The 56,507-nt window shown below is 72.0% G+C and carries 48 protein-coding genes and 1 pseudogene (1 of these 49 cut by a window edge); 25 read left to right on the top strand and 24 right to left on the bottom strand.

What is annotated here, in order from left to right; genetic code table 11:
- The 3 genes in view from BM430_RS08270 to BM430_RS08260 are tightly spaced (at most 1 nt apart) and all read left to right on the top strand, a layout consistent with a single transcriptional unit that may run on beyond the window.
- A protein-coding gene (locus BM430_RS08270) for an ABC transporter ATP-binding protein (RefSeq protein WP_244539378.1) crosses the window boundary here: on the top strand, positions 1–532 show its final stretch. The gene continues 563 nt to the left of window position 1, outside the view; only the last 532 of its 1,095 coding nucleotides appear in the window; the start codon falls outside the window, past its left edge; its stop codon occupies positions 530–532.
- A complete protein-coding gene (locus BM430_RS08265) occupies positions 529–1,440 on the top strand; it encodes an ABC transporter permease (protein ID WP_093566770.1) in 912 nt (303 codons plus the stop codon). The genes BM430_RS08270 and BM430_RS08265 overlap by 4 nt, the downstream gene beginning before the upstream one ends.
- 1 nt (position 1,441) lies before the next feature.
- Complete coding sequence (locus BM430_RS08260) at positions 1,442–2,221, top strand: ABC transporter permease (RefSeq protein ID WP_093566769.1); 780 nt, start codon at positions 1,442–1,444, stop codon at positions 2,219–2,221.
- Here the strand turns inward: BM430_RS08260 and BM430_RS08255 are convergent.
- Positions 2,218–2,406 carry a DUF1902 domain-containing protein gene (locus BM430_RS08255; protein WP_093566768.1) on the bottom strand — a complete coding sequence of 63 codons (189 nt, stop codon included), beginning with the start codon at positions 2,404–2,406 and terminating at the stop codon, positions 2,218–2,220. The two genes, BM430_RS08260 and BM430_RS08255, sit on opposite strands and share 4 nt — an antisense overlap.
- 161 nt (positions 2,407–2,567) lie before the next feature.
- On the opposite strand from BM430_RS08255, the gene BM430_RS08250 reads away from it, so the two are divergent.
- The 4 genes from BM430_RS08250 (at position 2,568) to BM430_RS08235 (ending at position 5,960) form a co-directional block, all read left to right on the top strand.
- The gene (locus BM430_RS08250; protein ID WP_093566890.1) at positions 2,568–2,825 is read left to right on the top strand and encodes a type II toxin-antitoxin system Phd/YefM family antitoxin; all 258 of its coding nucleotides are present in this window, start codon (positions 2,568–2,570) and stop codon (positions 2,823–2,825) included.
- Positions 2,822–3,214, top strand: coding sequence for a type II toxin-antitoxin system VapC family toxin (locus tag BM430_RS08245; RefSeq protein ID WP_093566767.1), 393 nt, complete (start codon positions 2,822–2,824; stop codon positions 3,212–3,214). The genes BM430_RS08250 and BM430_RS08245 overlap by 4 nt, the downstream gene beginning before the upstream one ends.
- 71 nt (positions 3,215–3,285) lie before the next feature.
- Positions 3,286–4,380: a pyrimidine utilization protein A gene (gene rutA / locus BM430_RS08240; protein WP_093566766.1), complete on the top strand. Its 1,095-nt coding sequence runs from the start codon at positions 3,286–3,288 to the stop codon at positions 4,378–4,380.
- Positions 4,377–5,960 (top strand): amidase, encoded by a 1,584-nt coding sequence (locus BM430_RS08235; RefSeq protein ID WP_093566765.1) that lies wholly within the window; start codon positions 4,377–4,379, stop codon positions 5,958–5,960. The genes rutA and BM430_RS08235 overlap by 4 nt, the downstream gene beginning before the upstream one ends.
- Before the next feature lie 4 nt (positions 5,961–5,964).
- Here the strand turns inward: BM430_RS08235 and BM430_RS08230 are convergent, their stop codons facing one another.
- Entirely contained in the window at positions 5,965–6,867 is a 903-nt protein-coding gene (locus BM430_RS08230; protein ID WP_177302980.1) for a LysR family transcriptional regulator, read from the bottom strand.
- Between the two features lie 94 nt (positions 6,868–6,961).
- Between BM430_RS08230 and BM430_RS08225 the strand changes: the two genes are divergently transcribed.
- Positions 6,962–8,368, top strand: a complete 1,407-nt coding sequence (locus BM430_RS08225) for an MFS transporter (protein WP_177302979.1) — start codon at positions 6,962–6,964, stop codon at positions 8,366–8,368.
- A gap of 29 nt (positions 8,369–8,397) precedes the next feature.
- Here the strand turns inward: BM430_RS08225 and BM430_RS08220 are convergent, their stop codons facing one another.
- Complete coding sequence (locus BM430_RS08220) at positions 8,398–12,705, bottom strand: translocation/assembly module TamB domain-containing protein (RefSeq protein ID WP_093566762.1); 4,308 nt, start codon at positions 12,703–12,705, stop codon at positions 8,398–8,400.
- A gap of 213 nt (positions 12,706–12,918) precedes the next feature.
- Positions 12,919–14,919, bottom strand: a complete 2,001-nt coding sequence (locus BM430_RS08215; protein ID WP_093566761.1) for an autotransporter assembly complex protein TamA — start codon at positions 14,917–14,919, stop codon at positions 12,919–12,921.
- Between the two features lie 368 nt (positions 14,920–15,287).
- Here BM430_RS08215 and BM430_RS08210 point away from each other — a divergent pair, with 368 nt between their 5' ends.
- Both BM430_RS08210 and BM430_RS08205 read left to right on the top strand, forming a co-directional pair.
- Positions 15,288–16,184, top strand: a complete 897-nt coding sequence (locus BM430_RS08210; RefSeq protein WP_093566760.1) for a histone deacetylase family protein — start codon at positions 15,288–15,290, stop codon at positions 16,182–16,184.
- A gap of 77 nt (positions 16,185–16,261) precedes the next feature.
- On the top strand, positions 16,262–16,411 hold the full coding sequence (locus BM430_RS08205) for a TFIIS helical bundle-like domain containing protein (protein WP_093566759.1): 150 nt from the start codon (positions 16,262–16,264) through the stop codon (positions 16,409–16,411).
- A 319-nt stretch (positions 16,412–16,730) separates the two neighbouring features.
- Here the strand turns inward: BM430_RS08205 and BM430_RS08200 are convergent, their stop codons facing one another.
- Positions 16,731–17,615, bottom strand: coding sequence for an ATP-binding protein (locus BM430_RS08200; protein ID WP_093566758.1), 885 nt, complete (start codon positions 17,613–17,615; stop codon positions 16,731–16,733).
- Between the two features lie 214 nt (positions 17,616–17,829).
- Between BM430_RS08200 and yajC the strand changes: the two genes are divergently transcribed.
- The 5 genes from yajC (at position 17,830) to BM430_RS08175 (ending at position 22,153) form a co-directional block, all read left to right on the top strand.
- Positions 17,830–18,159, top strand: coding sequence for a preprotein translocase subunit YajC (yajC, locus tag BM430_RS08195; RefSeq protein WP_093566757.1), 330 nt, complete (start codon positions 17,830–17,832; stop codon positions 18,157–18,159).
- A gap of 88 nt (positions 18,160–18,247) precedes the next feature.
- On the top strand, positions 18,248–19,855 hold the full coding sequence (secD, locus tag BM430_RS08190) for a protein translocase subunit SecD (RefSeq protein WP_093566756.1): 1,608 nt from the start codon (positions 18,248–18,250) through the stop codon (positions 19,853–19,855).
- 84 nt (positions 19,856–19,939) lie between these two features.
- Positions 19,940–20,887, top strand: coding sequence for a protein translocase subunit SecF (secF, locus tag BM430_RS08185; RefSeq protein WP_093566755.1), 948 nt, complete (start codon positions 19,940–19,942; stop codon positions 20,885–20,887).
- The gene (locus BM430_RS08180; RefSeq protein ID WP_093566754.1) at positions 20,887–21,276 is read left to right on the top strand and encodes an Mth938-like domain-containing protein; all 390 of its coding nucleotides are present in this window, start codon (positions 20,887–20,889) and stop codon (positions 21,274–21,276) included. The genes secF and BM430_RS08180 overlap by 1 nt, the downstream gene beginning before the upstream one ends.
- A gap of 10 nt (positions 21,277–21,286) precedes the next feature.
- Entirely contained in the window at positions 21,287–22,153 is an 867-nt protein-coding gene (locus tag BM430_RS08175; RefSeq protein ID WP_093566753.1) for a phytoene/squalene synthase family protein, read from the top strand.
- 223 nt (positions 22,154–22,376) lie between these two features.
- Here the strand turns inward: BM430_RS08175 and trmFO are convergent, their stop codons facing one another.
- The 7 genes from trmFO to BM430_RS08140 all read right to left on the bottom strand — a co-directional run bounded on the left by trmFO (position 22,377) and on the right by BM430_RS08140 (position 31,620).
- Positions 22,377–23,804 (bottom strand): methylenetetrahydrofolate--tRNA-(uracil(54)-C(5))-methyltransferase (FADH(2)-oxidizing) TrmFO, encoded by a 1,428-nt coding sequence (gene trmFO, locus BM430_RS08170; protein ID WP_093566752.1) that lies wholly within the window; start codon positions 23,802–23,804, stop codon positions 22,377–22,379.
- 224 nt (positions 23,805–24,028) lie between these two features.
- Positions 24,029–24,178, bottom strand: a complete 150-nt coding sequence (locus BM430_RS08165) for a DUF1127 domain-containing protein (protein ID WP_082173034.1) — start codon at positions 24,176–24,178, stop codon at positions 24,029–24,031.
- A gap of 741 nt (positions 24,179–24,919) precedes the next feature.
- Positions 24,920–25,891 carry a S1C family serine protease gene (locus tag BM430_RS08160; protein ID WP_093566751.1) on the bottom strand — a complete coding sequence of 324 codons (972 nt, stop codon included), beginning with the start codon at positions 25,889–25,891 and terminating at the stop codon, positions 24,920–24,922.
- Positions 25,892–26,073: 182 nt separating this feature from the next.
- Positions 26,074–27,072, bottom strand: coding sequence for a transporter family protein (locus tag BM430_RS08155; RefSeq protein WP_093566750.1), 999 nt, complete (start codon positions 27,070–27,072; stop codon positions 26,074–26,076).
- Between the two features lie 369 nt (positions 27,073–27,441).
- Positions 27,442–30,435, bottom strand: coding sequence for an excinuclease ABC subunit UvrA (gene uvrA / locus BM430_RS08150; RefSeq protein WP_093566749.1), 2,994 nt, complete (start codon positions 30,433–30,435; stop codon positions 27,442–27,444).
- Positions 30,436–30,637: 202 nt separating this feature from the next.
- Entirely contained in the window at positions 30,638–31,315 is a 678-nt protein-coding gene (locus BM430_RS08145; RefSeq protein WP_093566748.1) for a DNA-3-methyladenine glycosylase I, read from the bottom strand.
- Positions 31,315–31,620 (bottom strand): YciI family protein, encoded by a 306-nt coding sequence (locus BM430_RS08140; protein ID WP_093566747.1) that lies wholly within the window; start codon positions 31,618–31,620, stop codon positions 31,315–31,317. The genes BM430_RS08145 and BM430_RS08140 overlap by 1 nt, the downstream gene beginning before the upstream one ends.
- 166 nt (positions 31,621–31,786) lie before the next feature.
- Here BM430_RS08140 and BM430_RS08135 point away from each other — a divergent pair, with 166 nt between their 5' ends.
- Entirely contained in the window at positions 31,787–32,374 is a 588-nt protein-coding gene (locus BM430_RS08135; RefSeq protein ID WP_093566746.1) for a TetR/AcrR family transcriptional regulator, read from the top strand.
- Between the two features lie 34 nt (positions 32,375–32,408).
- On the opposite strand, the gene BM430_RS08130 is transcribed toward BM430_RS08135, so the two are convergent.
- Positions 32,409–32,873 carry an Lrp/AsnC family transcriptional regulator gene (locus tag BM430_RS08130; RefSeq protein ID WP_093566745.1) on the bottom strand — a complete coding sequence of 155 codons (465 nt, stop codon included), beginning with the start codon at positions 32,871–32,873 and terminating at the stop codon, positions 32,409–32,411.
- Between the two features lie 166 nt (positions 32,874–33,039).
- On the opposite strand from BM430_RS08130, the gene BM430_RS08125 reads away from it, so the two are divergent.
- On the top strand, positions 33,040–34,050 hold the full coding sequence (locus BM430_RS08125; protein ID WP_093566889.1) for a 1-aminocyclopropane-1-carboxylate deaminase: 1,011 nt from the start codon (positions 33,040–33,042) through the stop codon (positions 34,048–34,050).
- Positions 34,051–34,360: 310 nt separating this feature from the next.
- Here BM430_RS08125 and BM430_RS08120 read toward each other — a convergent pair whose 3' ends face one another.
- Positions 34,361–35,221, bottom strand: coding sequence for a glycoside hydrolase family 25 protein (locus BM430_RS08120; RefSeq protein ID WP_093566744.1), 861 nt, complete (start codon positions 35,219–35,221; stop codon positions 34,361–34,363).
- Between the two features lie 202 nt (positions 35,222–35,423).
- Between BM430_RS08120 and BM430_RS08115 the strand changes: the two genes are divergently transcribed.
- On the top strand, positions 35,424–35,867 hold the full coding sequence (locus BM430_RS08115; RefSeq protein ID WP_093566743.1) for a DUF488 domain-containing protein: 444 nt from the start codon (positions 35,424–35,426) through the stop codon (positions 35,865–35,867).
- Positions 35,868–35,970: 103 nt separating this feature from the next.
- Complete coding sequence (locus BM430_RS08110) at positions 35,971–37,176, top strand: MFS transporter (RefSeq protein WP_093566742.1); 1,206 nt, start codon at positions 35,971–35,973, stop codon at positions 37,174–37,176.
- Positions 37,177–37,255: 79 nt separating this feature from the next.
- On the opposite strand, the gene BM430_RS08105 is transcribed toward BM430_RS08110, so the two are convergent.
- Positions 37,256–38,356, bottom strand: a complete 1,101-nt coding sequence (locus tag BM430_RS08105; RefSeq protein WP_093566741.1) for a glycosyltransferase family 4 protein — start codon at positions 38,354–38,356, stop codon at positions 37,256–37,258.
- On the bottom strand, positions 38,353–39,225 hold the full coding sequence (locus tag BM430_RS08100) for a UDP-2,3-diacylglucosamine diphosphatase (protein WP_093566740.1): 873 nt from the start codon (positions 39,223–39,225) through the stop codon (positions 38,353–38,355). Before BM430_RS08100 ends, BM430_RS08105 begins: the two co-directional genes overlap by 4 nt.
- A gap of 265 nt (positions 39,226–39,490) precedes the next feature.
- Here BM430_RS08100 and BM430_RS08095 point away from each other — a divergent pair, with 265 nt between their 5' ends.
- The 4 genes from BM430_RS08095 (at position 39,491) to BM430_RS08080 (ending at position 42,914) form a co-directional block, all read left to right on the top strand.
- Positions 39,491–40,477: a DMT family transporter gene (locus BM430_RS08095; protein ID WP_093566739.1), complete on the top strand. Its 987-nt coding sequence runs from the start codon at positions 39,491–39,493 to the stop codon at positions 40,475–40,477.
- A 133-nt stretch (positions 40,478–40,610) separates the two neighbouring features.
- Positions 40,611–41,315 carry a thiamine phosphate synthase gene (locus BM430_RS08090; protein WP_093566738.1) on the top strand — a complete coding sequence of 235 codons (705 nt, stop codon included), beginning with the start codon at positions 40,611–40,613 and terminating at the stop codon, positions 41,313–41,315.
- Between the two features lie 37 nt (positions 41,316–41,352).
- Positions 41,353–42,159, top strand: a complete 807-nt coding sequence (gene thiD, locus BM430_RS08085) for a bifunctional hydroxymethylpyrimidine kinase/phosphomethylpyrimidine kinase (protein WP_093566737.1) — start codon at positions 41,353–41,355, stop codon at positions 42,157–42,159.
- Between the two features lie 134 nt (positions 42,160–42,293).
- The gene (locus BM430_RS08080; RefSeq protein ID WP_093566736.1) at positions 42,294–42,914 is read left to right on the top strand and encodes a helix-turn-helix domain-containing protein; all 621 of its coding nucleotides are present in this window, start codon (positions 42,294–42,296) and stop codon (positions 42,912–42,914) included.
- A 12-nt stretch (positions 42,915–42,926) separates the two neighbouring features.
- Here the strand turns inward: BM430_RS08080 and BM430_RS08075 are convergent, their stop codons facing one another.
- From BM430_RS08075 to BM430_RS08045, 7 genes are all read right to left on the bottom strand, one after another.
- On the bottom strand, positions 42,927–43,271 hold the full coding sequence (locus BM430_RS08075) for an HVO_A0114 family putative DNA-binding protein (protein WP_093566735.1): 345 nt from the start codon (positions 43,269–43,271) through the stop codon (positions 42,927–42,929).
- The gene (locus BM430_RS08070) at positions 43,268–43,555 is read right to left on the bottom strand and encodes a toxin-antitoxin system TumE family protein (protein WP_093566734.1); all 288 of its coding nucleotides are present in this window, start codon (positions 43,553–43,555) and stop codon (positions 43,268–43,270) included. Before BM430_RS08070 ends, BM430_RS08075 begins: the two co-directional genes overlap by 4 nt.
- 62 nt (positions 43,556–43,617) lie before the next feature.
- Complete coding sequence (locus BM430_RS08065; protein ID WP_093566733.1) at positions 43,618–44,232, bottom strand: ABC-type transport auxiliary lipoprotein family protein; 615 nt, start codon at positions 44,230–44,232, stop codon at positions 43,618–43,620.
- A 119-nt stretch (positions 44,233–44,351) separates the two neighbouring features.
- Positions 44,352–45,431, bottom strand: a complete 1,080-nt coding sequence (locus BM430_RS08060) for an MlaD family protein (RefSeq protein WP_093566732.1) — start codon at positions 45,429–45,431, stop codon at positions 44,352–44,354.
- Between the two features lie 116 nt (positions 45,432–45,547).
- The gene (locus BM430_RS08055; protein WP_244539377.1) at positions 45,548–46,402 is read right to left on the bottom strand and encodes an ABC transporter ATP-binding protein; all 855 of its coding nucleotides are present in this window, start codon (positions 46,400–46,402) and stop codon (positions 45,548–45,550) included.
- A gap of 17 nt (positions 46,403–46,419) precedes the next feature.
- A complete protein-coding gene (locus BM430_RS08050; RefSeq protein WP_244539389.1) occupies positions 46,420–47,505 on the bottom strand; it encodes an ABC transporter permease in 1,086 nt (361 codons plus the stop codon).
- Between the two features lie 191 nt (positions 47,506–47,696).
- On the bottom strand, positions 47,697–48,875 hold the full coding sequence (locus BM430_RS08045) for an MFS transporter (RefSeq protein ID WP_177302976.1): 1,179 nt from the start codon (positions 48,873–48,875) through the stop codon (positions 47,697–47,699).
- Positions 48,876–49,043: 168 nt separating this feature from the next.
- Between BM430_RS08045 and BM430_RS08040 the strand changes: the two genes are divergently transcribed.
- Both BM430_RS08040 and BM430_RS08035 read left to right on the top strand, forming a co-directional pair.
- Positions 49,044–49,946: a hypothetical protein gene (locus tag BM430_RS08040; RefSeq protein ID WP_093566730.1), complete on the top strand. Its 903-nt coding sequence runs from the start codon at positions 49,044–49,046 to the stop codon at positions 49,944–49,946.
- A gap of 116 nt (positions 49,947–50,062) precedes the next feature.
- Positions 50,063–50,503: a DUF1489 family protein gene (locus BM430_RS08035; protein WP_093566729.1), complete on the top strand. Its 441-nt coding sequence runs from the start codon at positions 50,063–50,065 to the stop codon at positions 50,501–50,503.
- Between the two features lie 319 nt (positions 50,504–50,822).
- On the opposite strand, the pseudogene BM430_RS08030 reads toward BM430_RS08035, so the two are convergent.
- A pseudogene (locus BM430_RS08030) lies at positions 50,823–56,507 on the bottom strand (hypothetical protein); the annotation flags it as partial.

Raw genomic sequence — 56,507 nt, 5'->3', positions numbered from 1 at the left:
GCGGGCGCTCCAGCGCCGGCTCGGCACCACCTTCGTGGTCGTCACCCACGATCCCGCCGAGGCGATGGTGCTCGCAGACCGCATCGGCGTGATGGCGGCGGGCCGGCTGGTCCAGGTCGGGCCGGCGGCCGACCTCTACGAGCGCCCAGCCACCCGCTACGTCGCCGGCCTCCTCGGCGACGTGAACCTGATCGAGGGCCGGCTCGGGGAGGGCGGGGCAGGGGCCCTGCGCGGGCTCGACACGCCGCTCGGTCCTCTGCGGGCCTTCGACCACCACGGCGCCGGGCCGGCGGGCACCCCGGGCCTGCTCGCCCTGCGGCCCGAGCGCCTGACCCTCGGGAGCGAGGGCCTCGCCGGCACGCTCCTCGACGCGACCTATCTCGGAGACAAGATCCTCTACCGGGTCGGCCTCGCCGACGGGAGGAGCTTGCGCGCCTCGAGCCCTCCCGGCGCCGGGCCGGCCGTCGGCGCTCCGGTGCATCTCGCCTTCGCCCCCGAGGCCGCGTCGCTGCTGCCGGCGGAGGCCGCATGAGGGCGCGCCTGCGCGAGGCCCTGCGGCGGTTACGCCTGCCGGCGGTCCCGCTCCTCTGGCTCCTCGCCTTCTTCGGCCTGCCGTTCCTGGTGGTGGTCAAGATCAGCCTGTCGGACCCGGCGACGGCCTTGCCGCCCTACACGCCGGTGCTCGCCTGGGACATGGGCCTCGCCGGCTGGTCCGACGTGCTCGCCGCCCTCGACTTCGAGAATTACCGCACGCTGATCGCCGACCCGCTCTACCTCGAGGCGGGCCTGACCTCGCTCGCGGTGGCGCTCTCCGCGACCGCGCTGCTGATCCTCGTCGGGTACCCGATCGCCTACGCCATGGCGCGGGCGCCGAAAGCCTGGCAGCCGCTCCTCGTCGCCCTGATGGTGATCCCGTTCTGGACGAGTTTCCTGATCCGGGTCTATGCCTGGATCGCGATCCTCAAGAGCGACGGGCTCCTCAACCAGGCGCTGCTGGCGCTCGGGCTGATCGCGAAGCCGGTCGAGATCCTCAACACCCCGGCGGCGGTGATGATCGGGGTGGTCTACGCCTACCTGCCCTTCATGGTTCTGCCGCTCTACGCAGTGCTGGAGCGGCTCGACCGCGGGCTGATCGAGGCCGCCCGCGACCTCGGGGCGAGCCGGCTTTCCGCCTTCCGCACCGTGACGCTGCCCCTGTCGTGGCCCGGCCTCGTCGCCGGCACGCTCCTGTGCTTCATCCCGATCACCGGCGAGTTCATCATCCCGGACCTGCTCGGCGGGCCCGACACCCTGATGCTCGGGCGGGTCCTGTGGAGCGAGTTCTTCTCCAACCGCGACTGGCCGCTCGCCTCCGCGGTGGCAGTGGTGCTGCTCGTCATCGTGGCGGGCCCGGTGGTGCTGTTCCGCGAGGCCGAATCGCGCCGCCTGGAGCGCCCCTGAGATGCACCGCGCCCACCCGCTCGCCTGGGCCGCGCTCGGCCTCGGGATGGCCTTCCTGTACGGGCCGATCCTGCTGCTCGTCGTCTACTCGTTCAACGCGTCGCGCCTCGTCACCGTCTGGGCCGGATTCTCGACGCGATGGTACGCGAGCCTCCTCGACAACGGGCCGCTGGTCGAATCCGCCCTCGTGACCCTCAAGGTCGCCCTGGCCTCGGCGGGTCTGGCGACGGTGCTCGGCACGCTGGCGGCTCTGGCGCTGGACGGGCGCCGGCGCTTCCCCGGCCGGCCGCTCCTCACCGGGCTCGTCTACGCCCCGATGGTGATGCCGGAGGTGATCACCGGCCTGTCGCTGCTGCTGCTCTTCGTGGGGCTCGGGATTCCCCGCGGCTTCTGGACCATCGTGATCGCGCATGCGACCTTCACGTTGTGCTTCGTCGCCGTCGTGGTGCAGGCGCGCCTGCGCCACCTCGATCGCTCGCTCCTCGAAGCGGCCGCCGACCTCGGTGCGGCGCCGGTCGCGGTGTTTCGCACCGTGACCCTGCCGCTCATCGCCCCGGCGGTGATCGCCGGCTTCCTGCTGGCCTTCACCCTGTCGATGGACGACCTCGTGATCGCGAGCTTCGTCTCGGGGCCGGGCGCCACCACCCTGCCGATGCGCCTCTACAGCCAGGTGCGGCTGGGCGTGACCCCGGAGATCAACGCGATCTCGACCCTCTTGATCGGGGCGGTGAGCCTGGCGGTGCTGGGGGCCTCGGTGCTGACGGCGCGGCGGGGGCGCTAGGCGATCACGACCTCGACCGGGACGGGCTCGTCCTCGTCGCGCAGGTCGGCGGCCATGACCGGGATGCGGGCGATGAGAGCGTTCGCGGTTGGCGCCTCAGCGCTCAAGCCGTCCACGTCGCTCGTCTGCACGTACCAGACGTCCGCCTCGAGGTCGTGAGCGATCCGGATGGTGGGGCGAGGCATGGTGCGATCCTGGGATTGCGAGACGATCGTTACGGCAGGTGATACGTTCTTCAACGAGTCAAGTCGGCATCTGACACGGATCGGATCACCGCGACGGGCATGTTGAATGCGGCCGCAGCACGGTCCAATTTCTTGCCTGGGTACGAATCGGGATGACGCTCATGAAGATCTCTGTGGGGGAAGCGGAAGGACAATTAGCCGACCTTGTGCGGCGCGCAGAAACCGGAGACGAGGTCATTCTCACCCGCCAAGGTCGGGCCGCTGTGCGGTTGGTGCCGGTCAAGGCACCACAATCCGTGGCTGAGCGGGAGCGAATCCTCGCGGCAGCGCGAGAAGAGGGCCGCGCGAAGATAACGCCGGGACCGTCAGCCGCTCGAAGCCAAGATTTTCTCTATGACGATGACGGTCTACCGGCGTGATAGTCGTCGATACGTCTGCGCTCATAGCGATCGTCAAGGGTGAGGTATACGCCACTGCATGCATGACCATGATTGCCACTGAGTTCGATGTTCTCATCTCGGCAGGCACGTTGGCAGAAGCCATGATCGTCTCGGAGCGGCGGAATGTCGGCGACACGGTAAGAAATTTGATCGACGATCTCGCGTTTGATGTCATCCCCGTCACGGCAGCCGTGGCCTACGATTGCGCCGCCGCGTACGCGAAGTGGGGCAAGGGCGTGCATCCGGCCGGCCTGAACATGGGCGACTGTTTCGCCTACGCGCTGGCCAAGGCGCGTGGATGCCCCTTGCTGTTCATCGGCGACGATTTCGCCCGCACCGATATCACGAGTGCGCTGAGCAAGGCCTGAAAACGGCCCCGATCCTGCAAAGCCCCTCCGGACGGCCTCCCGGCCGCCCACCGGAACCCGGAGCTTTTCGCATGGATGTCGGCGTGTTCATCCCGATCGGCAACAACGGCTGGCTGATCTCGGAGGCGGCCCCGCAATACAAGCCGAGCTTCGCCCTCAACAAGGCGATCGTGCAGAAGGCGGAGGGCTACGGGCTCGATTTCGCCCTCTCGATGATCAAGCTGCACGGGTTCGGCGGCAAGACCGAGTTCTGGGACTACAACCTCGAATCCTTCACCCTGATGTCCGGCCTCGCGGCGGTGACGGAGCGGATCAAGCTCTTCGCCTCGACCGCGGTGCTGACCCTACCGCCGGCCCTGGTCGCCCGGATGGCGACCACGATCGACTCGATCGCCCCGGGCCGCTTCGGGGTGAACATCGTCTCGGGCTGGCAGAAAGCGGAGTATGCGCAGATGGGCCTGTGGCCCGGCGACGACTATTTCGGCTACCGCTACGACTATTCCACCGAGTACGTCCGGGTGATGCAGGAGCTGTGGGAGACCGGCCACTCCGACTTCCAGGGCGAGCATTTCCGGATGGAGGGCTGCATGATGAAGCCCGCGCCGTCGGGCCCGATCCCGATCGTCGCCGCCGGGCAGAGCGGGCGCGGCATGGAATTCGCCGCCACCTACGCCGACTACAACTTCGTGCTGGGCACCGGCCTCAACACGCCGACGGCCTGCGCATCGACCTGCGCCCGGCTGATCGAAGCCACCGCCAAGACCGGCCGCGACGTCGGCTCCTACGTGCTGATGATGGTGATCGCCGACGAGACCGACGCGGCGGCGGAAGCACGCTGGATAGCCTACCGCCAGGGCGCCGACGTCGCGGCCCTGGCCTGGATGCTCGACCAGAGCACCCAGGACAAGAACGCCTCGGCCGATTCGACCGCGACCTGGATGAACCTTCCCGAGGGTGCGGTGAACTTCAACATGGGGACCCTCGTCGGCTCCTACGCCAAGGTGGCGCGGATGCTCGACGAGGCGGCATCGGTGCCGGGGGTGAAGGGCATCATGCTGACCTTTGACGACTTCCTCGAAGGCCTCGACACCTTCGGCACGCGGATCCAGCCGCTGATGGCCTGCCGGCAGGATCGCGTCCAAGATCGTCAAGGGGTCGCCGCGTGACCGTCTCCGACGCGCTGCTCGCCCGCACCATCCTGGCCGGCACGGTGGCGGAGCCGGCCCCGGCCCGGGACCTGCCCTCGGCGTGGGAGCGGGACGCGCCCGAGCCGGCCCAGGCCGAGCAGCGCCTGCGCGAGGCCGCCGGCGCGACCACGGAGGCGGAGCCGATCGTGCCGGCCCTGCCGCCCGTCGCGGACGGCCCGCTCCACACCTACGGGATCGGCGCGCTCCAGGCCGCCTACGCGGCGGGGACGACCGACCCGGTGGCACTCGTCGCGAGCCTCCGCGAGCGCATCGCCCGCCACCCGTCCGGCCGCGACGCGGTCCTGGCCCCGGTGCCGGGCGCGGACGAGGCGGCCGAGGAGAGCGCCCGGCGCATCCGGGCGGGGCAGGCCCGCCCCCTCGAAGGCGTCCCCTTCGGCATCAAGGACATCATCGACTGCGCCGGCGCGCCCGTCACCTGCGGCTCCCGCCTCACCGGCGCCCGGGTGGCGCGAGACGACGCGACCGTGGTGGCGCGCCTCAAGGCGGCCGGTGCGATTCCGCTCGCCATGCTCGCCACCACCGAATTCGCCTGCGGCTCTGCCCACAACCCGCGCTACGGCGCGGTCGCCAACCCGTGGGACCGGACGCGCTGGACCGGCGGCTCCTCCACCGGCTCGGGAAGCGCGCTCGCCGCCCGGCTGCTGCCGCTCGCGCTCGGTACCGATACCGGCGGCTCGATCCGGGTGCCGGCGGCCTGGTGCGGCATCACCGGCCTTAAAGCCACACGCGGGCTGGTGCCGCGGACCGGCGTCGCGCCCCTGTCCTGGACCCTCGACCATGTCGGCCCGATGGCCCGCTCGGCCGCGGATCTCGCCCGGGTGATGCCCTGGATCGCCGGGCCCGACGGCGCCGACCCGCACGCCGCGGGCCGCTACGATGCGACCCGGGCGCGGGGGCTGTCGGGCTTGCGGGTCGGCGTGCCCGACGGCTGGTTCACGTCGATGCAGGACGAGGCCGTGCTCGTCGCCTGGCAGGCGATGCTGCGGGAGCTGGAACGGCAGGGCGCCCGCCTCGTGCCGGTCGATCTCGGGCCGGTCGCCACCGCGCACCAGGACGGCTACACGATCGTGATGGCGGAACTCGCCGCGCTCCAGGAGCCCGACCTCGATCGGGCCGCGGCCCTCGATCCCGGCGCCCGCGCCCGGATGGAGCAGGGCCGGCTCTTTACCGCCACCGACTACCTGCGCGCCCTGCGCCGGCGGCCGGTCGTGCTCGCGCAGGTGCTCGACGCCCTGAGCGATGTCGACGTGCTGGTGACCCCAGGGCTCGGCGGCGAGGCGGCGTCCCTCGACACCCTCACGATCGAGGTGAACGGCGAGGCCCACCCGCTCCAGGCGGTGCTGCCGCGCAACACGATGCTGTTCGACTACACGGGTCTTCCGGCCCTGATGCTGCCGACTGGGCTGGGCCGCACCGGCCTGCCGGTGGCCGCACAGGTGGTGGGCAAGCCCTACGACGATGCGCTGTGCTTGGGAGTAGGGGCGGCGTTCCAGCGGGAGACGGGGCATCACCTCATGACGCCGCCGGAGGCCGGGTGACTGCTCACCGCGCGAGGGTCCGTTCCGCAGCCGCGACGAGCCACGCCGCCATCGCGGGGGCGACGTCGTCGGCCTGATCGCTCCAGCGCGCCACCTGGATCTTGGAGCAGGGCCGCATCTCGGCCCGTCGCACCAGCCGGGTCAGCCGGCGCCGCCGGAGCGCATCGGCGACGAGGAGCGAGCGGGCGAGCACGACGCCGCTGCCGTCCTGCGCCGCGTGCAGGGCCCCGCCGATATCGCAAAAGCGCATCGCGGGCGTGCGCCGCCCCTCGTCGCCGAGCCACGTCGCCCAGGACCATTCGCCGCCGCCGGCGTCGGCGGCCTGCCCCTTGGCGAGCAGCGGCAGCCGGCGCCAATCCTCCCCCAGGCCGGCGCGGCGGAGCGCGGGGGCGGCGACCGGGAAGACCGTCTCGGCCGGAAACGGCACCTCGCGCCGGCCGGTCTCCTGCATCGCGCGGGGAATCCAGAGCAGCGCCAGATCGGCCTCGTCCGGCATCATGCCCGGCTTGCCGTCCCAGAGCCGGCTCTCCCAGGTCGTCACCTCGATCGTGCGGTCCGGAAACGCCGCGATCAGGTCCGGAAGCCGTGGCGAGAGCCACCAGGCGAGCAGAGCGCCGCTGACGCCGATCCGGAACGGCCGCGCGTCCCGCTCGCCCGACACCCGCTCCCGCAACCCCGCCAGCGTCTCGAGCAGCGGGGCGACGTCGCGCGCGAGACGCTCGCCCGCCGGCGTCGGCCTCAGGCCCGGATTGAGCCGCTCCAGCAAGGGGACGCCGAAATGCTCTTCCAGCCCGCGCAGGCGGTGGCTGACCGCGCTCTGGGTCAGGCCGAGTTCGGAGGCGGCGCGCGTCACGCTGGCGTGACGCAGCACGGCGTCGAACGCCACGAGACCGGGGAAGGGAGGCAATCGGCGCATCGTCGTAGGCCCCATGAAACGGGTTCATCCGGGCAGTTGCAACTCTCATTTGCTTCGCACCGGTCGCCGCGTGCTGATCGCGGTCATGACCCTCTCCCGCGATCTCTCCGTTACCGTCGATCCCTCCGTTACCTGGGATCGGCGCGCCCGCCTCACCGCCGGCGTCCTGGGCCTGGGCGCCTTCCTGACGCAGTTCGACGTGACCGCCCTGGTGGTCGTCATGCCGGAGATCGGCCGCGACCTCGCCGTCAACCTGCCGGGCCTCGCCTGGGTCATCGACGCCTACAGCCTCGCCTTCACCGCGGCGCTCCTGGCCGCCGGGGCCCTGGCGGACCGCTACGGCCGGCGCCGGTCGCTGCTCGCCGGCAACGCGGTGTTCGCCACCGCCTCGGTCGCCTGCGCGCTCGCCACGACCGCGCCCGCCCTGTGGGCGGCCCGCGCCGGGCAGGGGATCGGATCGGCCCTGCTGATCACCGGCGCCCTCGCGTCGATCGCGGCCGCCTTCCCGGAACCCTCGCTGCGGGCGCGCGCCTACGCCCTGATCGGCATCCTGTCGGGTGTCGCGATGGCGCTCGGGCCGACCCTCGGCGGCCTGCTCGCCGCCTGGCTCGGCTGGCGGACGATCTTTCTCGCCAACGTCCTGCCCTGCGCACTCATCGCGCTCGCCGTGCCGCGCCTCGTCGGCGAGGGGCGGGCGGCATCCCGGACACCGATCGACTGGCTCGGTCTGACCCTCCTGACCGCTGCGCTCGGCCTCGCGATCGAGGGCTGTCTCCAGGCTCGCGACCCGGTCCGGTGCCTCGTCAGCCTGGCCGCCGGCCTCGTGCTCGCCTTGACCTTCGCGTGGAGACAGCGTGGCCGGACTCGCCCGCTGATCGATCCGGTCCTCGTGTCGGATCGCACGGTCCAGGCCGTCATCGTCCTGCTGATCGCCGTCTCGGTGGGCTACTGGGCCGTTCTGGTCTACCTGCCGGCCTTCCTCCTGGCGGCCTTCGGCCTGGACGCGCAGGCGGCCGGCCTCGCGCTGCTCGCCGCGACGCTGCCGATGCTGGTGCTGCCCCCGCTGGGTGGCCGCATGGTGCAGAAATTTGGCTGGCGGCGTGCCTTCGGGGGCGCGCTCGTCCTGATCGTCGTTGGGAATGCGGTCCTGGCAGGAGCGGCCCTCGCCAGCCCGCCGGCCGGCGCCTCGGCCTTCGTCGGCGCCCTCGCCGGCATGGTCGCCGTCGGAGCCGGGGCGGCCCTCGCGCATCCCCAGCTCTCCGGGGCCATCGTCGCGCTGGCCCGGTCCGAGACGGCAGGCATGGCCTCGGCGGTCACGATGGTGGCGCGTCAGGGCGGGTTCGCGCTCGGCGTCGCGGCCCTCGGCGTGCTGGCATCGACGGAATCGAACGGCGCAGGTTACGCACCCATGTTCGGCTTCGCCGCCGTCACCGGACTGATCGGGCTCGTGGCCTGCCACCTGCTCCCTGGTGACGCGGCACGGCAGCGATGAGGCGTCGTGCGGTCAGGCCTCTCGGTGCCTCAATACTCCCACTCCGCTCCCACGCCCACGGCCGTGCGTCCATCCGCCCCGGCTTCGCCCTGCACCTTGATCCGCCCGGTGACGTCGTAGGTGATGGTGGCCGCGCTGTCCTCCGGCCGCGCCCCGGCGCGCACGCCGACATTGACCCGCTCGCCGAGCGCCCGCGACAGGCCGACCGCCGCGCCGCCCTTCGATCCGGCCTGGATGTCGAGGCTGTCGAGGCCCAGCCCCTTGCGGGCGCTCTCGAACACGTCGGGGCCGCCGGACCCGCCCGAGAGCTGGGCGACGGCCTGCGCCAGTTGCAGCGCCTGGAACGGCGACAGACCGCCGGAGGCCTTCTTGAACAGGAGGCGCGACAGCACCTCGTCCTGCGGCAGCGGCGGCTCGGAGGTCAGGGCGAAGTCGGGCTGGTTCGCCGGGCCGGTGACGGCGATCTTGGCGGTGACGTCGCCGGCCTGGGACTGGGCCAGGAAGTCGAGCTCCGGCGCCGTCAGGTCGCCCGCGAAGGTCAGGCGGCCGCGGGCGAAGTCGAGGCGCTGGCCGACGATCTGGATCCGGCCGCGGCGCATCGCGAAGGCGCCGTTCGCCACCGGGGCCGCCGAGGTGCCGGTGAGCCGCAAGGCGCCGCCGAGTTCGGCGTCGATGCCGCGGCCGCGCACGGCGATGCGGCCGGGGGCGTTCACCGTGATGTCGAGGGTGGCGAGGAAGGGCGGGGCCTTGGCCCCGCGCCGCGCCGCGGCCTCGCGCCTGGCGCGCGCGGCGAGGCGGGCGCGGGTCTGCGGCGGCGCGTTGACGTGGCGGATGCCGGGCAGCGGCTGCACCGTGGCGGGCAGGCGGTCGGGCACCGAGACGTCGAGGGAGACGACGTCGACCTGGCCGGTGATCCGCGGGGTGCGGGCGAGCGGCCCGGTCAGCGACAGGTTCAGGCCGGTGATCAGGGTCATCAGCGGGCTCGAGACCAGCTCGGCCCGGTCGGCCCGGATGGTCAGGTTGCCGGGGAAACCCGCCGCCGGCTCGACGGCGACGCGGCCTTGCGCCTGGAGGGTGCCGCCGTTGCGGGTGGCGGCGGTGAGGCGCTCGATCACGATCGTGTCGCCGCGACCGGTGATCCGGCCCTGGATGTCGGTGAGGCGCACGCCCTGGAGCGGGTCGGTGAAGCTGCCTCCGGTGATCACCGCCGAGCCGTCGATCTTCGGGGCCTGGAGCGTGCCGGCAACGCCCGCATCGAGGGCGACCCGGCCGGTCAGGCGCTGCCCGCCCGCGGCGAGTAGCGTGTTGGCGAGGGCCGCGTCGAGGGTGCCGCGGGTGCGCAGAGCCAGGCTCCCGCCGGCCTCGACGGGGAGCGAGCCGGACAGCGTGAGCTGCACGCCGCGTCCTGCCGTCACCGTACCGTCGAGGCCGGCGCGGCCGTCCTCGATCCGGCCCGACGCCTTGGCGTCGATCGGCGGCAGGCCGGCGGAGCGGGTCTCGGGCGTCACGAGGCGCGAGACGCTCAAGGCGTAGCGCCCCTCGGGGCTGGCGGCCGGGCCGGCGAGCACGGCCTCGCCGCCGAGGGTGCCGGAGAGATTCAGGCTCGGCGACGCGATGCGGGCCATCGCCAGCGGCAGGCTCTTCAGGCCGAGGCGCAGGTCGAGGCGCTGGCCGATCGTGCCGTCGAGGCTGGCCCGTCCCGAGCCGGCGGCGATCGCGAGGCCCGCCACCGCCACGCCCTCGTCCCGGAAGGTGATCGTCGCCGGGCCGGCCAGCGCCAGCCGGTCGGCCCCGCGCACGGCGCTGAGACGGGCGAGGTCGAGGCGCGGATGCTCGGCCGGGACGAGGCGCGCGGCGCCGTCGAGGGCGAAGCCCCGGGCGCGGGCCTGGAGCGTGAGGTCGCTTCCGTCGAGCGCGGGCTTGGCGTCGAGGCGGATCGCCTCGATCGTCTCGGAGCCGGCGACGAGCCGGTCGGCATTGAGCCGGCCGGAGACCCGGGGGCTCGTCCAGAGGTCGGTGCCGGCGAGGTCCGCGTCGAGGCGCGAGAGCGCAACGCCGGCGCCGCGCACGCCCTCGCCGGTCGCCCGCACCCGGGCGTCCTGGCGGCCGCCGGCGCGGGACAGGGTGATCGCGGCGTCGAGGCGGCCCTGCAGGCGGGTGAGCGCCAGGGCCGAGAGGTCGTCGAGATCGCCGGCCTTGAGCGTCACCTCGCCCTCGGCGAGGCGCGAGGCGGGATCGACGGCGGCGCGGCCCGCGAGGTTCACCGAGCCGAGGGTGAGCGCGAGGCGGTCGAGCAGCCAGTCGGCGTCGCGGCGGGCGAGGTGGAGGTCGCCGGCGAGCGGCTTGCCGTCGACCCGGCCGGACAAGGCGAGGGTCCCGTCGAGGGCGCCGATGGCGTCGGTGACCATCGCCCGGGCGGCGAGGTCGCGGACCGGGCGGCCCATGGCGCGCGCCTCGGGCGCCGAGAGAGTCAGCGCGAGGTCGGGCCGCTCCAGCGAGCCGGTGAGGCGGGCGTCGAGCGCGGCGCGGCCGGCGAGCTCGGGATCGAGGGTGGCAAGGTCGCCGAGATCGACCCAGCCGGTCATGTCGGCCTTGGTCTCGGTGGCGCGACCGTCGACCGTCGCCGTCACCGCGTGCCCGGTCAGGCGCGCGGCCTGCACGGCGTAGCCGTCGGGCAGGCGGGTCAAGCGGCCGGTGAAGCGCGGCTCGCGGCCGAGGGTCCGGTCGAGGGCGGGGGTGCCGAGAAAGAGCTTTTCGGTGCTCGCCTCGACGTCGGCGGTCACGCCGGCCCGGCCGGGATCGCCGGAGAGCAGCGCCTTGACGGCGACGCGGCCGCCGAGCGGCCGGCCGGCGGCAAGCGAGAAGGCCGCGAGGTCGGGCAGTTCGGCCTGCAGCGTGCCCGCCACCACGTCGCGGCCGATCCGGCCGGCGTAGCGGGCGCTCGCGGTCGGCGCCTCGATCGTCACCGCGTCGAGATCGGCGACGCCGTTCGGGTCGATCCGGCCGGCGAGGCGGAACGACGCCTTCGGGCCGATCGCGCGGCGCAAGGCGGGATCGGCGAGGTGGAGGCCGTCGACCTCGGCATTGGCGGCGAGGCGGAAGGACTGGCCCTCGGGAGCGCGCGGCAGCGGCTCCGCGACGAGGTCGGCGCTCGCCCGGCCGAGCCGGCTGCCCGCGGCGGACAGGCCGGCGGCGCGCAAGGTCCCGCGCACGGCCGGCGCGTCGAGCGGCCCTTTCAGGCTCGCGTCGAGCATCAGCGATTCGAGGGTCGAGTCGCCGGCCTTGGTGACGCCGCCCTCGGTCGGGAGGGCGCGAGCCTGGAGGGTCAGGTCGGCGTTGCGCGCGGCGTCGACCCCTCCATTCAGCGCGAGGCGTGCGGTGCGCGAGGTCAGCTCGAACCGGTCGACCTGCACCGCGCCGGCATCCGCGAAGCGCAAGGCGCCGTCGAGGCGGGTGGTGCCGGAGAACACGGCCGCGAGGGGACCGGGCATCAGGCCCTCGACCCGCGAGGCGAGGTCGAGCACCATCCGCCGCTCCGCCCCGACCCGGTCGATGCGGGCCTTGCCGTCGGCGCCGATGCCCTCGCCGGCCTTGAAGACGAGGCCGGCATTCCAGGAATCGAGCGTGCCCTTGCCGTCGAGGTCGAGGGTGACCGGCGGCAGGCCGGGCAGGTTCATGAGCCGGGCGGCCAGCCCCCCGGCGGGCTCGTCATGGGCGAGCTTCACCTCCAGGCGGGACGAATCCGGCACGTAGGCGAGTTTGAGGGTGACGGTGCCGGGCTTGTCGAGGCGGCGCAGACCGAAGCCGAGATCGAGGCCCTCGCGCGGGTCGCCGAGGGTGGCTTGACCCGCCCCGCCGATGCGGGCGGCCTCGCCGATCACCGGCTCGCCGAGGACGAGGTCGCTGAGCGCGAAGGCCTTCACCACCACCTTGACCGGCAGGTCGGGCAGCAGGGCCTCCTTGTCCTGGGACGGCGGGGTGGCGGAGGGCAGGGGGCGGCGCAGCACTTCGAGGCGCCCGATCTCGAGCCGGTCGATCTCCAGGCGGCGCGACAGGAGCGCCGTGCGGCGCCAGATCAGCCGGGCCTTGTCGAGGCGCAGCCAGACGCCGTTGCGGTCGGCGATGGCGACGTCGCGGATCGTGGCGTCGGAGGAGAGCGCCCCGTCGACGGCGCCGACCGAGACCCGCGAGGTCGGGGTCGAGAGGGCGCGGGACAGGAGGTCGCCGAGGAACGTGGTCTCGCCCTCGGCCGCCTCGCCGGTGGCGGCGTGGCCGAGCCAGGCAAGGGCGAGAAACATCACCGCAACGGTGGCGGTGATGAGGCGCTGTAACCTCATCCCCTTTCCCGGACGACTGAAGCGAAGCGGAAGGAGATCCGGGATCCAGCAGAGGACTTGCCGCGAATCGGCTCTCTGTTTGCAGCGTTGCAGACAGGCGGACGCTTCGCGACTTTTCATGCTGGATCCCGGATCTCCTTCCGCTGACGCTCCAGTCGTCCGGGAAAGGGGGGAAGCGGACAATTCCCGCGCGCGTCCTTGCATCTGCTTCATTCAGAAGGCCTGACCGAGGCTGATGTAGAGGGCGACCGGCGGCTGCTTGAGCTGCTTGTCGGGGTTCAGCGGCACCGCGAGATCGACCCGGATCGGGCCGATGCCGGTGTAGTAGCGCAAGCCCAGTCCCGCCGCGACGCGGATGCGCTCGTCGAAGTCGGGCAGGGTGCCGGCGAAGGCCGTGCCGGCATCGACGAAGGGCACGATGCCGATCGTGTCGGTGATCTTGATCCGGCCCTCGACCGAGCCTTCGAGCAGCGAGCGTCCGCCGATCGGCAGCTGGTAGGGGCCGATCGGCCCGACGGTGCGGTACGAGTAGCCCCGGATCGAGCCGCCGCCGCCGGCGAAGAAGCGCAGGGAGGCGGGGATGTCGGCGAGATTCGCGCCGCTGACCGAGCCGAAGCCGAGGCGCGCGGCCAGGATGTACCGGCCCTCGTCGTCGAAGGCGTAGTAGGTCGAGCCTTGCGCCTTGGCGATCAGGAGATCCGGACTGTTGCCGAGGCCCGCATAGGGGGTGAGCGAGGCGGTGACGCGAAAGCCCCTTGTCGGGTCGAGCAGGCTGTCGGTCGAATCGTAGGTGACGCCGGCATTAAGGCCCAGCAAGCCGTAATCGACGCGGCCGAGCGCGTCGCGGTCCGAGCCGACCCTGCCGTCGAGGCCGATCTGCGCCGAGAACGCGTCGGCGAAGCGATGGCGGATCGCGACCGTGCCGCCGGTGGCGTCGCTGAGATAGGATTGCTGCACCTCGCGGCCGATGAAGGCGCTGGCGAGGAGATCGTTGCGGGTGCCGAACAGGGCGGGCTTCACGAAGGTCGCGGCCAGCCGCCCGCCGAGCCCGTTGGTCTCGATCCCGGCGAGCTTGCGGCGGCGGGCGTAATAGTCGGTGCCGAGGCCGAGATAGGACAGGTCGGCGTCGATCCGCAGGGTCTCGCCGCCGCCGAACAGGTTGCGGTCGGCCCAGTAGGCCCGCACGCCCGGCCCGTCGACGGTCGAGTAGCGTGCCGAGACGCCGACGATGTGCGGCGCGCGCTCGGTGACGTCGACGAAGACCGGCAAGCCGCCGTCGGGATCCAGCGCCGTGCCCTCGCGCACCCGCACGCCGCCGAGCGCCTCGATGCGCGAGACCGAGCGGCGGATGTCGGACAGGGCCTGCGGCGAGTAGGGATCGCCCGGCTCGGCGTAGATGAAGGAGCGCACCACCGCCGGATCGACGGTCTGCGTGCCCCGCACGGCGATCGGGCCGAGGACCGCCTTCGGCCCGGGATCGACCACGAAGGTCACGTCCATGGCGCGCGCGGCGTGGTCGACCACCGGCTCGCGCCGCAGCACCTTGGCGAAGGGGTGGCCCTGGCGGCGGAACTGGTCGACCAGCGCCGCCTCGCGGGCGAGCACGGTGGCGGAGCGGGCCGGCGCCTCGTCGTCGAGGCGGGTGAGGCGGGCCGGCACGGCCTCCGGCGGGAACGGCACGCCCGAGGGATCGAGCACCGCGATGCGGCGCAAGTGGTAGAGCGGCCCCTGGTCGACGGAGACCCGCACCGCGACGAGGGAGCGGTTGCGCGTGGCTTCCGCCGCGCGCACGGCGCTGCGGGCGGCGGCATCGCCCCCCAGCACCACGTCCTCGATGCGGAACGACACCGTCCCGGCGTAATAGCCGAAGCCCCAGAGCGCATCGACGAGGCGGCCCGCATCGGCCTCGGCCCGGCGCAGCAGGCCCTCGCCGTCCGGCGGGGCGTCGTTGCGCAGGCGGTAGAGGCTCGACGTGTCCTGGAGGGCGCGGAGCAGGTCCTCGTCCTCGACGCCCTGGAAGCGGACCGAGTAGGGCAGGGCGGCCGGGCTCGGGGCCGGCGGCGCCTCCTCGGAGTTGAACAGGCCGAACAGGTCGAAGGCGCGCGCCGGCGCCGCCGCGCCGACCCCGAGCGCGAGGCCGAGCCCGAGAGCCTTGGCAGTCCCTCCCCACCGGCGCGCTCTGCGCGCGCCGCGATCGTCGCCCCGTTCCCGCATGCCCCCCGGCCGTGCTTGCAGGCCCCGCCCGTCCGGGCGACGCCGAGAAATACCGTCACGCCCGCGGCGCGTCCCGTCTCACGTCCCCGGGCCTGGATTCCTTCCCCATCTGGGTTCCTTCCCCAAGGGTCGAGGGAATTCGTGTCCAAACCGTGTTCGTCGATCGGCCCGGTCCCGGGACAAGCTAGAGCATATGTATGCGAAGAGGAACCGCCGCGCCGGTCGGAGCGGGGGAAGACGGTGTGCTAAGCCTCTGACATCTGCGGCGGGATCGCGTCCGCCCGCGGCGCGCGGTCGCGCCTGCTGTCCGGCGCGCCGGCGCGTTGAGCGGGACCGTCCCGTCCCCGCTGTCCACAGGGTTCCGTCGCATGGTTCCGGTCGTGTTCCACCCGGCCTACGAGGCCCCGTTGCCGGAGGGCCACCGCTTCCCGATGGGCAAGTACGGGCGGCTCGCCGCCGCGATCGAGGCGCGCGGCCTGGTGCCGGAGGGCTTCGTGACGCCTGAGCCCGCGGACCCGGAGCTGATCCGCCTCGCGCATGACGCGGCTTACGTCGAGCAGGTCGTCACCGGCACGGTGCCGCGGGCGGTCGAGCGGGCGATCGGCCTGCCGGTCGATGCCGGGGTGGCGCGGCGTTCGCTCGCCGCCTGCGGCGGCACGCTGCGGGCCGCCCGGCTGGCGCTCGCGGGCGGGCTCGCCGGCAGCACCGCGGGCGGCAGCCATCATGCGAGGCGGGACGGGGGCCGGGGCTTCTGCGTCTTCAACGACGTCGCGGTGGCCGCGCTCGCCCTCAAGCGCGAGGGCACGATCCGCCGGGCCCTCGTCATCGACCTCGACGTGCACCAGGGCGACGGCACCGCCGACTGCCTTCAGACCGAACCAGACCTGTTCACCTTCTCGATGCACGCCGAGAAGAACTATCCCACCGACAAGGTGCCGGGGGACCTCGATGTCGGCCTGCCCGACGGGCTGACCGACGACGAGTACCTGGCGGCCCTCGCCCTCCACGTGCCGCGGCTGATCGATGCGCTGCGCCCGGACCTCGTCTTCTACAATGCCGGTGTCGACCCTCACCGCGACGACCGCCTCGGCCGCCTGGCGCTCACCGACGACGGTCTGCGCCGGCGCGAGGCCCACGTGGTCGGCGCCGCGCGCCGACGCGGCATCCCCCTCGTCGCGGTGATCGGCGGCGGCTACGCGACCGACATCGAGGCCCTGGCGGCCCGCCACGCCCTGGTCTTCGAGGCGATGGCGGAGCTGGCGTGACGGTCGGGTCGGAACGGCCGAGGCTGTTTCGCCGTTGATCCCCCGAAGACCGCAACGCCAGCACGCGAGAGGATGCGATGAGCCTCATCGGCCGTATCGTCACCAAGATCCTGGGGAACGACGATCCCCGCCTCCGCCCCGACAGCCGCCCCTACGACGACCGGGTCGCCTACAACGATTCCGGCAACCTCGTCGGGCGCCTCGTCACCAAGATCCTGCGTCGCTGATCCCTGCGACGCCTCAAGGCACGACCCGACACCCCCGCCGGACCTCCCGGCGGGGGTGTCGCCGTTTCGGGACGGGCGCGATCGTCCGGGGCAAAATCCGTCACCGGTGCGATTTCGCACTTGCGAACGGCGTCGGGCCGCCTATCTTTCGCAGTGCACGGTCGCGATGGCGTCGCGGCCCTGCTGCCCTCTTTGGGCGTTTCCTCCCTAGACTTCGGGCCGCCCGCAAGGGCGGCCTTTTTTCTTTGTCCCGCCCGGGACGCCGTCGCGAGCCGGGCGGAGGTCCGCGACCCACGCGCCCGCCTCGCCTCATCGACGGTCAGTCCAGCCGCTGCCCCAGCCGGCCGGCGAGATCCTGGATGTACTGGAACGCCGTGCGGCCCGAGCGCGCCCCGCGGGTCGTCGACCATTCGAGCGCCTCGGCCCGCAGCCGCGCCGGCTCGACCGCGAGGGCGTAACGCGCCACGTAGGCGTCGATCATCGCCAGGTACTCGTCCTGGCTGCACTTGTGGAAGCCGAGCCAGAGACCGAACCGGTCCGAGAGCGAGACCTTCTCCTCGACCGCCTCGCCCGGGTTGATCGCCGTCGAGCGCTCGTTCTCCATCATGTCGCGGGGCAGGAGGTGGCGCCGGTTGGAGGTGGCGTAGAAGATCACGTTGTCGGGCCGGCCCTCGATGCCGCCGTCGAGCGCCGCCTTGAGCGACTTGTACGAGGTATCCTCGGCATCGAACGACAGGTCGTCGCAGAACACCACGAAGCGGTGCGGATCGGGACGGACGAGTCCCATCAGGGCGGGCAGGCCCTCGATGTCCTCGCGGTGGATCTCGACGAGCTTCAGCGGCCGCTCCAGCATCCCCTTCGCGTTGATCTCGGCGTGGACCGCCTTGACCAGCGACGACTTGCCCATGCCGCGGGCGCCCCACAGCAGGGCGTTGTTCGCCGGCAGGCCGCGGGCGAAGCGCTCGGTGTTGTCGAACAGGATGTCGCGCATCCGGTCGATGCCGCGCAGCAGACCCATCTCGACCCGGTTGACCCGCGGCACCGGCTGCAGCCGGCCTTCCGGCTGCCACACGAAGGCGTCGGCCGCCGCGAAGTCGGGGGCGGCCCGGGCCGGCGGGGCGGCGCGCTCCAGGGCCGCGGCGATGCGCAGCAGCACCGGAAGAAGCGCGGAATCGGAGAGGGGGCTGGGGGTCGTGTCGGTCATCGCGGGGAAACTCGGGCTCCTGCGCAGGGGCGGACGTGCCGGCAGCGCCTCTTAATCCGAGGCGGCGGCGGACGAAAACCCGCCGGGATGGGGCACAGGAAGGCCGATCCCCGCAATTGCTTTCGGGTCGTCGGTGGCTATAGTCCGCGCGCTTTTGCAAGGCCGGCGGGGACCCGCGCGGCCTGATGTCGTCTTGTTTCGGGAGACCTCGAGAGTGATCACGCCCGCCTTCGCGCAGGGAGCCGGGGCGACCGGCGGCACGGACATCCTCGTGCAGGTCGTCCCCTTCATCCTGATCTTCGTGATCATGTACTTCCTGATCCTGCGCCCGCAGCAGCGCCGCGCCAAGGAGCACCAGGACATGGTCAAGAACGTGCGCCGCGGCGACACGGTGGTGACCACCGGCGGCATCCTCGGCCGGGTCACCAAGGTGACCGAGGCCCCGGAGATCGAGATCGAGATCGCCCCGAACGTGCAGGTCAAGGTGGTCCGCACCATGATCGCCGAGGTCCGCGCGAAGGGCGAGCCGGTCAAGGCCGCCTGATCCCAGCCCATACGAGGGCGGCCCGGGCCATCGCCGCCGGGCCGCCCACTCCGACGCAAGATCCCAAGGACCGGTTGGAACGCCGCGGATGCTCCGTATCTCCACCACGAAGGCCGTCGCGACGCTCGCCGTGATCCTGATCGGCCTGATGCTCGCCGTGCCGAGCTTCTTCTCGGCCGATCAGCGCAAGGGCTTCATCGCCTCGCTGCCGTCCTGGTTCCCGACCTGGATCGTGCCGACCCGCGCCATCGTGCTCGGCCTCGACCTCCAGGGCGGCTCGCAGATCGTGCTCGAGGTCGACCGCAACGACCTCGGCCGCACGATGGCGCAAGGGTTGCGCGACGACGTGCGCCAGGCCCTGCGCGAGGCCGGCGTGCAGGCCGACGGCGGCATCCAGCTGCAGCCGCGCGGCGTGCAGCTGCGCATCAGCGACGCGGCGAACCGCGCCAAGGCGATGCCGAAGCTGCAGGCCCTGTCGCAGCCCGTCACCGACGCGACCCTCGGCCAGACCGGCGCCCGCACCCTCGACGTGCGCGAGGAGCAGAACGGCCTGATCCAGCTCGCCTACACCGATCCGGGCTTCAACGCCCGGATCCGCCGGGCGGTCGCCCAGGCGATCGAGGTGGTGCGCCGCCGCGTCGATCTCGGCGGTACCACCGAGCCGTCGATCCAGCAGCAGGGCGCCGACCGCATCCTGGTCCAGGTGCCGGGCCTCCAGGACCCGGCCCGCCTCGAGGAGCAGCTCGGCAAGACGGCGAAGCTCGAGTTCCGCATGCTCGCCGACAGCCCGGCTGGGGACGTCGACATGCTGCCCTCCAAGGATTCCAACGGCCAGCGCGTGCCGGTGGAGCGCCGGGTGATGGCCGACGGCGCCGACCTGACCGACGCCCAGCCGGGCTTCGACCAGAAGTCGAACGAGCCGATCGTCAACTTCAAGTTCAACCTGCGCGGCGCCCAGAAATTCGGCCAAGCGACGAGCGAGAATGTCGGCCGCGCGATGGCGATCGTCCTCGATAACGAGGTCGTGTCGGCGCCCCGCATCCTGCAGCCGATCACCGGCGGACAGGGCCAGATCTCCGGCCGGTTCACGGTGCAGCAGGCCAACGACCTGTCGGTGCTGCTGCGCGCCGGCGCCCTGCCGGCCAAGCTGACCGTGATCGAGCGCCGCACCGTCGGCCCGGGCCTCGGCCGCGACTCGATCGAGGCCGGCAAGCACGCCACCATCGTGGCGACGATCCTCGTCGTCGTGCTGATGTTCGCCGCCTACGGGGTGTTCGGCCTCTTCGCCAACATCGCGCTCCTCGTCCATGTCGGCCTGATCCTCGGCCTGATGTCGGTGCTGGAAGCCACCATGACGCTGCCGGGCATCGCCGGCATCGTACTCACCATCGGCACCGCGGTCGATTCCAACGTGCTGATCTACGAGCGCGTGCGGGAGGAGGTGCGGGCCGGCCGCTCGATCCCCTCGGCGCTGCAGGCGGGCTTCGACCGCGCCTTCGCCACCATCGTGGATTCCAACTCCACCATGGCGATCGCCGCGGTGATCCTGTTCTTCATGGGCTCCGGCCCGGTCCGCGGCTTCGCGGTGGTGTTCATCCTCGGCATCATGACCACGGTCATCACCGCCGTGACGCTGACCCGGATGATGATCGCCCTGTGGTACCAGCGCCTGCGGCCCAAGACCCTGCCGATCTGATTTTTTTCCCACGGGCGGCGTCAAGAGCCGCCCGCCTCCGCGCTGCGCTCCCGGGCGCGCCGACACCCCGTTCCGAGACCGACGATGCGCCTCCTCCGCCTCTGGCCCGACGAATCCCACTTCGACTTCATGCGCCTGCGGCGCTTCAGCTTCCCGCTCTCGGCGTTCATCTCGGTCGCCACGGTGGTGCTGTTCCTACAGGTCGGGCTCAATTTCGGCATCGACTTCAAGGGCGGCACCCTGGTCGAGCTGCGGCCGAAGCCCGGCGTGACCTCGGATGTCGGCACCGTGCGCCACACCGCCAACGATTTCGGCTTCGGCGAGACCGAGGTGCAGGAGCTCGGCCAGGGCTCGATCTCGGTCCGCTTCCCGCTCCAGGCCGGCGGCGAGACCGGCCAGACCTTGGTGATGCAGAAGGCGCACGCCGCCTTCGACAAGGACTACGCCTTCGACCGCGTCGAGACCGTCGGTCCCCGCGTCTCGGGCGAGTTGGTCCAGTCGGGCACGATCGGCGTCGTGCTCTCGGTCGTGGCGGTGCTGCTCTACCTGTGGTTCCGGTTCGAGCGCGAGCTGGCGCTCGGGGCCATCGTCGGCACCCTGCACGACATCGTCATCACGGTCGGGCTGTTCGTCATCACCCGCATCGAGTTCAACATGACCTCGATCGCCGCGATCCTGACCATTGTCGGCTACTCGCTGAACGAGACGGTGGTGGTGTTCGACCGCACCCGCGAGCTGATGCGGCGCTACAAGACCATGCCGACCGAGGAACTGCTCAATCTGTCGATCAACTCGACCATGTCGCGCACGGTGATGACCGCGATGTCGACGGCCCTGTCGCTGCTGGCGCTGGTGCTGTTCGGCGGCGAGGCGATCAAGGGCTTCTCGGTGGTGATGCTCGCCGGCGTGGTGATCTGCACCTACTCGGCGATCTTCGTCTCGACCCCGTTCCTGATCTATATCGGCTTGCAGGCCGGCGGCACCCGGACGCAGCCGCGCGACACCTCCAGCCTCAAGCAGGCGGCCGAGTAGTGGCGGGGGCCGAGCGCCAGCACGACGGCTTCGTCCCGGGCCGTTACCCGATCGACGCCTACGGGGGCGGCGGCTTTCGCTTCGCCGAGATGTCGCATCGCGGCTCGATCCTGGCGCTGCCCTCTGGTGTGCGCGCCTGGGAGGTGACCGAGCCTGCGGGCATCACGCCCGCGAGTCTCGCGCCTCTCGTGGAGGAGGCCGGGGGCATCGACCTCCTGCTGCTGGGCACCGGGGCCGACATCGTGTTCGTGCCCGATTCCCTGCGCCGCTTCCTCAAGGAGGCGGGCATCGGCCTCGACGTGATGCAGACCGGCGCGGCGGCGCGGACCTACAACATCCTGATGGCCGAGAACCGCAAGGTCGCGGCCGCCCTGATCGCGGTGCCGTGAGCCCGATTCGATGAGCCAGCCCGAGACGCGGGATCCGGCCTGGGCCTACGCCCATTGCGAGGCCCTGGTGCGCGAGGGCGACCCGGACCGCTGGTACGCCAGCCTCTACGCCCCGGTCGACAAGCGCCCGCACCTCCACGCGCTGGCCGCCTTCAGCCTGGAGGTGGCGCGGGTGCGCGAGGCGGTGTCGAGTCCGATGCCGGGGGAACTGCGCCTGCAATGGTGGCGCGACGCGCTCCAGGGCGAGGCGCGGGGCGACGTGCGCGCCCACCCGGTCGCCGCCGCCCTCGACGACACGCTCGTCAAGGCGCGGCTGCCGCGCCAGCCCCTGGTCGACCTGATCGACGCCCGGGTGTTCGACCTCTACGACGACCCGATGCCCTCGACCGGCGACCTCGAGGGCTATTGCGGCGAGACCGCCTCCTGCCTGATCCGCCTCGGCAGCCTGATCCTGGCGAACGGCTCCGAGCCCGGCGGCGCCGCGGCGGCGGGCCATGCCGGCGTCGCCTACGCGGTGACGGGCCTGTTGCGGGCGCTGCCCTGGCACGCCAGGCGCGGCCAGGTCTACCTGCCGGCCGACGTGCTCAAGGCCCACGGCGTCACCCGCGAGGACATCGTCGCGGGACGGGGCGGGCCCGGACTGCTCGGCGCCTGCGCCGACATGCGGGCGCTGGTGCGCCGCCACCTCGCCGCCTACGCGGCCGAGCGCGCGACGATCGCGACCGTCGCCGCCCCGGCCTTCCTGCCGGTCGCCCTCGTCGAAGGCTATCTCGCCCAGATGGAGCGGCCGGGCTACGACCCGCTGGCCAGCGCGATCGACGTGCCGAACTGGCGCCGGATCTGGCGGCTGTGGCGGGCGGCGCGGTCGGTCAAGTAAGCTTCAAGCCTCGCGCTTGCTTGCAACCCTCTGCGTCATCCGGGGGCCGCGCAGCGGAACCCGGGATCCATAACCGCTGACATTTCAGGATGAGGCGGAATGCGATCCGCCTGATCCGGCATCCTCGGCGGTTATGGATCCCGGATTCTCGACTGCGTCGAGCCCCGGGATGACACGGAGGGCGTGAGAGCCGTCCGCTCCCCTTCGGCGGACCGTCCGCGGACTACTCCGCCGCCGCCGGCAGCGGTGCCGGCTCCTCGCCGAGCCATTCGCCCAGCGCGATGCGCGCCCGGTCGGTCATCGCCCGCTTCTTGGCCTGCGCCTTCTCCGTCCCGCGGAAGCGTTTGCCGTCCGGTGACTTCGGCGCCCGGTCGAGGGGCGGGAAGAGGCCGAAATTGACGTTCATCGGCTGGAACGAGCGCGGCGCGCCCTCGTCCTCGGCCGAGACGTGCCCGCCGGTGATGTGGCCGATGAGGGCGCCCAGCGCAGTCGTCGCCGGCAAGGGCTCCAGCGACCGGCCCTGGCGCTCGGCGGCGGCGAAGCGGCCGGCCATCAGGCCGATCGCGGCGCTCTCGACGTAGCCCTCGCAGCCGGTGATCTGGCCGGCGAAGCGCAGGCGCGGCGCGGCCTTCAGGCGCAGGGTGGCGTCGAGGAGGCGCGGGCTGTCGAGGTAGGTGTTGCGGTGCAGGCCGCCGAGGCGGGCGAACTCGGCGTTCTCCAGGCCCGGAATGGTGCGGAAGATCCGCACCTGCTCGGCGTGGCGCAGCTTCGTCTGGAAGCCCACCATGTTGTAGAGCGTCGCCAGAGCGTTGTCCTGGCGCAGCTGGACGATGGCGTAGGCCTTGACGGTCGGGTTGTGCGGGTTCGTCAGGCCGAAGGGCTTCATCGGCCCGTGGCGCAGGGTCTCGGGACCGCGCTCGGCCATCACCTCGATCGGCAGGCAGCCATCGAAATAGGGGGTCGAGGCCTCCCACTCCTTGAACGAGGTCTTGTCGCCCTCGACGAGCGCCGTGATGAAGGCGGCGTATTGCTCGCGGTCGAGGGGGCAGTTGATGTAGTCGGCCCCGGTGCCGCCCGGGCCGACCTTGTCGTAGCGGGACTGGAACCAGGCCTTGCCCATGTCGATCGAGTCGCGGTGCACGATCGGCGCGATGGCGTCGAAGAAGGCGAGCGACTCGGCGCCGGTGAGGCCGCGGATGCCCTCGGCGAGGCCCGGCGCGGTGAGCGGGCCGGTCGCCACGATCACGCTGTCCCAGGAGGCGGGCGGCAGGCCGTCGATCTCCTCGCGGGCGATGGTGATGTTCGGGTGGCCTTCGATCGCGGCCGTGACCGCCCGGCTGAAGCCCTCGCGGTCGACGGCCAGCGCGCCGCCGGCCGGCACCTGGTTGGTGTCGCCGCAAGCCATGATCAGCGAGCCGAGGCGGCGCATCTCCTGGTGCAGCAGCCCGACGGCGTTCTGCTCGGCGTCGTCGGAGCGGAACGAGTTCGAGCAGACGAGCTCGGCGAGGCCATCGGTCTGGTGCGCCTCGGTGCCGCGCACGGGCCGCATCTCGTGCAGCACCACGGGCAGGCCGGCCTCGGCAATCTGCCAGGCGGCCTCGGAGCCGGCGAGGCCGCCGCCGACGACGTGAATGGGGTCTGATCCGGACATGACGCGGCATATCGGATCCAGCACCGTCGATGCAACACCGACAAATCGAGGCAGGGACCCGGATACGAGGGCCCGTATGCGAGGGCCCGGACAAGCGAACGCCCGCCGGGAAGGGCGGGCGCGCAAGACGATGGTTGGGCCCGAGGGCCTTCAATCGACTGAGGTACGCAGAACTCGGTTACGCAGAACTTGGAGTACTCGATACTGGCTGTGCGTGCGGACGCTTACGCGACCGAGCGGGCGATGCCCTGGATCTCGAAGCGGCTGATGCCGAGATCGTCGAGCTCGCGGTCGGACAAGCGCGACAGCTCGTGCACGGTCTCACGGTAGCGGAGGTACGAGCGGATCTTGCTGAGGATGAGGGAGACGAACATCGGATTTGACCTCTGTGCGGGCAGCCGGTGCGAACCGTTTCGGCACCGCCTGCCTGCTTCTGTTGCAACGCACCATATGGGAAATGGCTGCGGTGGTGGGAGACGGGGCCGCGTAAGCCAGCCATGCGCGATTCACATGCAGCGCGCAGGGAATCGTCAACCAACCCCGGTGCCCGCGGATTTGGCAGCACTCTGACGCATGAATCGCAGGGATTTCGGGCGTTTAGGCACTATGCTGCACACGCGAAGGGCGGGGGTGCCGGACGGGTCGGCGGAGCCTTCTTGGGGGACCGGCGCGGGGACGCGGCAGACGTTGGCGATTCGGTGTGCAGTGCCGCGAGGGGCGCGTGCTGAACTGGCTCGCGAGGCTTGAATGGCGCCCGATAAGGCGCTGGCGTCTCCTCCCCCGCAAGCGAAGGGCTATTCGGAGAAAAGAAGGGGCGCGTCTCCCCTCTCCCGTGTGGGAGAGGGGCCGGGGGTGAGGGTGACACGCTTCAGTGTAAGGCTCTGACGGTCGTGCTGGCAGCGTGACGGTTCAGATCTATACTGAAGCGCGCCACCCTCACCCCTACCCCTCTCCCACTCGGGAGAGGGGATCCCGCGCTTGATCCTGAAAGGGGAATTCCTCGGCCAGACTTGCGTGGGAGCAAGGAGAGGAGAAACCGCGTTTCGTCCTTCCTCGAGACAAACCTGACGCACGCCAACCCGGTAGGACGCCCGTCAGAGACGCAGCCCCCCGCCTCAATGCAGCCGCGGGGCCACCAGGAAGGTCGACCGGTCGGCCGAGGCGACGGCAATGCTCAGGGTCCGCCCGTCGCGGTGCACGGTGAGCGGCACGGCGACGCCCGCGGGGCCGAGCGCCCAGACGGCGCGCAGGAAGCTCGCGAGGTCGCTCACCTCGGTCTGGCCCACCGCCATCAGGATGTCGCCGGCGCGCAGGTCGGCGGTCTCGGCAGGCGCGCGGGGCGAGAGGCCCATCACCACGACCTGGTCGTCCATCTCGGTGGCGTAGAGGCCGAGCCAGGGGCGGGGCGGGCCGGAGACCCGGCCGAGCGTCGTCAGGTCGTGGAGGATCGGCTTCAGGAGGTCGATCGGCACCGCCATGTTGATGGGGCGGCTGTCGCGGCCGCCCTGCTGAAGTTGAAGCGAGCCGATGCCGGTGAGCTCGCCCGCCGGGCCGATCAGGGCCGCGCCGCCCCAATGCGGGTGCGAGGGCGCGGTGAAGATCGCGTCGTCGAGCAGGTATTCCCAATAGCCGGCGAATTCCTGCCGCGCGACCACCTCGGCGGCGACGGCCCGCGAGCGGCCGCCGGCCCCGGCCATCACCAGCCGGTCGCCGACGCGCAAGCCGTCGGCACTGCCGAGCGGCAGATGCGGCAGGTCGAGGCGGCCGAGCGCCTGGACCAGGCCGAAGCCGGTGGCGGCGTCGTAGCCGACGACGTGGCCCGGCGCGGTGCGCCCGTCATGGGCGGTGAGCCAGACGCTCTCGGCCTCGGTGATGAGGTAGCCGATGGTGAGCACCAGCCCGTCCTCGCCGATCAGGACGCCGTTGCCGGCCCGCTCGGTGCCGAGGATCTCGGCGGTGTAGGCGCCGTCCGGCACCCGCGAGGACAGGGCGACGATGGCGGTGAGGGTCTGGTCGAGGTCGTAGGAATAGGCGGCCGGGCGGGGCTGCACCGCGGAGGGGATCTTCCAGTCGCCGGGCGCTGCCATGGTGGTCTCCTGCCGGGGCGTCGGTCGCCCCGTGTCACGTCTCGTCGGCGGGGTCGTCGCGGCCCCGCCCGCTCGCTCCCGTTATAGGTCGCGCGAGCCGCGCCCGACAGGCATCGCCCGCACGCGAGAACGCCCGGCTCGCGGAGCCGGGCGGGAGGGGAGGGCCGGCGGATGCGGCGGCGTCAGTATTTGCGCACCAGGGGCACCGGTTCCGGCGCGGGCGCCGCCGCGACGGTGTAGAGCGGGGCGATGACGCGGAACCAGCCCTCGGTCGAGTAGGCCTCGCGGTTGGTCGCCAGGCCGGTGACCGGCGAGATCTGGCGGGCCGAGGTGGCGACGTCGCGGGCGACCCAGGCCTGGACGGTGAACTTGCCGAAATCGTAGCCGACGAGGCCGCCGAGGGCGAAGCGGCCGCCGCCGCCGGGCGAGACCGTGCCGCAGGTGGCGAAGTTGCCGGCGCAGGGCGCGCCGAGGGGCAGGGGCCCGCGGTTCGGCAGGTTGGTGGTGCCGTAGCCGATGGCGCCGATCTCGAACTTGCCGAACTTCTTGGTCGCCGTCAGGTCGAGGTTGAGGGCGTCGCTCGGGAACTGGCTGCCGTAGAAGCCCGGGATGCCGTTGCGGCCGCCGAAGCGGCCCGGCACGTCGTAGAAATTGTAGGTGAGGTTGGCGGTGACGTTCCAGCCGTCGCCGGTATAGCTGATGCCGAAGCCCTGGCGGTAGGTGTTGGAGGCCAGAATCGGCAGGCCGCCGCCGCGGCCGGCATTCAGCTCGTTCAGGTAGACGCCGGCCAGGTAGCTGACGCCGACATTGTTGCCGAGATCCCAGGCGAAGATGCCGCCGAGGAAGGTGCCGACAGTGATGCTGGTGTCGCGCCCGCCCGCAGTTCGGGAGAAGGTGAAGACGGTCGGCGGGGCGATCACCGCCTCGAAGCGGGCGCCCAGAACCTTCCAGGGCGTCGACCAGACCAGGACCGGGACGTTGACCGCGGAGTCGGTCGAGGTCGCGTTCGGGCCGTCGGGGCTGCGATAGGTGAAGGTGTCGATCGCGTAGACGCCCTCGGGCAGCGGCGCACCGATCGCGAGGCCGACCTGCTCGCCTGGCACCGTCGTGGTCTGCGCGGACGCCGTCGTCGCAGTCAGCGACAAGGCGGCCGCCCCCGCGGCCAGCCAATGTTTGACCATGAGCTTTTCCTTCCCAAGCAATTCTTCGGGTTGTTCTCGAGGCGGCCGAAGCACGTCCATCGGCCGGCCGGCCTCGTCCGCGCGTCGCACGGTCGGGAACACGGCCTTCGATGTCCGGATGCAACCGCCCGGCACAGTCTGAACGAAGCAATGTTCTGACGGCCGTGCCCGGAAGGCGAGTCTTTTGCTCAGGATTGAAGCGGATGATCGCTGCGCGTTGCGCAAATGACGCATTCTCGTCATCCGCCGTCGATTTTGTACTTTGGTACAACCGCGTCCGCGATCACGGAAAATCGTCCGGTTGCTGCAGTGCACGGGCGGATTTTCCGCCCGTGCGGTCATGCTTCGCGGGGATTTTCGCGCGAAACGCTACTCCGCCGCCTGCTTGCGGGCCGCCGGCTTGCGAGTCCGGGGCGCCTTGGCGGCCGGGGCCGGCTTCGCGCCGGCCGGGCGCCGGGCCAGGACCTCGCGCAGGAAGCGGCCGGTATGGCTCGCCTCCGAGGCCGCGATGTCCTCCGGCGTTCCCTGTGCCACGATGATGCCGCCGCCGTCGCCGCCCTCGGGGCCCATGTCGATCACCCAGTCGGCGGTCTTGATGACCTCGAGGTTGTGCTCGATCACCACCACGCTGTTGCCCTGGTCGACGAGCTCGTGCAGCACCTCCATCAGCTTGGCGACGTCGTGGAAGTGCAGGCCGGTGGTCGGCTCGTCGAGGATGTAGAGGGTGCGGCCGGTGGCGCGCTTCGACAGTTCCTTCGACAGCTTCACCCTTTGCGCCTCGCCGCCCGAAAGGGTCGTGGCCTGCTGGCCGACGCGGACGTAGCCGAGGCCGACCCGGGCCAGGGTCTCGAGCTTCTCGCGGATCGCCGGCACCGCCTTGAACAGCTCGGCCGCCTCCTCCACCGTCATGTCGAGCACGTCGGCGATCGAGCGCTCGCGGTACTTCACCTCCAGGGTTTCGCGGTCGTAACGCTTGCCCTTGCAGACGTCGCAGGTGACGTAGACGTCGGGCAGGAAGTGCATCTCGATCTTGATCACGCCGTCGCCCGAGCAGGCCTCGCAGCGCCCGCCCTTGACGTTGAACGAGAACCGGCCGGGCTGGTAGCCGCGCGCCTTGGCTTCTGGCAGGCCGGCGAACCAGTCGCGGATCGGCGTGAAGGCGCCGATATAGGTGGCGGGGTTCGAGCGCGGGGTGCGGCCGATCGGCGACTGGTCGATGTCGATGACCTTGTCGAGGTGCTCCAGCCCCTCGATCCGGTCGTGGGGGGCGGGGTGCTCCAGCGCCCCGTTGAGCTTGCGCGCCACCGCCTTGTAGAGCGTGTCGACGACGAGGGTCGACTTGCCGCCGCCGGAGACCCCGGTGATGCAGGTGAAGGTGCCGAGCGGGATCTCGGCGGTCACGTCTTTCAGGTTGTTGCCCCGCGCGCCGACGAGGCGCAACATCTGGGACTCGGGCGCCTCGACCTTGGCGGCCGGGTTGCGCTTGGCCTTCCGGCGCATCTTCGGCACCCGCACCGAGAGCTTGCCGGTGAGGTACTGGGCGGTGAGCGAGTTCTCGTCCGCCAGCAGCTCGGCCGGCGTTCCCTTCGCCACGATCTGCCCGCCATGGATGCCGGCGCCGGGACCGACATCGACGACGTAGTCGGCCTGCAGGATCGCATCCTCGTCGTGCTCGACCACGATCACCGAATTGCCGAGGTCGCGCAGGCGCTTGAGCGTGCCGAGCAGCCGCTCGTTGTCGCGCTGGTGCAGGCCGATCGAGGGCTCGTCGAGAACGTAGAGGACGCCGGTCAGCCCCGAGCCGATCTGCGAGGCCAGCCGGATGCGCTGGCTCTCCCCGCCCGACAGCGACCCCGAGCCGCGGGCGAGCGTGAGGTATTCGAGGCCGACATCGACCAGGAAGGTCAGCCGGTCGCGGATCTCCTTCAGGATGCGGGCGGCGATCTCGTTGTGCTTCTGGCTCAGGTGCCCGGGCAGTTCGCCGAACCAGCGATGGGCATCGCGCACCGAGAGCACCGTGGAATCGCCGATGTCGAAGCCCGCGATCTTCACCGCCAGGGCCTCGGGCTTCAGCCGCTTGCCCTTGCAGGCCGAGCATGGCGTCTCGCCCATGAACCGGCCGATGTCCTCGCGCGCCGCGTCGCTGTCGGTCTCCTTGTAGCGCCGCTCCAGGTTCGGGATCACGCCCTCGAAGGGCTTCGAGACCTCGTAGGCGCGCAAGCCGTCATTGTAGGCGAAGCGGATCTCGTCGCCGTCCGAGCCGTAGAGCACCACCTGGCGGGCGGCCTCGGTGAGCTTGCCCCACGGCGTGTCGGTGCGGAAGCGGTAGTGACGCGCGAGCGCGTCGAGGGTCTGGCCGTAATAGGGCGAGGTCGACTTCGCCCAGGGCGCGACGGCGCCGCGCGACAGGCTCAAGGCCTCGTCGGCGATGACCAGCGTCGGGTCGATCCGCATCTCGTGGCCGATGCCGCCGCAGGTCGGGCAGGCGCCGAAGGGATTGTTGAACGAGAACAATCTCGGTTCGATCTCGGGAATCGTGAAACCGGAGACCGGGCAGGCGAAGCGCGACGAGAAGGTGATGGGATCCGGGACGGCGCCTTCCTCGGGCGTGTCCGCGAAGGCCACCACCGCGATGCCGTCGGCGAGGTCCAAAGCGGTCTCGAACGAGTCGGCCAGCCGCGAGGCCATGTCCGCCCGCACCACGATTCGGTCGACCACGACGTCGATGTCGTGCTTCAGCTTCTTGTCGAGCTTCGGCACGTCGTCGATGGCGTAGTACTCGCCGTCGATGCGCAGGCGCTGAAAGCCCTTCTTCTGGAACTCGGCGATCTCCTTGCGGTACTCGCCCTTGCGGCCGCGCACGACGGGGGCCAGCAGGTAGAGCCGGGTCTTCTCGGGCAGCGCCAGCACCCGGTCGACCATCTGGCTGACGGTCTGGCTCTCGATCGGCAGGCCGGTCGCGGGCGAATACGGGATGCCGACCCGCGCCCACAGGAGGCGCATGTAGTCGTAGATCTCCGTGACGGTGCCGACCGTCGAGCGCGGGTTCTTCGAGGTCGTCTTCTGCTCGATCGAGATCGCCGGCGACAGCCCGTCGATCTGGTCGACGTCGGGCTTCGCCATCATCTCGAGGAACTGGCGCGCATAGGCCGAGAGCGATTCGACGTAGCGGCGCTGCCCCTCGGCGTAGATGGTGTCGAAGGCGAGCGACGATTTCCCTGAGCCGGACAGCCCGGTGAACACCACGAGCTTGTCGCGGGGGATCGTCAGGTCGACGTTCTTCAGGTTGTGCTCGCGGGCGCCCCGCACCGCGATCACGCGGCCCTCCGCGGAACGGTCGAAGAGCTTGTCGAGAGAGGCCATGCAGAGGGGCTCCGGGCCGGGGTCGACACGGCCAGGCTTGATGGGACCGGGATCGGCCGGGAGCCCGTGACGTTCGGAGAGCCCATCGACCGTGATGGTGACCAGATGGGGCGCGGGGGCGCCCGAGCCAAGTCTGCCCTCACGACTAGAACAAACTGCGTACAGGAGCAACCGCGGCGCCGGCTCCGCCGTCAATGCTAGCTCAGGACGGAACGCTCAGCGCCAGGATACGGCTGATCTCCGTGAGATTGCGCCCCGATTCGGCGGACCACCGATTGAAGGCGCGCTGGACCAGCGCCAGATCGCGGGCGGAACTCGGCGCACGTGCGACGACGCCTTCCCGGATCAGCGCTGCGACGACGTCCCTCGTGGTGACGAAGGCCGGCTTGCCGATCGCCCGCAGGACGCGCATGCCCGAATCGCCACCGAGATGACGGCCGCGCTCCTGCAACAGCCGCAGCAGGCCGACGAGGTCCTCCTCGGGCCAGTCAGCCAGGAATCGGGCGGCCGAGCCGTGCTCGCGCGCGAGTGCCACCAGCAGGGCCGCGTTGACGCGCACCGCATCGATCTTGGCGCGGTTGCGGACGATCCCCCGGTCGGCGGCCAGGGCGTCGATGTCCTCGTCGGTCAGCGCCGCGCAGGCCTGCGGATCGAAGTCCCGGAAGGCGCTCTCGAAGGCCGGCCATTTCGCGGCGATCACCGGCGCGGAGAAGCCGGCGCTGAAGATGCGCCGCGTCATCGCGGCCAGGATGCGGTGATCGGGCAAAGCGGCGATCCGGTCGCGCGGGAGGACCGGCGTCTCGCCGAGCTTCGCCTCCAGGGCCGCGAGGCCGCCCTTGCGCGACGCCGCCTCGGCCAGGATCACGGAGAAGGGCCGCATCACGCCGGCTCGCCCGTGAACCAGGGCTCGCACCATTCCTGCCGCATCACCGGCCGGAACTCCGTGAAGGTGAAGCGGGCGACGCCGGCCCGGCGAAACGGCTCGGCCTCGAACAGCGTTTCGAGGTCTTCGCGGCTCTCGGCCCGTGCCACCAGGAACCCACCGACCGGCGGTTCCTTCGGCCCCGAGCATAGGAAAAGCCCACGATCGTACCCATCCTTCAAGAAGTCCCGGTGGCTTGGTATCAAAGGAGCAACCGCCTCGAACGGAACGAGATACGTCGCCTCGACGATGAAATGCTTCATCTCGTGATTCCCACGCGGAGAGGATGTTTTTGGTCCGAGAACGGATGCCGCGCCGGTGCGGCGACGCGCGACACCGTGACTTGAATCGGAGGGACCTGCCGCTATGGCAGATCCGGACTCGAATGTGGTACGAACCGGTCGGTCACATGTCAATCGAGGAACCACGATGGATCAAGCGCCGAAGGGGCCGCCACGGGCGCGCGACAGGATCTTCGCGGTCGCGGCCGAGCGGTTCTACCGCGACGGAATCCGGTCGGTCGGCGTCGAGGCCATCGTCAAGGAGGCCGGGGTCACCAAGATCAGCCTCTACCGCAGCTTCCCGTCGAAGGACGACCTCGTCCTCGCCTACCTTGAGGAGCGGTCGCGGCGGTTTCTCGAACGCTGGGACGAGACGTTCGACCGATACGACGACCCGGACGAGAGGCTCCGCGCGATCATGGCCTCCCTGGTCGAGCGGACGACGCAGGAGGGATACCGGGGCTGCCCCTTCATCAACTTCTGCGCCGAGTTCGCCGATCCGGACCATCCCGGCCGGCAGATCGCGCGGGACACGAAGACGGCGTTGCGGGAGCGGTTCCGGCACCTCGCCGGGGCGCTGCGGGCGAGGGATCCCGGCCAGCTCGCCGACGGCCTGCTCCTGCTCGTGGAAGGGGCCTACGCGATCAGCCAGACCCATGGCGGCGGGCCGGACGGCGTCGGGCACGCGCTCGTCCAGGCGGCGGAGGCGCTCGTGGCGCAGCAGCGGGCGCGATAGGCGTGCTGCGCGGCCCGTGCCGCGCCGTGCTCCCTCACAAGCTCAAGGGCGCGTTGTCGATCACCTCCTTCATGACGAAGAAGGTCCGGGTCTGGCGCACCCCGGGCAGGGCGATCAGGATCTCGCTGTGCATCCGGTTGAAGTCGGTCATGTCCGAGACCCGGATCTTGAGGAAGTAGTCGAAGTCGCCGGCGACGAGGTGGCAGTCGAGGAGCGTCGGCATGGCGAGGGCCGCGGCCTCGAAAGCCGAGAAGGCCTCGGGCGTCGAACGGTCGAGCACCACGCCGACGAGGACCAGCGAGCCGCGCCCCACCCGCTCGGGGGCCACCACGGCGCGCACGCCGCGAAGATACCCTTCGTCGAACAGGCGCTGGGTGCGGCGGTGGCAGGTCGCCGGGCTGGTGTTGACGCGCTTGGCGAGCTCGGCGTTGCCGATGCGGCCATCCTCCTGCAGCAGACGGAGAATTTTCAGATCGATGCGGTCGAGTCCGCCGGGCATGAAAGATCCTTCCGCCGAATGGCCGTTTCACGGAAGGCAGTAGCATAACGATCCGGTTCAGAGGCCCGTCCGCACCAAAATTCGTTCAACTTCGAGAGCACCTTCCGCCAGGGGCCTGCTACAACGGTCACGGCTTCCAGACAGGACCCCGGCGATGACCCAATCGATGCTGTCGCAGTTCGAGCGCTACCCCCTGACCTTCGGCCCGACCCCGATCGAGCACCTGCCGCGCCTGACCGCCCATCTCGGCGGCGACGTGCAGATCTACGCCAAGCGCGAGGACTGCAACTCAGGGTTAGCGTACGGCGGCAACAAGCTGCGCAAGCTCGAATACATCGTGCCGGACGCGATCGCCTCGGGCGCCGACACCCTGGTGTCGATCGGCGGCGTGCAGTCGAACCACACCCGCATGGTGGCGGCGGTGGCGGCCAAGATCGGCATGAAGTGCCGGGTGATCCAGGAAGCCTGGGTGCCGCACGAGGACGCGGTCTACGACCGGGTCGGCAACATCATGCTGACGCGCATCATGGGCGCCGAATCGCAGCTCGTCGACGACGGCTTCGACATCGGCATCCGCGACAGCTGGAAGCAGGCGATCGAGGACGTGAAGGCCAAGGGCGGCAAGCCCTACGCGATCCCGGCCGGCGCCTCGGTGCACAAGTTCGGCGGGCTCGGCTATGTCGGCTTCGCCGAGGAGGTCCGCCGCCAGGAGGCCGAGATGGGCCTCCACTTCGACTATATCGTGGTCTGCACCGTCACCGGCTCGACCCATGCGGGCATGGTGGTCGGCTTCAAGCCCGACGGCCGCGCCCGCAACGTGATCGGCATCGACGCCTCCTGCACGCCGGCCCAGACCCGGGCGCAGGTGCTCGAGATCGCCCGCAACACCTCCGCCCTCGTCGGTGCCGGCGAGATCACCGAGGACGACGTGGTGATCAAGGAGGAGTACGCCTACCCGGTCTACGGCGTGCCCTCGAAGGAGACGGTCGAGGCGATCCGCCTCTCGGCCCGGCTCGAGGCGATGATCACCGACCCGGTCTACGAGGGCAAGTCGATGCAGGGCATGATCGACCTCGTCCAGAAGGGGTTCTTCCCCAAGGGTTCGAAGGTGCTCTACGCCCATCTCGGCGGCGCGCCGGCGCTCAACGGCTACAGCTACACCTTCCGCAACGGCTGAGCGGGGGGAGGGGCTGTTCGGGAAACTTCTCGTTGTCGAACCGCCCCTGGACCTGCCACCCTCCAAGTCATCCCGGGGCCGCGCAGCGGAACCCGGGATCCATAAACGCCGACGCTTCAAGATGAGGCGGAACGCGATCCGCCTCGTTCTCCGTCGTCAGCGGTTATGGATCCCGGGTTCTCGCTTGCAGCGAGCCCCGGGATGACACTGAGGGCGGCCGGTCCGCTTGCGGGAAACCAGTGATGAAACAACAAGAAGCCCGGCCGCTCGTCGCGGACCGGGCTTCTTCGTCTTCGCTACCGCGTGGCCGTCACTTGTCCGTGCAGAGCCCTGCATCCGAGAGCCGGCGATGATGGCGCGGGTCGCAATCGGTCGCCAGGAACGAGGCCCATTCGGCCTTGGTGCCGTAGAAGGCGTTGCGGTCGACGTCGCCGCGCACGCCCGGCACCCGGCCGGTCGAGGTGAACTGCCACAGCATCCAGTCGCGGTTGACGTAGCGCTGCTCCGGCTCGGCAGCGGTGGAGCGGACCCAGTGCGGGTAATCCGGCAGCTCGCCCTCCAGCACGTCCTTGTGGAACGTGATGTCGGTGTAGATAATCGGCCGCTTGCCGGTATAGGCCTCCATCTCGCGGAGCATGTATTCGGTCATCGCGAGGGCCTGGGCCTTCGGCAGCTTCTTCGGGCAGAGCTGCGAGTGGCCGTTCCACTCGACGTCGAGGACCGGGGGCAGGGCGGTCGGGTCGTTGGGGACGTTGCGCTTGAACCAGTCCATCTGGTCCTTGGCCGAGCGGCACCAGAACACGAAGTGGTAGGCGCCGCGCGGCACGCCGGCCCGGCCGGCGCCGTCCCAGTTCTCGCGGAAGCGGTCGTCGACGTGGTCGCCGCCCTCGGTCGCCTTGATGTAGGCGAACTGGGTGCCGGCGCCCTTGACCGAGGTCCAGTCGATCGGCCCCTGCCACTTCGAGACGTCGATGCCCTGGATCGGGTGGTTCTTCGCCTTGGCGACCCCCGGATGGGGCTTCACGTCGCCCTTGGTCGGGTAGAAATCGGCGCCGCCGCCGGCGCAGGCCGCCAGCGCGGCGAGGCTCGCCGCCGCGACGGCGCGCTTGCCCCACCGGACGCTGCGCGACAGCACGGAGGACCACGGGGCGGGGGGGATCGTCGACTCCATCGGCATCGGGGCGCGGCCTGACTTCACGCGGAACACTATGGCTATTCGATGCGGTGGGGCGGGTTAATGGAAGCTTGACGGGATCTGAACGGAATTCCGAAACGCGTGACGCAAAAGCCACGTAAGGCCGGCGCACGGCTCGTCCACGCCTCGTCCATCGGGCATAAGCCCCGGCCGAACTTGATGTTTGCCGGGGCGAAGAATGGCCAAGGTTCTGTTTACCATCGGGTACGAAGGCGCCGATACGGAGCGCTTCACCGCCGCCCTGCGCGGTGCCGGCGTGGCGACGCTCGCCGATGTGCGGGCGGTGGCGGCCTCGCGCAAGCGGGGCTTCTCGAAGAGCGCGCTGGCCGCGGGGTTGATGGAGGCGAGCATCGGTTACGCGCATCTGCGCAGCCTCGGCACGCCGAAGGCCGGCCGCGAGGCGGCGCGCGCCCATGACGCGGCGCTGATGCGGCGGATCTACTGCGACGAGGTGCTGGACACGGCCTCGGGCGAGGCCGCCCTCGACGAGCTGGCGGCCCTGGCGGCGGCCGGGCCGACCTGCCTGCTCTGCTTCGAGCGCGACCCCGAGCGGTGCCACCGGCGGGTCCTGAGCGAGCGGCTGGCGGCGAGGGGGTTCGACGTCGTCGATCTGTTCGCGTGAGGCGCCGCGGCAGCCCCCTCGGCCCGTTTCTCGATTCGACCTGGACCCGCGAACCGCCACGCCGCATCATGCCGTCCGTCCGCTGCCCGGCCATCGCCCGAAGATGCTCATCCCCTCGCCGACGGCCCGTGCCGTCGCTGCCCTCGCCCTGACGCAGATCATCGGGTGGGGCGCCACGTTCTGGCTGCCCGCGGTCACCGGGCCGGCCATGGCCGGCGAACTCGGCATGGCGCTTCCCCTCGTCATGGCCGGGCCGACGGTCATGCTCGTCGTCATGGCCGCCGTGACCTGGCCGCTGAGCGACGTCTTCGAGCGTGTCGGTGCGCGCCCGGTCATGATCGCCGGATCGGCCCTGGGCGCGGCGGGCCTGCTGATCCTGGCTTCGGCCGACGGCCCGGCGCTCTACTTCGTGGCGTGGGTCGTCGTCGGGCTGGCGGGCGCCGGAATGCTGACCACCCCGGCGCAGATCGCCGTGACCGAGATCGCCGGCGGCGCGGCGCGGCGGGCGCTCGGCCTGCTGGTCCTCGCCGGCGGGCTGACCTCGACGATCGTCTGGCCGCTCTCGGGGCTCCTGCAGGCCCAGTGGGGCTGGCGCGCGACGATCCTGTCCTACGGCGTCACGATGCTGCTCGTCTGCGTGCCGCTGCACTGGACGACGCTCGCGCGGAGGCCCGGGACGCGATCCGGCCCGGAAGCCGCCGCGCCCGCCGGCCTCGATCGGGTGCGCTTCACCCTGCTCGCCCTGAGCTTCGCGGCGAACGGCTTCTTCACCTGGGGCTTCGCCCTGACCTTCATCATCCTGTTCGAGGCGGCGGGTCTCGACCATGCCGGCGCGCTGGCGGCGGCGTCCTTCATCGGAATCGCCCAATGGGCGGGGCGCATGGTCGACGTCCTCGGCAGCCGGCACTGGTCGGGCTTCGCCCTCGGCCTCGCTGCCTACGCGTTGTTTCCGTTGAGCTTCGTTGTGCTGCTGCTCACCCGCAGCTTCGCCGGGGCCATGCTGTTCGCCACCCTCTACGGCGCCGCCAGCGGCATCGGCGCCGTCACCCGTGCCACGCTCCCGCTGCAGATCTTTCCGGCCGGCGCCTATGCCCGCGCCTCGGCGCGTCTGGCAGTGCCGCTGAACCTCTCCTTCGCGGCCGCGCCGCCCGTGTTCGCCGCCCTCGTGACGAGGGCGGGTCCCCAGGCCGCCCTGTGGCTGGCCCTGACGATCTCGGTCGTCGCGTTCGGCCTCCTGTTCGGGCTGCGGATGCTGCACCATCGCATGGCGCCCGAGCCACGGCAGAGCCTCGCGCTCAAGGTCGACTGAATCGGGCGAACATGGCTGTGATGCGAGCAGGCTGGGCAGCGACTCGCCATCCACGCAGCGACGTCGCTGCCGGCTGTCGCTACCCCTCGCCCACCCGCGGCACCGGCGCCTCGCCCGGCAGGGCCCGGACCAAGCCGAGCCGCCCGCGCCGCGCCGGCATCCCGTCCGCGTGGGCCGCCTCGATGTTGCCGTAGAACTGGTCGGCGCTCGCCTCCCAGGTGTAGCGCAGGGCCTCCGCCCGACAGGCCCCCCGCGGGATCGCGAGCGCGGCGCGGCACGCGGCCCCGAGGTCGTGGTCGAGGATCCCGACATCGGTGCCCCCGACCACGTCGAGCGGCCCGGTTACCGGATAGGCCGCGACGGCCAGACCGCTCGCCAGCGCCTCCAGCAGCACGATGCCGAAGGTATCGGTGAGGCTCGGGAAGACGAAGACGTCGGAGGCCGAATAGACCCGGGCCAGGGCCTCGCCGGTGAGGGTGCCGAGGAAGCGGGCGCCGGGATCGAGCCCGGCGAGCCGCGCACGGTCCGGCCCGTCGCCGACGACGATCTTGGTGCCGGGCAGGTCGAGGCGCAGGAACGCCTCGACGTTCTTCTCCACCGCCAGCCGCCCGACGAACAGGAAGAACGGCCGCGGCAGGCCGGCGAGCGCGTCCGGCGGGGCCTCGCCGTCGCGGGGGCGGAAGAGGGCGGTGTCGACGCCGCGGCTCCAGCGCATCAGCCGGGTGAAGCCGCGTGCCGAGAGGTCGCGCTCCAGCGAGGGCGTGCTCACCATCGTGCCGCTCGCGGCGCCGTGGAAGCGGCGCAGCCAGGCGTAGCTCCAGCGTTCCGGCACCGGCAGGCGGGCGGCGAGGTATTCGGGGAAGCGGGTGTGGTAGCTCGTGGTGAAGGGCCGCCCCTGCGCCAGGCAGACCCGGCGGGTGGCGAGCCCGATCGGCCCCTCGGTGGCGATGTGGACGTGGGTCGGCGCCAGGGCGGGAAAGCGGGAAGCGACGCCGCGGGCGGTGACGAGCGAGAGCCGGATCTCGGCGTAGCCCGGCAGCGGCACGCTGGCGAAGTCCAGCGGCGTCAGCATCACCGGGTCGTGGCCGCGCCGGCGCCCCGCGGCGACCATGTGCTCGAGGGAGCGGACGACGCCGTTGACCTGGGGATGCCAGGCATCGGTCGCGACGAGGAGCCTCACGCGACGGCCCGGGTGCTCTGGGCGGTCGGGGGCAGGGGGGTGCGGGCGGCGGGCGCCAGCTCCTCGGCCGGCCGGCTGCGGGAGGTCAGCGGCGTGGGGGAATCGGCATGGGCGCGCTTCCACTCGGCGAAGCGGATCACCTCCATCGTGCCGTCGTAATGCTCGACGACGGCCGTGCAGGATTCGACCCAGTCGCCGGTGTTGAGGTAGTGCATGTCGCCGACCATGCGGCTCGCCGCGTGGTGGATGTGGCCGCAGATCACCCCGTCCGCCTCGGCCCGGCGCGCCTCCGCGATCAAAAATTCCTCGAACCGGCCGATGAAGTTGACGGCGTTCTTCACCTTCAGCTTGGCCCAGGCCGACAGCGACCAGTAGGTCAGGCCGAGGCGCCGGCGCACCCAGTTGAGGTGGGTGTTGACGAACAGCGCCGCCGAGTAGGCGCCGTCGCCGAGATAGGCCAGCCAGCGGGCGTGGCGCACCACGAGGTCGAACTGGTCGCCGTGTATGACGAGGTAGCGCTTGCCGTCCGCCGCCTCGTGCAGCACCTGGTCCTGGATCTCGATGCCGCCGAAATGCATGTCGAGGAAATCGCGCAGGAACTCGTCGTGGTTGCCCGGCACGTAGACGAGGCGCGACCCTTTTCGCACCTTCCGCAGGAGCTTCTGCACCACGTCGTTGTGCGATTGCGGCCAGTACCAGCCCGAGCGCAGCTTCCAGCCGTCGACGATGTCGCCGACCAGGTAGATCTCGTCGGCATCCACTTCGCGCATGAAGTCGAGCAGCAGCTCGGCCTGGCAGCCCTTGGTCCCCAGGTGGATATCCGAGAGGAACAGGGTTCGCACGCGCAGCGCGTCGGCGTCCTCGGCCACGTGCAATCTCCTTGGCGGCGTCTCGCGCCAGCCAAACCCTATTCGCGTATCACTTTGATGACGCGGTTGCCGCAGGCGGAACCTTGGCCGGGGACCAGGACTCGAATTCGTTTGCGGAGCCTTAAATCCCATCATGCGGATCGCGCAGGTCAGCCGCCCGCACCCGCCTCTACCTCGGCCGTGGCGATTCGTGGTTCTGACAAACGGCCCCGCCGCGCTTCCGCGGCCGCGGCCCCTCCCACGCCACAAGAAAAGCGCCCCGCCCATGGCAGCCCCCCTCGTCGTCCCCGGCCGGTCGGTCACCGGATCTGGCGCGTCGGGACGAGCGGCCGCCCGCCCCTATCTCGGCATCGGGCTCAAGGTGCTCTCGGCGCTGGCCTTCACGCTGATGTCCGCCGGCGTGAAGACGCTGGCCGACCGGTTCCCGACCGGCGAGATCGTGTTCTTCCGCTCCTTCATCGCCATCGCGCCGCTGCTGCTGTGGCTGCGCTGGCAGGGCGGCGGCGTGCGGCAGGCGGTGGCGACGCAGAACCTCAAGGGCCACGTGCTCCGCAGCATCATCGGCGCCGCCGGCATGTTCGCGGGCTTTGCCGGCCTGTCCTTCCTGCCGCTCTCCGACGCGGTGGCGATCGGCTACGCCTCGCCGCTCCTCGTCGTGGTGCTGGCGGCGATCGTGCTGCGCGAGCGGGTCCAGGCCTATCGCTGGGCCGGCGTCTCGGTCGGCTTCCTCGGCGTGCTGATCACGCTCGCCCCCCACCTCGAATTCGGCGGGGCCGGCGGGGGCGGGTCGACGGGCGCGCTGTTCGCCATCCTGGCGGCGGGCTGCTCGGCGGCGGCGACGATCCAGGTGCGCAAGCTCACCGGCACCGAGCGCACCGGCGCCATCGTGCTCTACTTCTTCCTGTTCACCTCGCTCTTGGGCCTCTCGACCCTGGCGCTGGGCTGGCGGATGCCCGGCTGGTCGGACCTGGCGCTGTTCCTGGTCGTCGGCGTGCTCGGCGGCATCGGCCAGATCCTGCTCACCGAGAGCTACCGCCACGGCGACGCCTCGCTGGTCGCGCCGTTCGAGTACACCACGATGCTGTGGTCGGTGCTGATCGGCTGGTTCGTGTTCGGCCAGCTCCCCACCGCCTCGATCGCGGTCGGCGGTGCCATCGTGGCGGCGGCCGGCGTGTTCGTGGTCTGGCGCGAGCGTCGCCTGGTGGTGGAGCGGGCCCGCGAGGCGGCGGCCGGCGGGGCGCGGGCGAGCTGATCACGGGGCCGTTGACGCCCGCGCGTGCCCACCCTTACTCCGGGGGATCGCACGATCGGCCCGGGGTTCCGGGCCCAGCCGGAAACGCCCCGATGCCCGCACGCCCCTTCCCGCGTCCCGCCGGAGCCCGCCCGTGAAGACCGATGGCGGGCACCCGACCGTGCCGGTGGACCTGCGGCTCTACGGCCTCCTCGATGTCGGGGTCTGCGGCGGCGACGCCGATCACCTCGCCCGGATGGCGGCGCAAGCCGCGGCCGGGGGCTGCACCCTGCTCCAGTACCGCGAGAAGACCATCGCGAATGCCCGCGAGACCGTGGCGCGCCTGCGCCGGATCCACGCGGCGCTCCAGGGCACCGGCGTGCCGCTCCTCATGAACGACCGGGTCGATCTCGCCCTCGCGGCCGGGGTCGAGGGCGTGCATCTCGGCCAGGAGGACCTGCACCCGAGCGACGCCAAGCGCCTGCTGCCCCGGGGCGCGATCGTCGGGCTCACCGTCAAGAACGCCGCCCAGGCCGACGAGCTCTACCGGCTGCCGGTCGACTACGCCTGCATCGGCGGCGTCTTCTCCACCACCAGCAAGGACAATCCCGATCCCCCGGTCGGGCTCGACGGGCTCAACCGCATCGTGTTCCGGGCGCGGCTCGCCCGCGGTGGCGGCCTGCCGGTCGGCGCGATCGCGGGCATCGACCGCAGCAACGCCGCGGCGACGATCGGGGCTGGGGCGGACGGGATCGCGCTGATCTCGGCGCTGTTCGGCACCGGCCGCGACGTCGAGGCACGGGCGCGCGACCTGCGCGCGGTGATCGACGGGGCGCTCGCGGCGCGGGGTTCCGCATGACCGGGTCCGGCATGATCGGGCTTCGCACGATCGGAGATTGGGCATGATCGCCGTCACGATCGCGGGCTCGGATTCCGGCGGCGGCGCCGGCATCCAGGCCGACCTGAAGACCTTCTCGGCGCTCGGCGTCTACGGCGCCAGCGTGATCACGGCGCTCACCGCCCAGAACACCCGCGGCGTGCAGGCGATCCACGACGTCGACCCCGACTTCGTCGCCCGCCAGATCGAGAGCGTCTTCACCGACCTTGACGTGCGGGCGGTGAAGATCGGCATGCTGTCGCGCGCGCCCGTGATCGCCGCGGTGGCCGAGACTCTCGCCCGCCACGCCGCCGGCCTGCCGCTGGTGCTCGACCCGGTGATGGTGGCGACGAGCGGCGACCGGCTGCTCGCCGACGACGCCGTCGAGGCCCTGCGCGGCAAGCTCCTGCCCCATGCCGCGGTGCTGACCCCGAACCTGCCCGAGGCGGCGGTGCTGCTCGGGGAGGGGATCGCCGAGACCGAGGCGGCGATGCTCGACCAGGGCCGGCGCCTGCTGGCGCTCGGGCCGCGCGCGGTGCTGATGAAGGGCGGCCACGCGGCGGGCCCGATGAGCGTCGACCTCCTGGTCGGGCCGGACGACCATATGCTGCGCCTGGAGGGTCCGCGGATCGCGACCCGCAACACCCACGGCACCGGCTGCACCCTGTCGGCGGCGCTCGCCGCCGGTCTCGCCCGCGGCCACACCCTGACGGACGCGGCCCACGAGGCCAAGGCCTACCTGAGCGCCGCGCTCGCCGCCTCCGAACGCTTGCGGATCGGGCACGGCAACGGGCCCGTGCACCACTTCCACGCCTGGTGGAACTGACGCGTCATCCCGCCGGAATCGGCCCGCGCGGCCGCATGGACCCTTGCGCCGCCCGGGCGATTGCGTTTGATGGAGCGTACGGGCGTTCGGTATGCGGAACGCCAGGGTGCTCCAGCGGGGGTCGAGGGCGGACGATGGGCGTCGAGCGGGGGCGGGAGCGTCCCAAGGACCTGATGACCGGGGCGCAGGTGCTGTCGGGGCAGCTCGGCAAGACCATCCAGCGCCTGCGCAAGGCCTACAACCTGTCGCTCTCCGAGCTGGCCGAGCAGTCGGGCGTGGCGAAGTCGATCATCAGCCAAATCGAGCGCAACGAGACCAACCCGACGCTGGCGACGATCTGGCGCCTAAGCCAGGCCCTCGACGTCTCGATCGAGCGGGTGCTCGCCACCGGCGACGAGGAACCCTTCATCGAGAAGTCGTCGCGGGCCGACACGCCGATCCTGGTCTCCGACGACGGGCGGATGCGGCTCGCCATCATCGGCTGGATCAAGACCGTCGAGTGGCTGCAATGGTACGACCTCTCGGCCGATCCCGGCGGCGTGCTCGATTCGGACGCCCATCAGCGCGGCTCGGTCGAGTGTTTGTCGGTCACCGAGGGCGAGTTCGAGGTCGACGTGGCCGGCGCCGTACAGCGGGCGCGGGCCGGCGAGACCCTGCGCTACCGCTGCGACCGGCCCCACACCGTGCGCTGCATCAGCGAGGGGACGGGGCGCGCCTTCATGGTGGTGATCATGAAGGCGGCGGTGATGGAGTAGGGGCTCTGAGTTTCAGGCGGCCCGGCCCATCGTGAAGTCGACATGGACCGAATCGAACGGGAAGCTGATCCGGTCGTGCGATCCCGATTCGATGATTCCGGCCTTCCTCAGCGCGTCGATGTCGGCCCGCACCGAGTCGGAGTCACGACCCAACACATCCGCCAGGGCTGTGAGCGGTAGCGGATCGCGGCCGACCAGGGCGCGGAGCAGCTCCCAGCGCTGCGGCGTCATCACGGTCCAGAGCAGCTCGACCGAGGCGAAGGAAATGAACGCACCCTGCGGCTCTCCGTGGAACGCCGCGCTCAACCGGGACTGCACCTCCGCGATCCCGGAAACTCCGATGGTCACGGTTCTCATGACGTCCTCCTCCAGGAGTCGACATCGCGCCAGAACGCGGCGAGCAGATCATTGATGCCGGTAAACGCAAAGGGAAGCTCTTCGGCACCGAGGTGCTTATGATCACCCTTGCCGGCCTCATTGTCATAGCGCAGAACGCACTGCTCTTCCACGACGAGAGCGAGACGGTACTTGAAGCTGTGCCGACTGCCCACGACCGGCCTCGGCACTCGCCACACCACGAGTTCGGCGAAAGCGCCGGGTGTCAAAGCGAGTCGCTCTCTCAGCAGCAGCACGGCCTTCATCACAGCGAGATTGCCGTTAGGGCATCAGAAGAGCAACCCGCAATGCGGGTTGCACGTTACCCTCATCCCCCGGCGTTGATCCACCGCACAATATCCGCCAGCACCATCGACAAGGCCCGGTCGAGCCCGTTGGCCGCCACCGGCGCGTTCACCCCCGCTACCGGCACACGGGCCTGGAACACCTTGGCGGCCACCACCGTGCCGCTGCTCTCCTGGATCAGCTTGGCCGAGAGATCGACCACGGCCTCGCGGGTACCGGCATTGATGTCGAAGGCGCGGAGTTCCGTGATCAGGATGGTGTCGGCCGCGACCTTGTCGCCGGGGCGGCTGACGGATTTCAGCCGGTTGGCGTTCTCCAGGCTCTGGATCAGCCGGGTCTGGACGAGGCGCGGCAGCCGGTCGGCCCATTGGCCGCCGCCGAGATAGGACACCGCGCCACCAGGCTCGCGCACGATGATCCGGTCGGCCTCGAAGGGCTGCAGGCCGACCGGCTCGGCCACCACGATCGAGCGCCGGGCGGCGCCGCTGCGGGCCGCGCCCGGCAGGGCGGTGAGGTCAAAGGTGGTCGGCACGGCGCCGCTGCCGCAGGCGCCGAGGAGCAGGGCCAGGGCAGCCGCGACACAGAAGGCGGCGAGACGACCGGGAGCGCGGCGCGGGGAGGGGGCCGTGTGGAGCATGAGAGCGGGCGGACCGGAAGGCGGGGCCGGGACGGGCCCGGAAGCTTGACCAGGGACGATGGGACAACGCCCGGCCGGGCGCGCGGGTGCAACCGCCGCGAGGCCGCACTGCAACATGATCAGCGACCGTTGTATTCGGGCAACGACGGCTTGCCGCCGAAGATCACCTGGGACGGGTCGCGCTCGATGTTGCGCACGGCGCTGTTGAGGCTGTTGAGGGTGCGCTGGCCGTCGGTGGCGAGGGTCTGGACCTCGCGCCGGCCGGTGCCGCTGAGGCGGCTGACGCTCTGGGTCAGGGTGGCGGTGCGCTTGTCGAGGTTCTCCGACATCACCCGGAAGGCGCGGCCGGCCTCGCGGATCGAGATCGCGGCGTCGCGCACTTCCGCGAAGGTGCTCTTGCCGGCATCGCCCGAGGCCGAGCCGAGGAAGCCCTCGGCGCCCTTCATCACCGCGTCGAGCCGGTCGGCGGAGGCGTTGAGCTTGCCCGCGAGCGTCCGCGCATCGTGGATGCCGGCCTGGACGTCCGGCGAGGCGGCGGCGAGCGCCGAGGAGAACTTGTCGGCGTTGTCGATCAGGCTCGCGAGCTTGCGGCCGTCCACGGCCTTGGTCAGGGCGTCGAGGGCCGGCGCGCTGTCGCCGAGGGTCTTGGAGAAGCGCTCGACATTGGCGAGCGTGCGGTTGATCGCGCCCTCGTTGCCGGCGACCACCCGGTCGAGGCGCTGGAGCATGTCGTCGGCGCGCTGGGCGATGGTGCGGGCGGCGGCCATCAGGTCCTGGATGTCGGCGGCGTCGGCGTAGATGGTCGGCACCGGGTCGTTGGTGGTCGGGGCGAGCGGCGCCGCGTCGGCGCTGCCGCCGACGAGGGCGATGGAGGCGACGCCGGTCAGCATCGTCATGTCGAGGCGCGCGCGGGTGTCGACGCGCAGGGGCGTGCCGCGATTGACCTCGATGATCGCCGTCACCCGGCGCGGGTCCTGCGGCAGCAGCCGCACGTCGGTCGCCTCGCCGACGCGGATGCCGTTGAAGGTGACGACCGCCCCCTTGGCCAGGCCCCCGACGCCGCCGGAGAACACGATGCGCACCGGCATCCGGGCCTGGTTCGCGGAATTGCCGCGCAGCCAGAACGCGAAGACGAAGCCGAGCGCGATCACCGCCAGCGTGAAGGCCCCGATCAGGACGTTGTTGGCGCGGGTTTCCATGCCTTAACGGTTTCCGTGCTCGTGCGGGGCGGGGAGCGGACCACACGCCCAAGTGGCATGGCCTAGGCTGCCAAGCTTAAGGGTGAGCCGACGGCCGCAGGGTGCGGGAGCGCACATCAGGCGACACCCTCCACAGATCCGCGGGATGAACCGTGACCGGCGAGATCTCGATGATCCGGCACCACGATCGAGCGGGCGCGCTTGCCGTGGAAGTAGGAGCGCAGCCAGGGATGATCGGAGGCGAGCATCGCGTCGATCGGCCCCTCGGCGATGATCTGCCCGTCGCCGAGCGCCGCGATGCGGTCGCAGGCGGTGTAGAGGCTGTCGAGGTCGTGGGTGACCATGAACACCGTCAACCCCAGGGTGCGCTGGAGCGTCGCCACCAGCTCGTCGAACTCGCCGGCGCCGATCGGGTCGAGGCCCGAGGTCGGCTCGTCGAGGAAGAGCACCTCCGGGTCGAGGGCCAGCGCCCGGGCCAGAGCCGCGCGCTTGATCATGCCGCCGGAGAGCTCGGAGGGCAGCTTGTCGGCGGCGTCGGGCTTGAGGCCCACCATCTCGATCTTGAGCCGGGCGAACTCGTCGAGCAGCCGCTCGGACAGCTTCAGGTGCTCGCGCATCGGCACCTGGATGTTCTGCTTGACGGTCAGCGCCGAGAACAGGGCGCCCTGCTGAAAGAGCACGCCCCAGCGCCGCTCGATCACCCGGCGCTGGGCGAGGCTCAGGCGGTCGACATCCTCGCCGAACACCTCGATCGTGCCGGAGCGCTTCGGCACCAGGCCGAGCAGCGTGCGGGTGAGCACCGACTTGCCCTGGCCGGACGGGCCGACGAAGCCCAGGATCTCCCCCCGGCGGATGTCGAGGTTCAGGCCCTTGAGCACCGTGCGGTCGCCGAAGCCGACCACGAGGTCGCGCACGCGGATGATCGCGTCGCGGCTCGGGGGCACGGGGAGGATGGGGGAAGCGGTCGCCAAGGGTGGGGTCGCCTCGCTCAGAAGTCGATGGCCGCGAAGAACACCGCGAAGAGCCCATCGAGGACGATGACCATGAAGATAGACTTGACGACTGAGGCGGTGACGTGGCGGCCGAGCGACTCGGCCGAGCCCTCGACCATGAACCCCTCGACCGAGGCGATGATGCCGATGATCAGCGCCATGAACGGCGCCTTGATCAGCCCGATGGCGAGGTGGCGAAAGCCGATCGCGTTCTGGAGCCGGAAGGTGAACGCCTCCAGCGACAGGCCGCCATACAGGAACGAGGTCATCGCCCCGCCGGCGAGCGCCGCGAGATCGGCCAGGAAGGCCAGCATCGGCAGGGCGAGCATCAACGCGATGATGCGCGGGACGATCAGGATCTCGATCGGGTCGAGGCCCATGACGCGCAGCGCATCGACCTCCTCGCGCATGCGCATCGAGCCGATCTCGGCCGTGAAGGCCGAGCCGGAGCGCCCCGCGACCATGATCGAGGTGAGCAGCACCCCGAGCTCGCGCAGGGTCAGGATGCCGATCATGTTGACGACGTAGGTCTGCGCCCCGAAGCGCTGGAGCTGGATGATGCCCTGCTGGGTGACGATGCAGCCGACCAGGAACGAGATCAGCATGATGATCGGCGCGCCGCGGAGCGCGATCTGCTCGATCTGGTTGATGAGCGCCGGCCCGCGGAAGCTGCGCGGGCGGGCGAGCACCCGCAGGCAGCCCGCCACCACCTCGCCCAGGAAGGCGAGCCCGGACAGGCCCTCGCGGCCGAGGCTGCGCACCCCCGACCCCAAGCTCGCGACCGGATCGAGCGGGTGGAAGCGCCGGCGGCGCGAGGCCGGCGCGGCCTCGCGGTAGGCGACCTCGCGCAGGAGGATCAGGTGCTCGGGGGAGGCGCCCGCATAGGTCGTGCCGGCGGGGAGCGCCGCGCGGGTCCGCTCCAGCACCCAGGCGCCGAGCGTGTCGAGGCGGGCGAGGCCCGAGAGGTCGATGACGAGAGGCAAGCCGGCGGCAGGCCTTGCCGAGGCCAGCATCTCGGCGGAGGCGGCCTCGACGGCGGGGGCCTGATCGGCGGTCCAGCGGCCGGCGAGGCGTGCGGCGATCCCGTCGCGCGCGCGCTCGACCGCGACGCGGGCCGGATCGGCCCCCCGCGTGATGGGTGCGGTCGGCACGGGCCGGCCTCCCTCGTTCGCCACAACAATCCCCTCGCGGCGGTCGTATACCGCGTGATGCTAACAATTCGCAAACCATGGGCGGCAATCCATGGCCCGCGCGCCGCAACCCGGTGCCGCGGCTACCGTCGGGCCACCCCCGGTCGGGCACTCCTGGCGGCCGCCACGGTCAGGGCGAGGCCGAGGCCGGCCACCGGCAGCATCAGCCCGAAGGCGAGGGAGCCGCCGCCGGCCCGGTAGGCCGCTCCGCTCGCCAGGGTGGCGGTGGCCGAGGCGAGGGCGGAGCAGGCCGCGTAGGTCCCCTGCGCGGCGCCGCGCGCGCCCTCGGGGGCGAGGCGCGACAGGGCCGCCATGGCGCCGAGCTGCGTCGCCCCGAAGGTCAGGCCGTGCAGGATCTGGAGCGGCAGGACGAGGGCGGGCAGGCCGGCCGCCGCGAGCAGCCCGGCCCAGCGCAGGAGCGCCGCCCCGGCCCCGAGCGCGAGCAGCCGGAACGGCGCGTCGCGCAAGGCCGGGACGCGGCCAGCGAGGGCGAAGAACGCGATCTCGGCGACGACGCCGATGCCCCAGGCGAAGCCGGTCGTCGCCGGCGTGAGGCCCAGCGTGCCCCAGTGGATCGACCCGAAGGCGTAGACCGCGGCGTGGCTCGACTGGATCGCTGCGCCCGCCGCGATGGCGAGCCACAGGGCGGCGGGCAGGCGCGCCCGCCCGGCCGCCCGGGGTGCCGCGGGCGCGCCCTCCGCCCGGCGCAGCAGCAGCGCGGCGCCGCAGGCCGAGGCGAGCTCCAGCCCGGCGAGGAAGTGCGTGATGCTGCCGGTGCCGACGAGGCCGAGGAGCCAGCCGCCCAGCAGGGTGGCGGCGAGGAAGCCGAGCGAGCCGCCGAGGCGGATCCGGGCATAGTCGAGGCCGGACCCGCGCCGCACCGCGGCGAGGCTCTGGTAATCGAGGCAGGGCACCAACGGCGCCCCGGCGACGGCGTTGAGGACGATCAGCCCCGCCAGCACCGGCCAGCCGAGTCCGGCGGCGGAGGGCATCAGCGCGTAGGTGACGGCGAGGCCGAGGCTGCCGGCGACCATCAGCCGGCGCGGCGCGAGGCCGCGGTCGATCAGCCCGACGAGGGGCGCCGTCGCGACGATCCGGACCAGGATCGGCAGCGCCACCAGGGCACCGATCAGCTCCGGCCCGAGGCCGAGGCCGGACAGCCAGAGCGGCAGGAACGGCATCGCCACGCCGATGCCGGCGAAGACCGCCGCGTAGAGCAGGGCGAGGCGCGGGCCGTCGCCGAGGAGGAACGGGGAAGGCACGGGAACCCTGGGACGGGGAGGGCCGGGACGCGGACCGAATCAGTCCGCCCCGGGCGGGCCTGGCGTAAGCCGCCGTTAACGCCGGGATGTCAAGCGTGAAGACCGAGAACGCCTCCGGGCGACGCCGCCGAAGCGTTCCGTCGGGCCGGCGATGACAGGGCAGGTGAGATGGCCGGGACCCCTTCGCTCCCCGCTCCGCGGGAGGAGTACGACGTCATCGAGGGTGCGATGCTGGAGACGGCGCGGGGGCGCTGGTTCCTGGGCGAGTATGCCAAGCGCAACCGCACCGCCGACACCGACGTGCTGCTCCAGGCGATCGGCCGGCTCGAATCCGCCGTAATCGGCGAGCGCGGTCCCTCCGGGATGGAGCGCCTGCGCTTCGACCTGATCGAGATGGCCAAGGCGATCAGCCGCACCAAGTCCGAGATCGCGGCGATCCACACCCCCGACCAGGACCAGAGCCAGCTCGGCGCCGCCTCCGAGGCCCTCGACGGCATCGTGCGCACCACCGAGCGCGCCACCTCCGACATCCTCCAGGCCGCCGAGGAGGTGCAGGAGGTCGCCTGGACCCTGCGCGAGACCGGGGCCGACAGCCGGGTCTGCGACCGCCTCGACCAGAACGCGACCCAGATCTACACCGCCTGCTCGTTTCAGGACCTGACGGCGCAGCGCACCAGCCGCATCGTCAACACCCTGCGCTACCTCGAGCAGCGCCTGACCGCGATGATCGAGATCTGGGCGAGCGAGGACGACCCGCCGGCCCCGGCCGCACACCGGCCCGACATGCCGGACATCACCCTCGACCAGGACGACGTCGACCAGATCGTGGCGACCGGCAAGGAGACGGGCAAGCCGGCCGGCCCGGAGGGCGGCGCCGACGAGGCCCCGGACGAGGAGCCGGCGTCAGGCCCGCGCCTGCGGCTCGTCGAGCCGGCGATGCCCGACGACGACATCGCCTTCGTGCCGGTCCGCGACGAGGCGCCGGCCGCCGACGACGCGGTCGCGCTCGAGGACGCGTTCGCGGAGATCGACGACCTCGCCCTCGACGAGAAGCTCGCCCGCTTCACCTGAGGCGCGGGACCGGCGCGGCGAAGCGACGTCCTGGCGCGGGCGACCCGCCCTCGCGGCGCCCAGATTGCCCCGCAGGGAACCCCGCCCCTCGCCCGAGACCTCAAGCCCGAGCCGCGATGTCCCTGCACCTCCTCAAGCTCTGCGTCGGCTGCGACTCCATCGCCGACCTCGAGGAGTGGATCGCCGCCCGCCGGGCCGAATCCGTGCGCCTCGGCCGCCCGCACGAGCAGGCCCATGTCACCCGCATGGTGCCGAAGCGCGGCGGCGAGATCGCCGGAGCGGGTTCGCTCTACTGGGTGATCCGCGGCCAGATCGCCTGCCGCCAGCCGGTGCTGGCGATCCGTCCCTTCACCGACGGCGAGGGCGTCGGCCGCTGCCGCCTCGTCCTCGACCCGGAGGTCACCCCGGTCGAGCCGCGCCCATGCCGGCCGTTCCAGGGCTGGCGCTACCTCGCGCCCAAGGACGCCCCGCGCGACATCTCCCGCGCCGCCGCAGGCGACCTCGCGGCGATGCCGGAGACGATGCGGCGGGAGCTGGCGTCGCTGGGCCTGCTCTGACGGCAGGCCGGTCGGATCACCGTCTCTTCACGATGGGCAGCGGACGGACTTGCAGCCCTTGGTGTCATCCCGGGGCCGCGCAGCGGAACCCGGGATCCATAACCGCCGGCGCTGGAGAATAAAGCGGATCTCCCTCAGCTTCTTTCGGAATCGTCAGCGGTCATGGATCCCGGGTTCTCGCCGTCAGTGAGCCCCGGGACGACCCTGCGGGTGGGACAACCGTCGATCTGAAAGCCCTGCGCCGCCCTCCGGTCCCGCGGGGACCGGAGGGCGGCCTTTTACCGTCGGAGACGGGATCCGGAGCGTCCGCTCCGGAGCCTCACGCCCCCTCGAAGCGCCCGCTGGCATGGGCCAGCATCGTGTAGACCTTGCCGCTCTCCGAGGTGAGGTAGGCGTTGGCCCGGCGCGGGTCCTTGTCGGTGCGGGAGACCTCGCCGAGCAGGCGCTCGAACTCCCGCACGTAGTGGTCGACGGTCCGGCGGAAATCCGGCTCGGCGCGGTAGCGGCGGCGGATCTCGTCGAAGGTCTGCTGGCCCTCCGCCGTGTAGAGGCGGCGGGTGAACAGATCCGACTCGCCGCGCCGGTAGCGTTCCCACAGGTCCACCGCGGCCGCGTGCTCGATCATCCGGGCGATGTTGCTGGAGATCGAGTCGATCGCGGCCGAGCCGGCCCGGTCCGCGCCGGTGGGCTGGCCCGCCTTGCCCGCCTGGCCCGCCTTCTCCTGGCCTCCCTTCTCCTGGCCTCCCTTGGCCGCAGCCTTGCCGGCCGCCGGCGCCTCGTCCTCATCGTCCTGCGACGCGCGGGAGAGGAGGTCGGAGAGCCAGCCGCCGGACCCGGTGCGGGGGAGGGCGGCGTCGCGCCGCGCCTCGCCGGCGGGCCGGTTCGCGGCCTGCGGCGCAGCCGGACGGGCCGGGCCTTGCGCCGATCCTTGCGCCGGTGCCGGACGGGCAGGGACCTGAGCCGGACCTTGGGCCGGGCGCGCCGGGGCCGGTGCAGCCTGAAGCGCGGGCTGAGCCGGCGCCTGCACTGCCGGCTTCGGCGCCGACGGCCGGGCGGCCTGCGCCGGACCCTGCACCGGAGCTACCTGCGCCGGGGTTTGGGCCTGAGCGCTCTGAGCCTGCGGGTTCTGACCCTGCGGCTTCTGGATTGCCGGGCCCGGGAGCGACGCGGCGGACCGGCCGGCTGCCGCGGCGCGGGGCTGGGCCAGCGGCTGGGCGACATCGACCGCGCGGGGCGAGCGCTGGACCAGGGCCGAGAGCTCGTTCAGGGCCTTGATCTGCTCGGCCACCACCCGGCGCATCTCGCCGGTGGCGTCCTGCGCCTCCTGCGGGATGCTGACCACGCCGCGCTGCAGGTCGCCGCGGATCTCCTCCAGGGTGCGGCGGATCTCGCCCGCCATGCCGCGCATGGATTCCACCGTGCCCTGGAAGCGCTCGGCGGCGTCGCCGAAGGCCTCGCGCATCTCGCCCGAGGCGCCCGCCACGGCCTGGCGGACCGACTCGGCCGCCCGCTCGCCCTCCTGGCCGGTGCCGGAGCGCAGGCGCTCGAACGCCTCCGTCACGGCGCTGCCGGCCTGGCGGGCGCTGGTCTCGATCTCACGGCCGAGCGCCTGGGTGCGGGCCTCGATGGTCTTGAGCGTCGCCTCGACCCGGGCGCCGACGCCCTCCGTGGCGGCGGCGAGCGCCGCCGAACGGGCGTCGATGCTGCCGAGCAGGGCGTCGATCTCGGTCCGGCGCTCGCCGAGCGAGGCGTTGACCCGACCCTCGGCACCCTCCAGCGCACCGGCGGCCGCGGTGAGATCGCCGATGTGCTGGCGCGCGGTCTCGGTCAGGGCCTTGCCGCGGGCATCGAGCGTCGCGGCGAGGCCCGCCGCCTGGCGGAGCGCCCCGGTCGCCGCGCCCTGGAGCGCGCCGACCTGCTCGGCGACCCGGTCTGACGCCTTGCCGGTCTCGGCCGCGATCTCGGCGAGCGCCGACTGGATCTCCTGCACCCGGCCGGACAGCCCGCCCTCGATCGCCGACAGGTTCTCGCCGGACTTGCCGATGAGGTCCTGGAGCGCGCCGCAGGCGGCCTCGATGCGGCCGATCAGGCCGCCGAGCTCACCCCCGAGGCGCTGGTTGACCTGCGTCAGGGCCTCGACCGCCCGGGCCGCACCCTGGTCGGCCGCCCGGCGCAGGGTCTCGGCCGCCTCGGAGGAGAGGGCCGCCAGCGTCTCGGCGCGTTCGCCGAGCGCCGCCACGGCGCCGCCCATCCCCTCGGTCACCGCCCGCTCCAGCGCCTCGCTGCGCTGGGTCAGGACCGTGACCAGCTCGCTGCCGGGGCCCTCGACGAGGTCGCGCAGTTGCGCCACCTGGCGGTCGAGCCCCTCGACCGTCTGGCCGCTCGCCGCGAGCGCCGCCACGAGGGCGCCGCCGCGCTGGTCGATCGTCCGCTGCAGCGAGGCGGTGGTCGCCTCGAGGGTCTGGCTCAAGCGCCCGCCGCGCTCGTCGACGATCTGGCGCAGGGCCTCGACCCGCTCGGCGAGGCCGCTGTTCAGCTCGTTGCCGCGCCCGTCGATCGCCTGGGTCAGGTCGCGGGCGGTCTCGGCGAGCGCCCGGGTCAGGGTGGTGCCGCGCTGGTCGATCAGCGCCGCGAAGGCCGCGGCGCGGCGGTCGAAGCCCGAGCTCAGCTGGGCGCTGCGCTCGTCCACCGCCGCGGCCAGCGCCGCGGAGCGCTCGTCCATGGCGCCGTGCAGGCTCGCGACCCGCTCGTCGAGGGCCGCCGTGAGCGCCGCGGTACGGGCGTCGACGAGCGCCGCGTAGGCGTCGCTGCGGTCGTCGAAGGCGTCGGCCAGGGCCTCGCCGCGGGCGGCCACCAGGGCCGCGAAGGCGCGCATCCGGCCGTCGATCCGGGCCGTGAAGGCCGCCGAGCGCTCGTCGACGCTGCCCGACAGGGCCTCGGTGCGGGCCTGCATCAGGGCGGCGAGCTCCGCCGCCTTGGCGTCGACCAGCATCCCGAAGGCCGCGGCGCGCTCCTCGACGGTGCCGCCGAGCGCCTCGATGCTCGAGCGCAGCTGCGCGGCCACCGCCTCGCCGCCGGCGTCGAGCCGCTGGGCCAAAGCCTCGACCTGCCCGCCGAGCACCGCGTCGAGGGCGGCGCGGCTGCGCTCGAGGGCGGTGGACAGCTCGGCCACGCGGGCGTCGAGCAGGGCGGTCAGCGCCGCGCCGCGGCCGTCGAAGGTCTCGGCGAGGTCGCTGTTGCGCGAGTCGAGCAGGCCGGCCAGCGCGTCGCCGCCGCTGCGGATCGTGGCGGCGAGCACGTCGATGCGCTCCTGGACCCGGCGGGCCAGGACGTCGCCGGCGCCCGTCAGCTCGGCCAGCGCCCGCTGGCGGCCGTCGATCAGCCGGACCAGGTTGCCGCCGCCCTGCTCGATCGTCCCGGCGATGGCCTCCTCGCGCTCGCGCAGCAGGGCCGCCAGCGCTTCCACGCGCTCGGTAAGGGTCCGGGCGATGGCCGTCCGGTGCCCGTCGAGGGCGTCGCCGAGGCCGGCCTCGCGCTCGGAGAGGAGACCGGACACGGCGTGAGCGCTGCGCGACACCGCGTCGCCGAGGGTCGCGACGCGAGATTCCAGCAGGCCGGCGGCCTCCTCGCCGCTCGCCGCGATCAGGCCCGCCAGGGCCTCGCCGCGACGGTCGAGATTGGTCTCCAGCGCCCGCGAGCGGGCCTCGATCAGGCCGTCGAGGTCGTTGAGCGCCGCCTCGATGCGGCCCGACAGGCTGGTGCCGCCGGATTGCGCCGCCCGGACGAAAGCCTCGGTGCGGTCGTCCAGCATCCCGGCGAGCGCCTGAGCGCGGGCCTCCACCGCCTCCGCGAAGGCCGCGCCGCGGCTCTCGACCAGGTGGTCGAGGGCGGCGAGGCGGTCGTCGAACAGGCGCGAGAGGGCGTGGGTGCGCTGGTCGACCGTGCCGACGGCGCGGCCGACGCGCTCCTCCAGCGTCGCCGCCAGGGTGTCGCCGCCCTCGGCGAGCACGCCGCGCAGGGTGCCGACCCGGTCGTCGAGCACGGCGCCGAGGGCGCCGGCCTGGTCGTCGAGCACCTGGCGCACCGCGCCGGCGCGCTGCTCCAGGGCGTCGTGCAGGGCGCGGATCCGGTCGTCGAAGCCGGCATGGAGCGCCGCCGACTGGCCGTCGAGGAGCCCGCGCAGGGCCGCGGACTGCTCGTCCAGGAGGCCGCCGAGGGCCCGCAGGCGCTCGCCGAACAGGTGCTCGATGCGGCCGTGACGCTCGTCGAGCACGCGCTCGACGTGACCGGTCCGATCGTCGAGCAGCCGCTCGACTTGACCGTGACGTTCGTCGAGCAGGGTGGCCAGCGCGGTACCGCGCTCGCCCACCACGGTTTCCAGGCGGCCCGAGCCCTCGGCGAGGACGCGGTCGGCCTCCTCGATCGTCTGGCGCAGCGCCCCGAGCACGGCCTCGCCGCGCTTGCCGATGAGCTCGGACAGGGCGGTGCCGCCGCGGTCGAACAGCCGCGCCAGCTCGGTCATGCGGCCGGCGAGCGAGCCGAACAGCGCCCGGCCGCGCTCGTCGATCTCCTGCGCCATCGCGGCGGTGCGCTCGTCGACGAGGCGCGCCAGGGTCTCGCCGCGGCCCTCGAAGGCGGCGCGGATCGCCTCGGCCTGGGCGGCGAGGTCGCGGCTCGCCTCGCCGCTGTGGTTCTCCACGAAGGTGACGAGCTCGCGGGTGCGGGCGCCCAGCTCCTCGTCGAGGCGGCGGGTGCGGCTCTCGATCAGGTGCAGGGCCTCCTCGGCCTTCACGCCAAAGGTTTCGTCGACGATGCGGCCGCGCTCGTCGAGGGCCTGGGCGAGGCCGTCGAGGCGGGCGATCACCCGCTCGTCGAAGCGGGCGGCGCCGGCATCGAGGGAGCGGGTCAGCTCCTCGGTGCGGCGGCCGAGCTCGTCGCCGATCTCGCCGACGCGGGCGGTCAGCGTGTCGCTCATCGCCTGGCTGCGGGCGGTGATGGCGCGGGCGAGCTCGTCGGCGCGGCCGTCGAGGGCCTGGGCGACCTCGCGGCCGCCCTCGGCCATCACCCGGGCCATCTCGCCGGCCCGCACGATCAGGGCCTCGTTCAGCGCCGTGGCGCGGGCGCCGATATGCTGGTCGACATGGGCGACCATGGTGCTGAAGGTGGCGCCGATCTCGGCCGTGCGCTTGGCCGAGCGGTCCTCGAGCGCCCCAAGCTGGGCCTCGACGGCCTCGCGCGCCTCGCGGGTGCGCTCGGCGATGGTCTCGGCCACGGCGCGGCCCTGGACCGTGATGAGGCGGTCCATCTCCTCCAGGCGGCCGGAGACGCTCGCGGTGAGGTCGTGGGTATCGCGGGAGATGCGGTCGGCCAGGATGTCGCCGCGGGCGATGGCGTCCTGAAGCGCCGCGAGGCGGCTGGTCAGCACCTCGTCGATCGCGCGGCCGCCGGTCTCGGCGGCGCTGGCGAACGCGGCGCCGGTCTTGTCGAGCGCGTCGTGGACCCGCGCGCCCTGGCTCGCCACCGCCACGACGATGTCGCGGCCGGCCTCGGCGAGGCGGGTCTGGGTCTCCTCGGCGTGCCGGCCGATCAGGTCGGTCAGCGCGCGGCCATTGTTCTCGAAGGCGGTCCCGACCTCGGCGAGGCGGGTGTCGAGGGCGCCAGTGGCGGATTCCGCCGCGAGCGCCAGGGCCGCCGACACGTCCTCGGCCTGCCGCGTCAGGTGCTCGACCGCGCCCCGCAGAGTCGCGTCGGTGGCCTGCGTGCGGTCGGCGACGAGACGGCCGGCCTCCTCGGCGGCGCGGGCGAAGGCGGCGGTGGCCGCGAGCGTGCGCGCGTCGAGGGCGCCCGTCGCCGTCTCGGCCGCGAGCCCGATCGCCAGCGCGGCCTCCTCGGCCCGGCCCGCCAGTCCGACCACCGCGCCGTGCAACGCCGTGTCGGCCTCGCCCGCCCGCGTCCCGATCAGCTGGGCTGCCTCCTCCGCCACCCGGGCGAAGGACGCGGCAGC

Source organism: Methylobacterium sp. 174MFSha1.1 (assembly GCF_900116815.1).
Taxonomy (GTDB): Bacteria; Pseudomonadota; Alphaproteobacteria; order Rhizobiales; family Beijerinckiaceae; genus Methylobacterium.
Note: the sequence above shows the minus strand (reverse complement) of the source record. Positions and strands in the feature narration are given on the sequence as shown.

What these genes read in the sequence shown, in the direction of transcription:
- BM430_RS08250 (WP_093566890.1), top strand. Translation starts at nt 2,568, where the DNA reads ATGAAGATCTCTGTGGGGGAAGCGGAAGGACAATTAGCCGACCTTGTG.
- BM430_RS08220 (WP_093566762.1), bottom strand. Translation starts at nt 12,705, where the DNA reads ATGAGGTTACAGCGCCTCATCACCGCCACCGTTGCGGTGATGTTTCTC.
- BM430_RS08145 (WP_093566748.1), bottom strand. Translation starts at nt 31,315, where the DNA reads ATGCGGCCCTTCTCCGTGATCCTGGCCGAGGCGGCGTCGCGCAAGGGC.
- BM430_RS08265 (WP_093566770.1), top strand. Translation starts at nt 529, where the DNA reads ATGAGGGCGCGCCTGCGCGAGGCCCTGCGGCGGTTACGCCTGCCGGCG.
- BM430_RS08165 (WP_082173034.1), bottom strand. Translation starts at nt 24,178, where the DNA reads ATGTTCGTCTCCCTCATCCTCAGCAAGATCCGCTCGTACCTCCGCTAC.
- BM430_RS08215 (WP_093566761.1), bottom strand. Translation starts at nt 14,919, where the DNA reads ATGCGGGAACGGGGCGACGATCGCGGCGCGCGCAGAGCGCGCCGGTGG.
- BM430_RS08225 (WP_177302979.1), top strand. Translation starts at nt 6,962, where the DNA reads ATGACCCTCTCCCGCGATCTCTCCGTTACCGTCGATCCCTCCGTTACC.
- BM430_RS08125 (WP_093566889.1), top strand. Translation starts at nt 33,040, where the DNA reads ATGCTGTCGCAGTTCGAGCGCTACCCCCTGACCTTCGGCCCGACCCCG.
- BM430_RS08175 (WP_093566753.1), top strand. Translation starts at nt 21,287, where the DNA reads ATGAGCCAGCCCGAGACGCGGGATCCGGCCTGGGCCTACGCCCATTGC.
- BM430_RS08155 (WP_093566750.1), bottom strand. Translation starts at nt 27,072, where the DNA reads ATGGTCAAACATTGGCTGGCCGCGGGGGCGGCCGCCTTGTCGCTGACT.
- BM430_RS08260 (WP_093566769.1), top strand. Translation starts at nt 1,442, where the DNA reads ATGCACCGCGCCCACCCGCTCGCCTGGGCCGCGCTCGGCCTCGGGATG.
- uvrA (WP_093566749.1), bottom strand. Translation starts at nt 30,435, where the DNA reads ATGGCCTCTCTCGACAAGCTCTTCGACCGTTCCGCGGAGGGCCGCGTG.
- BM430_RS08115 (WP_093566743.1), top strand. Translation starts at nt 35,424, where the DNA reads ATGGCCAAGGTTCTGTTTACCATCGGGTACGAAGGCGCCGATACGGAG.
- BM430_RS08130 (WP_093566745.1), bottom strand. Translation starts at nt 32,873, where the DNA reads ATGCCCGGCGGACTCGACCGCATCGATCTGAAAATTCTCCGTCTGCTG.
- BM430_RS08110 (WP_093566742.1), top strand. Translation starts at nt 35,971, where the DNA reads ATGCTCATCCCCTCGCCGACGGCCCGTGCCGTCGCTGCCCTCGCCCTG.
- BM430_RS08035 (WP_093566729.1), top strand. Translation starts at nt 50,063, where the DNA reads ATGTCCCTGCACCTCCTCAAGCTCTGCGTCGGCTGCGACTCCATCGCC.
- BM430_RS08060 (WP_093566732.1), bottom strand. Translation starts at nt 45,431, where the DNA reads ATGGAAACCCGCGCCAACAACGTCCTGATCGGGGCCTTCACGCTGGCG.
- BM430_RS08210 (WP_093566760.1), top strand. Translation starts at nt 15,288, where the DNA reads ATGGTTCCGGTCGTGTTCCACCCGGCCTACGAGGCCCCGTTGCCGGAG.
- BM430_RS08075 (WP_093566735.1), bottom strand. Translation starts at nt 43,271, where the DNA reads ATGAGAACCGTGACCATCGGAGTTTCCGGGATCGCGGAGGTGCAGTCC.
- trmFO (WP_093566752.1), bottom strand. Translation starts at nt 23,804, where the DNA reads ATGTCCGGATCAGACCCCATTCACGTCGTCGGCGGCGGCCTCGCCGGC.
- rutA (WP_093566766.1), top strand. Translation starts at nt 3,286, where the DNA reads ATGGATGTCGGCGTGTTCATCCCGATCGGCAACAACGGCTGGCTGATC.
- BM430_RS08140 (WP_093566747.1), bottom strand. Translation starts at nt 31,620, where the DNA reads ATGAAGCATTTCATCGTCGAGGCGACGTATCTCGTTCCGTTCGAGGCG.
- BM430_RS08095 (WP_093566739.1), top strand. Translation starts at nt 39,491, where the DNA reads ATGGCAGCCCCCCTCGTCGTCCCCGGCCGGTCGGTCACCGGATCTGGC.
- BM430_RS08070 (WP_093566734.1), bottom strand. Translation starts at nt 43,555, where the DNA reads ATGAAGGCCGTGCTGCTGCTGAGAGAGCGACTCGCTTTGACACCCGGC.
- BM430_RS08120 (WP_093566744.1), bottom strand. Translation starts at nt 35,221, where the DNA reads ATGGAGTCGACGATCCCCCCCGCCCCGTGGTCCTCCGTGCTGTCGCGC.
- BM430_RS08080 (WP_093566736.1), top strand. Translation starts at nt 42,294, where the DNA reads ATGGGCGTCGAGCGGGGGCGGGAGCGTCCCAAGGACCTGATGACCGGG.
- BM430_RS08135 (WP_093566746.1), top strand. Translation starts at nt 31,787, where the DNA reads ATGGATCAAGCGCCGAAGGGGCCGCCACGGGCGCGCGACAGGATCTTC.
- BM430_RS08200 (WP_093566758.1), bottom strand. Translation starts at nt 17,615, where the DNA reads ATGACCGACACGACCCCCAGCCCCCTCTCCGATTCCGCGCTTCTTCCG.
- BM430_RS08255 (WP_093566768.1), bottom strand. Translation starts at nt 2,406, where the DNA reads ATGCCTCGCCCCACCATCCGGATCGCTCACGACCTCGAGGCGGACGTC.
- secD (WP_093566756.1), top strand. Translation starts at nt 18,248, where the DNA reads ATGCTCCGTATCTCCACCACGAAGGCCGTCGCGACGCTCGCCGTGATC.
- BM430_RS08040 (WP_093566730.1), top strand. Translation starts at nt 49,044, where the DNA reads ATGGCCGGGACCCCTTCGCTCCCCGCTCCGCGGGAGGAGTACGACGTC.
- BM430_RS08160 (WP_093566751.1), bottom strand. Translation starts at nt 25,891, where the DNA reads ATGGCAGCGCCCGGCGACTGGAAGATCCCCTCCGCGGTGCAGCCCCGC.
- BM430_RS08205 (WP_093566759.1), top strand. Translation starts at nt 16,262, where the DNA reads ATGAGCCTCATCGGCCGTATCGTCACCAAGATCCTGGGGAACGACGAT.
- BM430_RS08065 (WP_093566733.1), bottom strand. Translation starts at nt 44,232, where the DNA reads ATGCTCCACACGGCCCCCTCCCCGCGCCGCGCTCCCGGTCGTCTCGCC.
- secF (WP_093566755.1), top strand. Translation starts at nt 19,940, where the DNA reads ATGCGCCTCCTCCGCCTCTGGCCCGACGAATCCCACTTCGACTTCATG.